Origin of the sequence: Pseudooceanicola aquaeponti (assembly GCF_050897975.1) — a bacterium.
In the GTDB taxonomy this organism is placed as follows: Bacteria; Pseudomonadota; Alphaproteobacteria; order Rhodobacterales; family Rhodobacteraceae; genus Pseudooceanicola.
The window spans coordinates 1-55248 of record NZ_JBPAXY010000002.1 but is presented as its reverse complement, the minus strand read 5'-3'; the positions used below and the strand labels follow the sequence as shown (position 1 = coordinate 55248).

Annotated in this window: 52 protein-coding genes and 1 tRNA gene (1 of these 53 only partly in view); 36 read left to right on the top strand and 17 right to left on the bottom strand. The window is 67.5% G+C overall.

What is annotated here, in order from left to right; translation table 11 throughout:
• The 4 genes in view from ACRARE_RS03920 to ACRARE_RS03905 are tightly spaced (at most 10 nt apart) and all read left to right on the top strand, a layout consistent with a single transcriptional unit that may run on beyond the window.
• On the top strand, positions 1-1687 hold the 3' portion of the coding sequence (locus ACRARE_RS03920) for an extracellular solute-binding protein (RefSeq protein ID WP_432655101.1). The gene continues 263 nt to the left of window position 1, outside the view; 1687 of the gene's 1950 nt are visible here — the last part of the coding sequence; the start codon falls outside the window, past its left edge; it ends in the stop codon at positions 1685-1687.
• A 7-nt stretch (positions 1688-1694) separates the two neighbouring features.
• Positions 1695-2783 carry a microcin C ABC transporter permease YejB gene (locus ACRARE_RS03915; protein WP_432655100.1) on the top strand — a complete coding sequence of 363 codons (1089 nt, stop codon included), beginning with the start codon at positions 1695-1697 and terminating at the stop codon, positions 2781-2783.
• Positions 2784-2793: 10 nt separating this feature from the next.
• Positions 2794-3960, top strand: coding sequence for an ABC transporter permease (locus ACRARE_RS03910; RefSeq protein WP_432655650.1), 1167 nt, complete (start codon positions 2794-2796; stop codon positions 3958-3960).
• A 2-nt stretch (positions 3961-3962) separates the two neighbouring features.
• The gene (locus ACRARE_RS03905; protein ID WP_432655649.1) at positions 3963-5813 is read left to right on the top strand and encodes an ABC transporter ATP-binding protein; all 1851 of its coding nucleotides are present in this window, start codon (positions 3963-3965) and stop codon (positions 5811-5813) included.
• A gap of 109 nt (positions 5814-5922) precedes the next feature.
• On the opposite strand, the gene hemN is transcribed toward ACRARE_RS03905, so the two are convergent.
• Positions 5923-7278, bottom strand: a complete 1356-nt coding sequence (gene hemN / locus ACRARE_RS03900) for an oxygen-independent coproporphyrinogen III oxidase (protein ID WP_432655099.1) — start codon at positions 7276-7278, stop codon at positions 5923-5925.
• Positions 7279-7352: 74 nt separating this feature from the next.
• Between hemN and fnrL the strand changes: the two genes are divergently transcribed.
• On the top strand, positions 7353-8099 hold the full coding sequence (gene fnrL, locus ACRARE_RS03895) for a transcriptional regulator FnrL (RefSeq protein ID WP_432655648.1): 747 nt from the start codon (positions 7353-7355) through the stop codon (positions 8097-8099).
• Between the two features lie 168 nt (positions 8100-8267).
• Here fnrL and ACRARE_RS03890 read toward each other — a convergent pair whose 3' ends face one another.
• Positions 8268-9107 carry a universal stress protein gene (locus ACRARE_RS03890; RefSeq protein ID WP_432655098.1) on the bottom strand — a complete coding sequence of 280 codons (840 nt, stop codon included), beginning with the start codon at positions 9105-9107 and terminating at the stop codon, positions 8268-8270.
• 252 nt (positions 9108-9359) lie between these two features.
• Here ACRARE_RS03890 and ccoN point away from each other — a divergent pair, with 252 nt between their 5' ends.
• From ccoN to ccoP, 4 genes are read left to right on the top strand one after another with little or no spacing between them, the layout of a single operon-like run.
• On the top strand, positions 9360-10964 hold the full coding sequence (gene ccoN / locus ACRARE_RS03885; protein WP_432655097.1) for a cytochrome-c oxidase, cbb3-type subunit I: 1605 nt from the start codon (positions 9360-9362) through the stop codon (positions 10962-10964).
• Positions 10965-10975: 11 nt separating this feature from the next.
• Positions 10976-11707 (top strand): cytochrome-c oxidase, cbb3-type subunit II, encoded by a 732-nt coding sequence (gene ccoO, locus ACRARE_RS03880; protein WP_432655096.1) that lies wholly within the window; start codon positions 10976-10978, stop codon positions 11705-11707.
• Positions 11708-11717: 10 nt separating this feature from the next.
• Positions 11718-11930, top strand: a complete 213-nt coding sequence (locus ACRARE_RS03875) for a cbb3-type cytochrome c oxidase subunit 3 (protein WP_432655095.1) — start codon at positions 11718-11720, stop codon at positions 11928-11930.
• A 1-nt stretch (position 11931) separates the two neighbouring features.
• A complete protein-coding gene (gene ccoP / locus ACRARE_RS03870) occupies positions 11932-12792 on the top strand; it encodes a cytochrome-c oxidase, cbb3-type subunit III (protein WP_432655094.1) in 861 nt (286 codons plus the stop codon).
• 246 nt (positions 12793-13038) lie between these two features.
• Here ccoP and ACRARE_RS03865 read toward each other — a convergent pair whose 3' ends face one another.
• On the bottom strand, positions 13039-13194 hold the full coding sequence (locus tag ACRARE_RS03865) for a hypothetical protein (protein WP_432655093.1): 156 nt from the start codon (positions 13192-13194) through the stop codon (positions 13039-13041).
• A 215-nt stretch (positions 13195-13409) separates the two neighbouring features.
• Here ACRARE_RS03865 and ACRARE_RS03860 point away from each other — a divergent pair, with 215 nt between their 5' ends.
• From ACRARE_RS03860 to ccoS, 5 genes are all read left to right on the top strand, one after another.
• Positions 13410-14342: a LysR family transcriptional regulator gene (locus ACRARE_RS03860; protein WP_432655092.1), complete on the top strand. Its 933-nt coding sequence runs from the start codon at positions 13410-13412 to the stop codon at positions 14340-14342.
• Between the two features lie 93 nt (positions 14343-14435).
• Positions 14436-15869 (top strand): cytochrome c oxidase accessory protein CcoG, encoded by a 1434-nt coding sequence (gene ccoG, locus ACRARE_RS03855; protein ID WP_432655091.1) that lies wholly within the window; start codon positions 14436-14438, stop codon positions 15867-15869.
• 1 nt (position 15870) lies between these two features.
• A complete protein-coding gene (locus ACRARE_RS03850; RefSeq protein WP_432655090.1) occupies positions 15871-16347 on the top strand; it encodes a FixH family protein in 477 nt (158 codons plus the stop codon).
• 21 nt (positions 16348-16368) lie between these two features.
• Positions 16369-18576, top strand: a complete 2208-nt coding sequence (locus tag ACRARE_RS03845; protein WP_432655089.1) for a heavy metal translocating P-type ATPase — start codon at positions 16369-16371, stop codon at positions 18574-18576.
• Between the two features lie 73 nt (positions 18577-18649).
• On the top strand, positions 18650-18808 hold the full coding sequence (gene ccoS, locus ACRARE_RS03840) for a cbb3-type cytochrome oxidase assembly protein CcoS (RefSeq protein ID WP_432655088.1): 159 nt from the start codon (positions 18650-18652) through the stop codon (positions 18806-18808).
• 264 nt (positions 18809-19072) lie between these two features.
• On the opposite strand, the gene ACRARE_RS03835 is transcribed toward ccoS, so the two are convergent.
• Positions 19073-20626, bottom strand: coding sequence for a D-alanyl-D-alanine carboxypeptidase family protein (locus ACRARE_RS03835; protein ID WP_432655087.1), 1554 nt, complete (start codon positions 20624-20626; stop codon positions 19073-19075).
• Between the two features lie 392 nt (positions 20627-21018).
• Positions 21019-21726, bottom strand: a complete 708-nt coding sequence (locus tag ACRARE_RS03830) for an HAD family hydrolase (RefSeq protein ID WP_432655086.1) — start codon at positions 21724-21726, stop codon at positions 21019-21021.
• 226 nt (positions 21727-21952) lie between these two features.
• On the opposite strand from ACRARE_RS03830, the gene clpS reads away from it, so the two are divergent.
• The 5 genes from clpS to ACRARE_RS03805 all read left to right on the top strand — a co-directional run bounded on the left by clpS (position 21953) and on the right by ACRARE_RS03805 (position 26331).
• On the top strand, positions 21953-22273 hold the full coding sequence (gene clpS / locus ACRARE_RS03825) for an ATP-dependent Clp protease adapter ClpS (protein WP_432655647.1): 321 nt from the start codon (positions 21953-21955) through the stop codon (positions 22271-22273).
• 7 nt (positions 22274-22280) lie between these two features.
• The gene (locus ACRARE_RS03820) at positions 22281-23309 is read left to right on the top strand and encodes a class I SAM-dependent methyltransferase (RefSeq protein WP_432655085.1); all 1029 of its coding nucleotides are present in this window, start codon (positions 22281-22283) and stop codon (positions 23307-23309) included.
• A complete protein-coding gene (locus ACRARE_RS03815) occupies positions 23306-24106 on the top strand; it encodes an SDR family NAD(P)-dependent oxidoreductase (RefSeq protein ID WP_432655084.1) in 801 nt (266 codons plus the stop codon). Before ACRARE_RS03820 ends, ACRARE_RS03815 begins: the two co-directional genes overlap by 4 nt.
• A 238-nt stretch (positions 24107-24344) precedes the next feature.
• Complete coding sequence (gene hemF, locus ACRARE_RS03810) at positions 24345-25235, top strand: oxygen-dependent coproporphyrinogen oxidase (protein WP_432655083.1); 891 nt, start codon at positions 24345-24347, stop codon at positions 25233-25235.
• Positions 25236-25293: 58 nt separating this feature from the next.
• Complete coding sequence (locus ACRARE_RS03805) at positions 25294-26331, top strand: YihY/virulence factor BrkB family protein (protein ID WP_432655082.1); 1038 nt, start codon at positions 25294-25296, stop codon at positions 26329-26331.
• Here ACRARE_RS03805 and hemE read toward each other — a convergent pair whose 3' ends face one another.
• Entirely contained in the window at positions 26332-27366 is a 1035-nt protein-coding gene (gene hemE / locus ACRARE_RS03800; protein WP_432655081.1) for a uroporphyrinogen decarboxylase, read from the bottom strand.
• Between the two features lie 164 nt (positions 27367-27530).
• Here hemE and hemC point away from each other — a divergent pair, with 164 nt between their 5' ends.
• Positions 27531-28478 (top strand): hydroxymethylbilane synthase, encoded by a 948-nt coding sequence (hemC, locus tag ACRARE_RS03795; RefSeq protein WP_432655080.1) that lies wholly within the window; start codon positions 27531-27533, stop codon positions 28476-28478.
• Between the two features lie 24 nt (positions 28479-28502).
• Here the strand turns inward: hemC and ACRARE_RS03790 are convergent, their stop codons facing one another.
• The 3 genes from ACRARE_RS03790 to ACRARE_RS03780 form a co-directional block, all read right to left on the bottom strand.
• Positions 28503-28982, bottom strand: coding sequence for a hypothetical protein (locus ACRARE_RS03790; RefSeq protein ID WP_432655079.1), 480 nt, complete (start codon positions 28980-28982; stop codon positions 28503-28505).
• Positions 28982-29473: an RNA pyrophosphohydrolase gene (locus ACRARE_RS03785; RefSeq protein WP_432655078.1), complete on the bottom strand. Its 492-nt coding sequence runs from the start codon at positions 29471-29473 to the stop codon at positions 28982-28984. The genes ACRARE_RS03790 and ACRARE_RS03785 overlap by 1 nt, the downstream gene beginning before the upstream one ends.
• A 99-nt stretch (positions 29474-29572) precedes the next feature.
• The gene (locus ACRARE_RS03780; protein ID WP_432655077.1) at positions 29573-30469 is read right to left on the bottom strand and encodes a LysR family transcriptional regulator; all 897 of its coding nucleotides are present in this window, start codon (positions 30467-30469) and stop codon (positions 29573-29575) included.
• 118 nt (positions 30470-30587) lie between these two features.
• Between ACRARE_RS03780 and ACRARE_RS03775 the strand changes: the two genes are divergently transcribed.
• On the top strand, positions 30588-31814 hold the full coding sequence (locus tag ACRARE_RS03775; protein WP_432655076.1) for an acyl-CoA dehydrogenase: 1227 nt from the start codon (positions 30588-30590) through the stop codon (positions 31812-31814).
• A gap of 158 nt (positions 31815-31972) precedes the next feature.
• Positions 31973-32374: a VOC family protein gene (locus ACRARE_RS03770; RefSeq protein ID WP_432655075.1), complete on the top strand. Its 402-nt coding sequence runs from the start codon at positions 31973-31975 to the stop codon at positions 32372-32374.
• On the opposite strand, the gene ACRARE_RS03765 is transcribed toward ACRARE_RS03770, so the two are convergent.
• A complete protein-coding gene (locus ACRARE_RS03765) occupies positions 32344-33246 on the bottom strand; it encodes a LysR family transcriptional regulator (protein ID WP_432655074.1) in 903 nt (300 codons plus the stop codon). The genes ACRARE_RS03770 and ACRARE_RS03765 overlap by 31 nt on opposite strands.
• A gap of 90 nt (positions 33247-33336) precedes the next feature.
• Between ACRARE_RS03765 and ACRARE_RS03760 the strand changes: the two genes are divergently transcribed.
• On the top strand, positions 33337-34323 hold the full coding sequence (locus ACRARE_RS03760; RefSeq protein WP_432655073.1) for an NAD(P)-dependent alcohol dehydrogenase: 987 nt from the start codon (positions 33337-33339) through the stop codon (positions 34321-34323).
• 103 nt (positions 34324-34426) lie between these two features.
• Here ACRARE_RS03760 and ACRARE_RS03755 read toward each other — a convergent pair whose 3' ends face one another.
• The 5 genes from ACRARE_RS03755 to rsfS form a co-directional block, all read right to left on the bottom strand.
• A complete protein-coding gene (locus tag ACRARE_RS03755) occupies positions 34427-35800 on the bottom strand; it encodes a S41 family peptidase (protein ID WP_432655646.1) in 1374 nt (457 codons plus the stop codon).
• Positions 35800-37002, bottom strand: coding sequence for a murein hydrolase activator EnvC family protein (locus ACRARE_RS03750; RefSeq protein WP_432655072.1), 1203 nt, complete (start codon positions 37000-37002; stop codon positions 35800-35802). The genes ACRARE_RS03755 and ACRARE_RS03750 overlap by 1 nt, the downstream gene beginning before the upstream one ends.
• Entirely contained in the window at positions 36999-38519 is a 1521-nt protein-coding gene (gene gpmI / locus ACRARE_RS03745; protein WP_432655071.1) for a 2,3-bisphosphoglycerate-independent phosphoglycerate mutase, read from the bottom strand. Before gpmI ends, ACRARE_RS03750 begins: the two co-directional genes overlap by 4 nt.
• 392 nt (positions 38520-38911) lie before the next feature.
• A complete protein-coding gene (gene rlmH, locus ACRARE_RS03740) occupies positions 38912-39382 on the bottom strand; it encodes a 23S rRNA (pseudouridine(1915)-N(3))-methyltransferase RlmH (RefSeq protein ID WP_432655070.1) in 471 nt (156 codons plus the stop codon).
• Between the two features lie 25 nt (positions 39383-39407).
• Entirely contained in the window at positions 39408-39878 is a 471-nt protein-coding gene (rsfS, locus tag ACRARE_RS03735; RefSeq protein ID WP_432655645.1) for a ribosome silencing factor, read from the bottom strand.
• A gap of 349 nt (positions 39879-40227) precedes the next feature.
• Between rsfS and leuC the strand changes: the two genes are divergently transcribed.
• The 5 genes from leuC (at position 40228) to ACRARE_RS03710 (ending at position 45344) form a co-directional block, all read left to right on the top strand.
• A complete protein-coding gene (leuC, locus tag ACRARE_RS03730; protein WP_432655069.1) occupies positions 40228-41634 on the top strand; it encodes a 3-isopropylmalate dehydratase large subunit in 1407 nt (468 codons plus the stop codon).
• Positions 41635-41688: 54 nt separating this feature from the next.
• Positions 41689-42294, top strand: coding sequence for a 3-isopropylmalate dehydratase small subunit (gene leuD / locus ACRARE_RS03725; protein WP_432655068.1), 606 nt, complete (start codon positions 41689-41691; stop codon positions 42292-42294).
• Between the two features lie 255 nt (positions 42295-42549).
• The gene (locus tag ACRARE_RS03720) at positions 42550-43068 is read left to right on the top strand and encodes an HdeD family acid-resistance protein (protein WP_432655067.1); all 519 of its coding nucleotides are present in this window, start codon (positions 42550-42552) and stop codon (positions 43066-43068) included.
• A 303-nt stretch (positions 43069-43371) separates the two neighbouring features.
• A complete protein-coding gene (locus ACRARE_RS03715; protein WP_432655066.1) occupies positions 43372-44211 on the top strand; it encodes a hypothetical protein in 840 nt (279 codons plus the stop codon).
• Between the two features lie 92 nt (positions 44212-44303).
• Positions 44304-45344, top strand: a complete 1041-nt coding sequence (locus ACRARE_RS03710; protein WP_432655065.1) for an endonuclease/exonuclease/phosphatase family protein — start codon at positions 44304-44306, stop codon at positions 45342-45344.
• Between the two features lie 88 nt (positions 45345-45432).
• Here ACRARE_RS03710 and ACRARE_RS03705 read toward each other — a convergent pair whose 3' ends face one another.
• Positions 45433-46296, bottom strand: a complete 864-nt coding sequence (locus ACRARE_RS03705; protein ID WP_432655064.1) for a Rossmann-fold NAD(P)-binding domain-containing protein — start codon at positions 46294-46296, stop codon at positions 45433-45435.
• Positions 46297-46406: 110 nt separating this feature from the next.
• Between ACRARE_RS03705 and ACRARE_RS03700 the strand changes: the two genes are divergently transcribed.
• From ACRARE_RS03700 to ACRARE_RS03685, 4 genes are all read left to right on the top strand, one after another.
• The gene (locus ACRARE_RS03700) at positions 46407-47303 is read left to right on the top strand and encodes a LysR family transcriptional regulator (RefSeq protein ID WP_432655063.1); all 897 of its coding nucleotides are present in this window, start codon (positions 46407-46409) and stop codon (positions 47301-47303) included.
• A 74-nt stretch (positions 47304-47377) separates the two neighbouring features.
• Positions 47378-48481, top strand: coding sequence for a 3-isopropylmalate dehydrogenase (leuB, locus tag ACRARE_RS03695; protein ID WP_432655062.1), 1104 nt, complete (start codon positions 47378-47380; stop codon positions 48479-48481).
• Positions 48482-48633: 152 nt separating this feature from the next.
• On the top strand, positions 48634-49629 hold the full coding sequence (locus tag ACRARE_RS03690; RefSeq protein WP_432655061.1) for a DMT family transporter: 996 nt from the start codon (positions 48634-48636) through the stop codon (positions 49627-49629).
• Between the two features lie 115 nt (positions 49630-49744).
• A tRNA-Pro gene (locus ACRARE_RS03685) sits at positions 49745-49821 on the top strand.
• A 114-nt stretch (positions 49822-49935) separates the two neighbouring features.
• On the opposite strand, the gene ACRARE_RS03680 is transcribed toward ACRARE_RS03685, so the two are convergent.
• Entirely contained in the window at positions 49936-50595 is a 660-nt protein-coding gene (locus ACRARE_RS03680) for a TetR/AcrR family transcriptional regulator (RefSeq protein WP_432655060.1), read from the bottom strand.
• A 76-nt stretch (positions 50596-50671) separates the two neighbouring features.
• Between ACRARE_RS03680 and ACRARE_RS03675 the strand changes: the two genes are divergently transcribed.
• Genes ACRARE_RS03675 through ACRARE_RS03660 form a run of 4 tightly spaced genes read left to right on the top strand, consistent with a single transcriptional unit; the run spans position 50672 to position 54635 of the window.
• Positions 50672-51988, top strand: coding sequence for a flavin-containing monooxygenase (locus ACRARE_RS03675; RefSeq protein WP_432655059.1), 1317 nt, complete (start codon positions 50672-50674; stop codon positions 51986-51988).
• Positions 51988-52881 carry a bile acid:sodium symporter family protein gene (locus ACRARE_RS03670; protein WP_432655058.1) on the top strand — a complete coding sequence of 298 codons (894 nt, stop codon included), beginning with the start codon at positions 51988-51990 and terminating at the stop codon, positions 52879-52881. The genes ACRARE_RS03675 and ACRARE_RS03670 overlap by 1 nt, the downstream gene beginning before the upstream one ends.
• Positions 52878-53822, top strand: a complete 945-nt coding sequence (locus ACRARE_RS03665; protein WP_432655057.1) for an SDR family oxidoreductase — start codon at positions 52878-52880, stop codon at positions 53820-53822. The genes ACRARE_RS03670 and ACRARE_RS03665 overlap by 4 nt, the downstream gene beginning before the upstream one ends.
• A 12-nt stretch (positions 53823-53834) precedes the next feature.
• Complete coding sequence (locus tag ACRARE_RS03660; protein ID WP_432655056.1) at positions 53835-54635, top strand: SDR family NAD(P)-dependent oxidoreductase; 801 nt, start codon at positions 53835-53837, stop codon at positions 54633-54635.
• Positions 54636-55248 lie beyond the last annotated feature (613 nt).

Below are 55248 nucleotides of genomic sequence, written 5' to 3'. Positions count from 1 at the left end.
CGGCGAGATCGCCATCGAGGCCTCGGGCACCTTCGACAGCCTGAACCCCTTCACCGTGAAGGGCCGCGCGGGCGCGCTGTCGTCGATGATGTACGAAAGCCTGCTGGGCGATGCCGCCGACGATTACAACGGCGCCTACTGCCTGCTGTGCGAAAGCGTCGAATACCCCGCCGACAAAAGCTGGGTCATCTTCCACATGCGCCCCGAGGCGAAGTTCTCTGACGGCACGCCGTTGACCGCCCATGACGTGGTCTTCTCGCACAATCTGTTCATCGAACAGGGGCTTCCCAGCTTCTCCAGCGGGGTCAAGAAACTGGTCCTGGGGGCCGAGGCGCTGGATGATTACACGGTGAAATTCACCTTCGCCGATGGTGTGTCGCGCCGGTCGCTGATCGAACAGGTGGGCGGCGGCACCGTCTTTTCGCAGAAGTGGTTCGAGGAAACCGGCGCCCGTCTGGACGAGCCGCGCTTCGAGACCTCGCCGGGCTCGGGCCCCTACATGCTGGACAGCTACGATGTGGACCGCCGCATCGTCTACAAGCGCAATCCCGATTACTGGGGCGCCGATCTGCCGATCAACCAGGGCCGCTGGAACTTCGACACCATCCGGGTGGAATATTTCGCCGACGATTCCGCCGCCTTCGAGGCCTTCAAGGCGGGCGAATACACCTTCCGCCAGGAAACCTCGTCGCGGCAATGGGCGAACCAGTACGATTTCCCCGCCGTGCAGGACGGCCATGTGGTGAAAGAGGATCTGCCGGACGGGATGCCGCCCAACAACACCGGCTTTGTCTTCAACCTGGGCCAGGAAAAGTTCCAGGATGTGCGCGTGCGCGAGGCCATCGCCCTGGCCTTCAACTTCGAATGGACCAACGAAAGCCTGCAATACGGCCTGTTCAAGCACCGTGAAAGCTATTTCCAGGATACGCCGCTTCAGGCCCAGGGCACGCCCGAGGGGGCCGAACTGGCCTTTCTGGAGGGGCTGGGCGACGTGGTGCCGCCGGAACTGTTCACCGAACCGGCGCGCGGTGTGCATGAAAGCCGGGCCGACCGTCTGAACGACCGCCGCAACCTGGGCCGCGCGATGGAGCTGCTGGATGCGGCGGGCTGGACCGTGGGCGATGACGGCAAACGCCGCAATGCGGCAGGCGAGCTTCTGACGCTCGATTTCCCGATCTCCTCTTCCTCGGCGCCTTCGGTGCAGCCGATCCTCGACAACTACGCCCAGAACCTGATCGTCCTGGGGATCGAGCCGCAGTTCGAGGTGGTCGATCCCAGCCAGTACACCAACCGCCGCCGCGACCGCGAATACGACATGCTCTACGGTGGCTACCGTGCGGGCCTGGGCACCGGCACCGGCCTCTTGCAGATGTATGGCTCTGACGATGCGGCGTTTTCGGTCTTCAACCCGGCGGGCATCGCCAGCCCGCTGGTCGACGACATCATCTATGCCTCGCTCGACACCGCGACGCAGGAAGAACAGGATGCCTCGCTGATGGCCCTGGACCGCGCCCTGCGCCATGAATTCCTGATGGTGCCCACCTGGTACAAGTCCGGCTATTGGGTCGCCTTCTACGATATGTACCGCCACCCGGAGATTCCGCCCTACGACCTCGGCTACCTCGACTTCTGGTGGTACGACGCCGACCGGGCGGCCGAGCTGAGGGCGGCGGGCGCGCTGAGGTAAGCGCGACATGGGGGCCTATATCCTAAGACGCCTGGCACTGGTCATCCCGACCCTGCTGGGCATCATGATCATCAACTTCGCCCTGACCCAGTTCGTGCCCGGCGGCCCGATCGAGCAGATCATCGCCCAGGTGCAGGGGCAGGGGGACGTGACCGCAGGCTTTACCGGCGGCGCCAACGATGCGGCCGACATGTTCGAGGGCAGCGGCAATTCCGAATATGCCGGCGCCCGCGGCCTGCCGCCCGAGTTCATCGCCAACCTGGAAAAGGAGTTCGGCTTTGACAAGCCGCCGCTGGAACGCTTCCTGCTGATGCTGTGGAACTATGTCCGGCTGGATTTCGGCGACAGCTACTTCCGCTCTGTCTCGGTCATTGACCTTGTGCTGGAAAAGATGCCGGTCTCGATCACCCTGGGCCTGTGGTCGACGCTGATCGCCTATATCGTCTCGATCCCGCTTGGCATCCGCAAGGCGGTGAAAGAGGGCTCGCGCTTCGACAATGTGACCTCGGGGATCATCATCGTGGCCTATGCCATCCCGGGCTTCCTGTTTGCCGTGCTGCTGATGGTGCTGTTTGCGGGCGGATCCTACTGGCAGATCTTCCCGCTGCGCGGGCTGACCTCGGACAATTTCGACCAGCTGAGTTTCGGCGGAAAGATCCTGGACTACCTGTGGCACATCACCCTGCCGGTGCTGGCCTCGACCATCTCGGCCTTTGCCACGCTGACCCTGCTGACCAAGAACTCGTTCCTGGACGAGATCAAGAAGCAATATGTGATGACCGCCCGCGCCAAGGGCCAGACGGAGCGGCGCGTCCTTTACGGCCATGTCTTCCGCAACGCGATGTTGATCGTCATCGCGGGCTTTCCCAGCGTCTTCATCGGCGTCTTCTTCGCCGGGTCGCTGATCATCGAGACGCTGTTCTCGCTCGACGGTCTCGGCCGCCTGGGCTTCACCGCCGCGCTGGCGCGCGACTACCCGGTGATCTTCGGCACGCTCTTCATCTTCGGCCTGATCGGGCTGGTGGTCGGGATCCTGTCGGACCTGATGTATGTCTTCGTCGACCCCCGCATCGACTTTGAAAGCCGGGAGGGCTGAGATGAGCCTGATGGATGACGAACGCCTGCCGGGCCAGACCGCGCCCGCGCCGGTGGCCAAGGCGCCCCGGGGCTTTCTTTCGCCGCTGAACCAGCGCCGCTGGCGGTCCTTCCGCCGCAACCGCCGGGCGTTCTGGTCGCTGATCCTTTTCGCGATCCTGTTTGGCGCCTCGCTGTTTGCCGAGTTCATCGCCAACGACAAGCCGATCCTGGTGAACTATCGCGGCGGCTACTACATGCCGATTTTCAAGTTCTACCCCGAGACGGAGTTCGGCGGCGATTTCCGCACCGAGGCGGTCTATCGCGACCCCGAGGTGCAATGCCTGATCGAAACCGGCGGGCTGGACATCTGTTTCGACGACCCCGAGGCGGTGATGGAAGACGCGCAGGATGGCGTGGTCGCGGGCGAGGAAATCGCGCGCGGCTGGACCGTCTGGCCGCCGATCCCCTATTCCTTCAACAGCCCCGTGGAACGCCCCGGCGCCGCCCCCCTGCCGCCCAACCAACAGAACCTTCTGGGCACCGACGATACCAAGCGCGACGTGCTGGCGCGGGTGATCTACGGCTTCCGCCTGTCGATCCTGTTCACCCTGATCGTCACCGTCTCTGCCTCGGCCATCGGCATCTTTGCCGGTGCGGTGCAGGGCTATTTCGGCGGCAAGGTGGACCTGATCTTCCAGCGGGTGATAGAGATCTGGTCGTCGACGCCGTCGCTCTACATCATCATCATTCTGTTCGCGATCCTGGGGCGCAGTTTCTGGCTCTTGGTGCTGCTGACCGTCCTCTTCGGCTGGATGGCCCTGGTGGGCGTGGTCCGGGCCGAGTTCCTGCGCGCCCGCAACCTGGAATATGTCCGTGCCGCCAAGGCCCTGGGCGTGTCGAACCGCGTCATCATGTTCCGCCACATGCTGCCCAATGCCATGGTCGCCACGCTGACCATGATGCCCTTCATCGTCACCGGCACGATCTCGACCCTGGCCAGCCTGGATTTCCTGGGCTTCGGCCTGCCCAGTTCCGCCCCCTCGCTGGGCGAACTGACCTTGCAGGCGAAACAGAACCTTCAGGCGCCCTGGCTGGGCTTTACCGCCTTCGTCGTCTTCGCCGTGATGCTGTCGCTGCTTGTCTTCATCTTCGAAGGCGTGCGCGATGCCTTTGACCCCAGAAAGACCTTCCGATGACTATGCTACAGGTCCGGGACCTGCGCGTTGCCTTCACCCAGGACGGCCACAGCGTCGAGGCCGTGAAGGGCGTTTCCTTCGCCGTCGACCGGGGCGAGACCGTGGCCCTGGTGGGCGAGTCGGGCTCGGGCAAATCCGTCTCGGCGCTGTCCACCGTGTCGCTTCTGGGCGAAAACGCCCATGTCTCGGGCTCGGTCACCTTCGACGGCGAAGAGATGGTGGATGCGCCGAATGCCAAGCTGCGCAAGCTGCGCGGCAACGACATCTCCTTCATCTTCCAGGAGCCGATGACCTCTCTCAACCCGCTGCACACGATCGAAAAGCAGCTGGCGGAAAGCATGGCCCTGCACCAGGGCATGAAGGGGCGCGGCTGGCTGAAACGCTGGCTGGAAGGCTGGATGGGGCTGAACCCGGTGCCGGTGCTGATCGGGCTGATCGTCTTCTTCGCCTTCCTGGCCCTTTACGGTGCCTTCGTGGCCACCGCGCCCGAGGAACCCAGCCTGGATTTCCTGGGCGCCTTCGGCGTCGAGGCGGTCGCCCGGCTGTTCCGCGCCGTCCTTTGGGCGCTTGGGCTGACGGCGGTGCTGTGGGCGGGCAAGACGGTTCTGAAGGCGCGGCTGGCGCAATGGATCACCGGAAGCGAGACGCGCGACCGCTCTATCGCTCTGCTGAACCAGGTGGGCATCCGTGATGCGGAAGAGCGGCTGACGGCCTATCCGCACGAGCTGTCGGGCGGGCAGCGCCAGCGGGTGATGATCGCCATGGCCCTGGCCAACAAGCCCGAGCTGCTGATCGCGGATGAGCCGACCACGGCGCTGGACGTGACGATCCAGGCGCAGATCCTGGATCTGCTGGCGGAGCTGAAGGCCGAGACCGGCATGGGCCTTTTGTTCATCACCCATGACTTGGGCATCGTGCGCCGCATCGCCGACCGGGTCTGCGTGATGAAGGACGGCGAGATCGTCGAAGAGGGCCCCACGGCCGAGATTTTCGCCAATCCGCAGCATCCCTATACCCGGATGCTGCTGTCGGCGGCGGCCAGCGGCGCCCCGCAGGAACCTTCGGGCGATGCGCCCGAGGTGCTGACGGCGCAGCATCTGCGCGTCTGGTTCCCGATCCAGAAGGGGCTGATGAAGACCACCGTGGGCCATGTGAAGGCCGTCAACGACGCCTCGCTGACCCTGCACGCGGGCGAAACCCTGGGGGTTGTTGGCGAAAGCGGATCGGGCAAGACCACCCTTGCGCTGGCGCTGATGCGGCTGATCGGATCCGAGGGGCAGGTGCGCTTTGACGGGCAGGACGTGCACGCCCTTTCCACCGCCGAGCTGCGGCGGCTGCGCAAGGATATGCAGATCGTCTTTCAGGATCCCTATGGCTCGCTCTCGCCGCGGATGACGGCGGAACAGATCATTTCCGAAGGCCTCTCGGTGCACAAGATCGCCGATGACCGCCCGGTGCGCGATCTGGTGGCCGAGGTGATGACCGAGGTGGGCCTGGATCCGGCGGCGATGGACCGCTATCCGCATGAGTTCTCGGGCGGTCAGCGGCAACGGATCGCCATCGCCCGGGCGATGATCCTGCGGCCCAAGCTGGTGGTGCTGGACGAGCCGACCTCGGCGCTGGACATGACGGTGCAGGTGCAGATCGTCGACCTGCTGCGCCACCTGCAGCGCAAATACGGGCTGGCCTATCTGTTCATCAGTCACGACCTGAAAGTGGTGCGCGCCATGTCACACCGGGTGATGGTCATGCGCCACGGCGACGTGATCGAGGCCGGGCCCGCCGCGCAGATCTTCGATGCGCCCCAGGCCGCCTATACCAAAGAGCTGTTCGCCGCCGCGATGGACCGCTAGCGCGCGCCTGGCGCCCTGCGGGTTGCTCTGCGCGTCCCGCCCGGAAACGGGCGGGGGCGCCGCACCCCATGATGCGACGCCCCCGCGATGGTCTGGCCTGCGCCCCCGCTCAGATGGCCGAGGAATGCCGCGCCTTGGCGCCGTCATAGGCATCGAAGGCCCGGGCCACCAGCCGGGTCAGCGGCTGCGCCTCGGGGGGGATGCTCAGCCCCTCTTCGGTCACCCGCAGCAGCCCGTCGAACTGGGCCGCGACATCGCGGAACATGGCGGTCAGCGCCGCCGCGCTGATGCCGAAGTCGCGGGCGATCTCGGCGGTACGCACCCCGAAGTCGCACATGATCGCCTCGATGATCCGGGCGCGCATCCGGTCCTCGCCGCGATAGGCATGACCCTTGGCGGTCGAGAAACGGCCCTCGCGGATCGCCTTGGTATGCACGCCGGTGGCGGGCGCGTTCTGGGTATAGCCCTGCGGGAAGCGCGAGATCGACGAGGCGCCGAGGCCGACCAGCACCTCGGCCTGATCGTCGGTATAGCCCTGGAAGTTGCGCTTCAGCGTCCCGGCCTTCTGCGCCTTCGCCAGCCCGTCCTCGGGCAGGGCGAAGTGGTCGATCCCGATCTCGGCGTAATTGTCCCACAGGAACAGCTTGCGCGCCGTGGCGAAAAGATCCAGCCGCTCGGCCGGGGTCGGCAGGGCGTCCGAGGGCAGCATCCCCTGGCGCCGCGCCATCCAGGGCACATGGGCATAGCCGTAAAGGGCCACCCGGTCGGGCGACAGCGACAGCAGCTTCTGCACGCTTTCGGTGATCTTCTCGTTGGTCTGATGCGGCAGACCGAACAGGATGTCGGCGTTCAGGCTTTCGATGCCATGGGCGCGGATCGCCTCGATCACGTCGCGGGTCACCTCATAGCTTTGCTCGCGGCCGATGCATTCCTGGATCATCGGATCGAAATCCTGCACCCCGATGGAGGCGCGGTTCATGCCCGCCGCGGCCAGCACCGCAAGGCGCGCCTCGTCCACCTCGTTGGGGTCGATCTCGACCGAGAACTCGGCGCCCTTGGCAAAGGGCACCACCTCGGCCACGCGGCCCGCCAGGGTCTCCATCATGCCGGGGCTGAGCAGGGTCGGCGTGCCGCCGCCCCAGTGAAGTCGCGACAACGTGATACCGGGCTTGAGCCGGGTCTCGAGCAGGTCCAGTTCCGCCAGCAGCGTCTCCATGTAGGCGCGCACCGGTTCGTCGCTTTGCGTGCCCTGGGTCCGGCAGGCGCAGAACCAGCACAGCCTGCGGCAGAAGGGCACATGGATGTAGAGCGAGATCTCGGCCCCTTCCGGGATGGCTTCGATCCACGACGCATGTTCGCCCGAGCCGATCGCGTCGGAGAAATGCGGGGCCGTGGGATAGCTTGTGTAACGCGGCACTTTGGCGTCAAACAGCCCCAGGCGTTCAAGTTGCGTTTTGGTGACCATGAGAATAGGGTTTACCTGAGCGCCAGAACGGCGCATTGACCCAGATCAACCCTCCCACCAGACTGCGGTTCGACATGCTTCAGGAAGATTTCTCCTTCGTCTCCCATGATTGCGGCGATTGCCCGATCCGCCACCGTGCCGTCTGCGCCCGTTGCGAAACGGACGAGTTGGAGCGTCTGGAAGAGATCAAGTATTACCGGACCTTCGAGGCCGGCCAGACGGTGATCTGGTCCGGTGACCGGATGGATTTCGTGGGCTCGGTCGTGTCAGGCATCGCCACGCTGACCCAGACGATGGAAGACGGGCGCACCCAGATGGTGGGCCTGCTGCTGCCCAGCGATTTCGTCGGCCGTCCGGGGCGCGAGGGCGCGGCCTATGACGTGGTGGCAACCTCGGATCTGGTCATGTGCTGCTTCCGCAAGAAGCCCTTCGAGCAGATGATGGAAACCACGCCGCATATCGCGCAGCGCCTGTTGCAGATGACCCTGGACGAGCTGGACGCGGCGCGGGAATGGATGCTGGTGCTGGGCCGCAAGACCGCGCGCGAGAAGATCGCCTCGCTCTTGGCCATCATCGGGCGCCGCGACGCCTCGATCAACTCGCTGTCGATCCAGGAAAAGATCGTCTTCGACCTGCCGCTGACCCGCGAAGCGATGGCCGATTACCTGGGCCTGACGCTGGAAACGGTCAGCCGCCAGATCTCGGCGCTGAAACGCGAAGGCATCATCGAGTTGCAGGGCAAACGCCATGTGACCGTGCCCGATTTCTCGCGTCTGCTGGAAGAGGCGGGCGACGATTCGGACGGCGGCCTGCTGGTCTGACGCCCGACCCGCGCGCGGGCTGGCCATCGCCCCGCGCTGCTATCGCCCGTGCCGGGCGATGCCTCAAGGGGGGCAGAGCCCCCGCCCGGATCGACCTATCGCGCAGCGCTAGGAATGCAAAAGGGGCGGATCCGAAGACCCGCCCCCCTGTTCAGCCTGTCATCGCAATCAATGCGCCATGAAGATGGGCAGTTCGGTGCCTTCCAGCATGTGGCGCGTGGCGCCGCCCAGGATGGCTTCGCGGAAGCGCGAGTGGCCATAGGCCCCCATGATCACCATGTCCGCGCCAATGTCGGTGGCGTGGCGGCAGATCAGGTCCGAGATCCGCGGCATGGTCTTCGAGATCACGTCGATCTCGGTCGCCACGCCGTGGCGGGCCAGCCAGGCCGCCAGCATCCCGCCGGGGTCCGACCGGTCCGGCCCGTGCATCGGCGGGTCGATCACCACCACATGGACCGCCGCCGCCTTCTGCAGCATCGGCAACGACTTGCGCACCGCTGCCAAGGCCTCGGGCGTTTCGTTCCAGGCGATCAGCGGGGTTTTCGATTCGAGCGCCGCCGCGGGGGCGTCGGGCATCACCAGCACCGGGGTGCGGCCTTCGAAGAGCACCGATTCGATGATCGGCTCATCCTCGACGCCCTTGCCCTCGCCATAGGGCTTGGGCAGCACCACCAGGTCGGAGAAGCGGGCGCGCCAGGCAACGTGGCGGCCGATGTCGCCCATCTGGGCCACGTCGGTATCCACCGCATAGCGCAGGCCAGAGGCTTTCAGCAGCTCGTTGGCCTCGGCCTCCAGGGCCTTCGACTCTTCGGTCGCGCGGGTGATGGCCTCTTGCAGGACCATCGCGTTGGCCCCGGCGTAGTAGTAGCCCATCTGCGTCCGGTCGACGCCAAGGCAGAGCACGTCGAGGTGAGCATCATGTGAAAGGGCGAGGGCGGCGACCTGATCGAGATGGGCCTTCAGCCCCTCTTTCCGGGTCAGGATCGTGAAGATCGTCTTGTAGGCCATGGGAGCCTCCTGATCGTTTGTTCCGTAAAAACTGTTACCAGGACACGAGATACCTTGACCAGTCACTGGTCTATAAGGTGTGTTTAGCATGTGGGAAATCGCCGCACATTGATCTTCGTCAACACCTCACGGTTTCGCGATTGATACAGATCAAGGCATCTGACTCGGGTCCGCCGCAATAAGCGGGGGTCGCAATTCCGATAAGAAGCGGGGGGAGAATTCCGCCTCGTTGGACTGACAAAGGGACGCGTTATGACAAATGCAATCAAGCTAGTCGCGCTGGCGCTGGTCGCGATTTTCGCCGCGATCGCCGCCAATTATGCGCGCGACCTGGCGTATATGGTGAACATGCTGGTGGTCATGCTGGCCGCTGCCGTGACCTTCATCTACACGCTGCGCAAGACGGACGAGGACGGGGACCTGCGGGACCTGTCCGGGGAATACATGGACGGCGTTGTCCGCTACGGGGTGATCGCCACCGCCTTCTGGGGTGTGGTCGGTTTCCTCGCGGGCGTGTTCATCGCGTTCCAACTGGCCTTTCCGGTGCTCAACTTCGACTGGGCCCAGGGCTATCTGAATTTCGGGCGCCTGCGGCCGCTGCACACCAGCGCCGTGATCTTCGCCTTCGGGGGCAACGCGCTGATCGCGACCTCCTTCTACGTGGTCCAGCGGACCTCGGCGGCGCGTCTCTGGGGCGGCGGCCTGGGCTGGTTCGTCTTCTGGGGCTACAACCTGTTCATCGTGATGGCCGCCCTCAGCTATGTGCTGGGCGGGTCGCAGTCCAAGGAATATGCCGAGCCTGAGTGGTATGTCGACCTGTGGCTGACCATCGTCTGGGTGGCCTATCTGGCGGTTTTCCTGGGCACGATCATCAAGCGGAAAGAACCCCACATCTACGTGGCCAACTGGTTCTACCTGTCGTTTATCGTGACCGTCGCCATGCTGCACGTGGTCAACAACCTGGTGATCCCGGTCAGCATCTTCGGCGGCAAGTCGGTGCAGGTGATGGCCGGTGTGCAGGATGCCATGACGCAGTGGTGGTACGGCCACAACGCCGTGGGCTTCTTCCTGACCGCGGGCTTCCTGGGCATGATGTACTACTTCATCCCCAAACGCGCCGAAAAGCCGGTCTATTCCTACAAGCTGTCGATCATCCACTTCTGGGCGCTGATCTTCATCTACATCTGGGCCGGTCCGCACCACCTGCACTACACCGCGCTGCCTGACTGGGCCTCGACCCTGGGCATGGTGTTCTCTGTGGTCCTGTGGATGCCCAGCTGGGGCGGCATGATCAACGGCCTGATGACCCTGTCGGGCGCTTGGGACAAGCTGCGCACCGACCCGGTGATCCGGATGATGGTGATCGCTGTCGGCTTCTACGGCATGTCCACCTTCGAAGGCCCGATGATGTCGATCCGCGCGGTGAACTCGCTGTCGCACTACACCGACTGGACCATCGGTCACGTCCACTCTGGCGCGCTTGGCTGGAACGGCATGATCACCTTCGGCGCGCTGTACTACCTGGTGCCGAAACTGTGGAACCGCAAGGAACTCTACAGCCTGAGCATGGTCTCCTGGCACTTCTGGCTCGCCACCATCGGCATCGTTCTCTACGCCGCCGCCATGTGGGTGACCGGCATCATGGAAGGCCTGATGTGGCGCGAAGTCGACGCCAACGGCTTCCTGGTGAACTCCTTCGCCGACACCGTGGCTGCCAAGTTCCCGATGTACGTGGTCCGTGGCCTGGGTGGCGTGATGTACCTGGCCGGCGCGATCATCATGTGCGTCAACCTGGTGCTGACCGTGAAGAAGCAACCCGCCGAGAAGACCGTCCACGGCCTCGTGCCCGCGGAATGAGGAGCAGATAGATGGGTATTCTTGACAAACACGCGTTCCTGGAACGCAACGCCACCCTGCTTCTGGCCTGCTCTTTCGCAGTGGTGACCATCGGCGGCATCGTGGAAATCGCACCGCTCTTCTACCTCGAAAACACCATCGAGGATGTGGAAGGGATGCGCCCCTACACGCCGCTGGAACTGGCGGGCCGGGACATCTACGTGCGCGAAGGCTGCTATGTCTGCCACAGCCAGATGATCCGGCCGATGCGCGACGAGGTGGAACGCTATGGCCACTACTCGCTGGCGGCGGAATCGAAGTACGACCACCCGTTCCAGTGGGGCTCGAAGCGGACGGGGCCCGACCTCGCCCGCGTCGGTGGCCGCTACTCGGACGAGTGGCACGTCGATCACCTGACCAACCCGCAGTCGGTCGTGCCTGAGTCGGTGATGCCGAAATACGGCTTCCTGACCCATGCGATGATCGAGGGCGAATACATGCAGGACCTGATGTCCACGCACGCCCTGGTCGGTGTCCCGTACACGGAAGATCAGCTGGAAAACGCCCAGTCCGACTTCCTGGCGCAGGCGGATCCCGACAGCGATTACGACGGTCTGCTGGAACGCTACGGCGAGGAAAGCGTCAACGTGCGCAACTTCGACGGTGAGCCGGGCATTTCCGAAATGGATGCGCTGATCGCCTATCTTCAGATGTTGGGGACGCTGGTCGACTTCTCGACCTTCTACCCCGACGAAAGCCGCTAAGGGGGATCAGATGGACACCTATTCGATCCTTCGCCAATTCGCGGACAGCTGGATGCTGCTGGCGCTGTTCCTGTTCTTCGTGGGCGTGATCATCTGGGTCTTCCGGCCCGGCGCCCGCAAGACCTACCAGGACACGGCAAGCATCCCGCTGCGCAACGAAGACCGCCCCGCCCGTGACGTGAAATCCACGTCCGAGCCGGCCTTCGCAGGAAAGGACCTGTGAGATGAGCGATGACCTGAAACAGAAACACGGCACCACGGGCCATTCCTGGGATGGCATCGAGGAACTGAACACGCCCCTGCCGCGCTGGTGGCTGTGGACCTTCTACGCCTGTATCGTCTGGGCCATCATCTACACGGTGATGTACCCGGCCTGGCCGCTGGTGAACCAGGCAACCGCCGGTGTCATGGGCTTCTCGACCCGTGGCCAGGTGGCTGAACGGATCGCCGAGGTCGATGCGGCCAACGCGGGCATCAACGAGCAGCTGGCCTCGGCCGAGCTGACCGAGATCGCCGCCAACCCCGAGCTGAACCAATACGCCACCTCTGCCGGGGCGGCCGTGTTCAAGACCTGGTGCGCCCAGTGCCACGGTTCGGGCGCTGCCGGTGCGGTCGGCTATCCGAACCTGCTGGACGACGACTGGCTGTGGGGGGGCGATATCGAATCGATCCACTACACCGTCACCCACGGCATCCGGAACGAGGATGACTGGGACGCCCGCTACAGCGCCATGCCGGCCTTCGGTGCCGACGAGCTGCTGGAGCCCGCGCAGATCGACGCGGTGGTCAACTACGTGATGTCCCTCTCGGGCACCCCGCAGGACGCCAGCCTGGTCGAGGAAGGCGCCGTCGTCTTCGAAGAGAACTGCGTGTCGTGCCACATGGAAGACGGCACCGGCGACCGGGAACAGGGTGCGCCCAACCTGACCGATGCCATCTGGCTTTATGGTGGGGACTACGCGACCATCCACGAAACGGTGGAAAACGCCCGCTTCGGCGTGATGCCCAACTGGGGTGAACGTCTGAGCGAAGCGCAGATCCGCGCCGTGGCCACCTATGTCCACCAGCTGGGCGGTGGCGAGTAAGCCCGCCCGCTGAAACGAATTTGGCGGGGGTCGCCCCCCGCCAATCCAGACCCCCGCTCTTGTGGTGGGGTTGGCACCGGCCGCTTCGTCCTGTTCGCGCGTTTCCTTGAACGGTCGGTGCCATTTTTCTAGCCCGCCCCGGGTAAACGGGGAAGCCCGCCCTGCAATCGCAGGGCGGGCTTTTTTGTCTCTGCCGGTTTTCGGGTCGGGGCCAATGCGTTGGTGCCTGCGTGTAGAGGCCAGCCCTCAGCCCCGGCGCCGCCTGGGCCGGGCGGGCCACCAGTAGAAGCGCGGCTCGTTCGGTTCCGGCGGGCGGCGGCGCGGCTGGTCGTGCTGATACCGGTCGGCGCGGCGAATGCGTTCGTCCAGCACATCCAGCGGGCGATAAAGGATCGGATCCATCACGAGTCCTCCGTCCGGGGCGCCCGCAGGCGGGGCAGCCGCGCGTCGGTCACCGGGCGCGTCGGGGTGGCGTTCAGGCGGGTGGCGGTCAGCAGGGCCTTTGCGTAGATGTTGAACATGGGTCTCTCTCCGGTTTCGGTGTCTGACCTTGTTTTACGGGGGCAAGACCCGAATCCCCTATTCAGGAATAATTCCCACCTGTAAGACTGGCTTACATGATTGACTGGACCGGCCTGCCCCCGATGACGGCGCTGCGCGCCCTGGCCGCCCTTGCGGAAAGCGGAACCACCGTGGCCGCGGGCGCCCGGCTGAACGTGTCCCATGCCGCGATCAGCCAGCAGCTCAAGCAGTTGGAGCAGCATGTCGGCCTGCCCCTGGTGCGCCGCGGCGCCCGCGCGCTGGAGCTGACAACCGAGGGCCGCCAGCTGGCCGAGGCGGTGCTGGCGGGGATGGAGGGGATCGCCGAGGTGGTCGCCCGGCTGCGCGGCGACCTGGCGGAACGGCCCATCGTGGTGACCTGCACCCCCACCCTGGCGGCGCAGTTCCTGATGCCCCGCCTGGGCGCCTACCAGGCCGCCAACCCGGGCCTGTCGCTGATGATCGACCCCACGCCAGAGCTGCGCGAGGTGGGCCCCGGTGGCGCCGATCTGGCGCTGCGCTATGGCTCGGGCGACTGGCCGGGGCTGGACGTGGACCTGCTGGTGGAAAGCCCGATTGCCGTCCTCGCCTCGCCCGAGCTGATTCCCGAGGGCGTCTTTCCCAGCCCGGCGGAACTGTCGGACTACCCCTGGTTCCAGGAACTGGGCACCAACGAGGCGGGCGAGTTCCTGGAATGGCAGGGCAGCCGGCTGGATCCGCGGCGCGGCGTAACGTCGCTGCCGGGCAATCTGATGCTGGAGGCGCTGCGCACCGGGCGCGGTGTCGGGGTCATGGCGCGGGCCTTCGCCGAAGAGGAACTGGCCGCCGGTCGGCTGCGCCTTCTGTTCGAAGACGTACGGAAAAAGGGCTATTTCCTGCTGTCTCATGGCCCGACCCTGCGTCCCGAGGCGCGCGCCTTCGGCCGCTGGATGCTGCGCCAGGCCCGTGCCGCCTGGGGACCACAGGCGGGCGGCTCCGATCCGGGGGGGTCACAACCGGCGGGTCAATAGATACAGTGAAAATGTCGCATTTGATGCAGGTCAATGTTGGGAAAACATTGGTTTGCAAGAAGGCTTTGAAACTGAATCCAGAGGAACGCCCCCGTGTCTGCTTCCGATACAGAAGATCCCAAGCTCTATGCTGCCAGGGAACCGATCTTTCCCCGCCGGGTGAAAGGTCGCTTCCGGAACCTGAAATGGGTCATCATGATCGTGACCCTCGGTATCTATTACCTGACCCCCTGGATCCGTTGGGACCGGGGTCCGAACCTGCCCGACCAGGCGGTGCTGATCGACCTGGCCAACCGGCGGTTCTTCTTCTTCTGGATCGAGATCTGGCCGCATGAATTCTACTTCATCGCCGGCCTCTTGGTGATGGCGGGGCTGGGGCTGTTCCTGTTCACCTCGGCCCTGGGCCGGGTCTGGTGCGGCTATACCTGCCCGCAGACCGTCTGGACCGACCTCTTCATCCTGGTCGAACGCTGGATCGAGGGCGACCGCAACGCGCGCCTGCGCCTGCACCGGCAGAAGAAGTGGGATCTGCGCAAGGTCCGCCTGCGGATCACCAAATGGGTGGCCTGGTTCGGGATCGGCCTGGCCACGGGGGGCGCCTGGGTCTTCTACTTTGCCGATGCGCCGACCCTGCTGAAGGATCTGGTGACGCTGAACGCCCATCCGGTGGCCTATACCACCATGCTGGTGCTGACCGCGACGACCTTCCTCTTCGGCGGTTTCGCCCGCGAGCAGATCTGTATCTACGCCTGCCCCTGGCCGCGCATCCAGGCCGCGATGATGGACGAGGACACGATCACCGTCGCCTATCGCGACTGGCGGGGCGAGCCACGCGGCAAGCACCGCAAGGCCGAGGGTGCCCAGGCGCTTGGCGATTGCATCGACTGCAACGCCTGCGTCAACGTCTGCCCGATGGGGATCGACATCCGCGACGGGCAGCAACTGGCCTGCATCACCTGCGCCCTGTGCATCGACGCCTGCGACGACGTGATGGACAAGGTCGGCAAGCCCCGTGGCCTGATCGACTACATGGCGCTGACGGATGAGCAGAACGAGCGCGCGGGCAAGGAACCCCGCAAGATCTGGAAGCACATCTTCCGGCCGCGCACGATCCTGTACACCGTTCTGTGGGCCGCCGTGGGGGTGGGCCTGGTGGTGGCGCTGTTCATCCGCCCCGAGATCGACATGACCGTCGCCCCGGTGCGCAACCCGACCTTCATCACCCTGTCTGACGGCACGATCCGCAACGTCTATGACGTGCGCCTGCGCAACAAGCAGGGCGAAGAGCAGGTCTTCCGCCTGTCTGCCGAAGGCGACCCGGCCCTTGTGGTTCAGGTCGAAGGCAGCGAGGATGCCACCGTGACCGTCGACGCCGACGCCACCCACCTGGCCCGGGTCTACGTGACCGCGGCCCCTGGCACCGGACCGGCGACTTCGGACCGGACCGAGTTCACCCTCTGGGTCGAGGATATTTCGAGCCAGGAACGGTCGAGCGAGGAAACCGTCTTCAACGGAAGGGCCCAATGACATGAGCGACACCGCAGAGCATAGCGGCTTCACCCTGAAGGGCTGGCATGTGCTGGCCATCTTCGTGGCGGCCTTCGGCATCATCATCACGGTCAACGTGGTGATGGCGACCAAGGCGGTCCGCACCTTCCCGGGGCTGGAGGTCGACAACACCTATGTCTTCAGCCAGGAGTTCGACACCCGCGTCGCCGATCAGGAACGCCTGGGGTGGAGCATCGAGGCCCGCGACGCGGGCGAGATGCTGACCATCGCGATCACCGATCGCGACGGTCGCCCGGTGCGCGCCAAGGAGATGACCGCGACCATCGGCCGGCCCACCGACAGCACCGACGACGTGGTGCCGCAGTTCGCCTACAACGGCACCGCCTACGAGGCGCCGCTGGAAGTGGGCGAGGGCCGCTGGATCGTCCGCTTCAGCGCCATTGCCGAAGACGGGACCGAGTTCCTGCAACGGCTGGAACTTCAGGTCGAGGACTAAGGGAAAGAACCGGGGCCGCAGATGGTCGACGCAGCGCAGCATTTCATCGAGGAACAACCGGGCGGCATCTCGGCCTGTCCGGCCTGTTCCGCCGCCCCCGCCGCCGAGGACATGGCGCGCCGCGCGCGCGAGCTGGAAGGGGCGACCCTGGCGCTGTCCCTGCCGGGCATCCACTGCGCGGCCTGTATCGACACGGTCGAGCGCGCGCTGAATGCCGCGCCGGGGGTGCGCGAGGCGCGGGTGAACCTGACCCTGAAACGCGCCCAGGTGAAGGCCGAGGCCGATGTCGAGGCCGCCGATCTGGTCGCCGTGGTCCAGGGCGTGGGCTATGAGGCGCATGAGCTGGACGCGGGCAGCATCGCCGCCACCGCCACCGACCGGGGCGGGCGCGAGCTGTTGATGCGGCTGGCGGTGGCGGGCTTTGCCTCTATGAACGTCATGCTGCTGTCGGTTTCGGTCTGGTCGGGGGCGGCGGATGCCACCCGCGATCTGTTCCACTGGATCAGCGCGGCAATCACCCTGCCGGCCATCGCCTTCTGCGCCCAGCCCTTCTTTGTCAGTGCCGGTCGCGCCCTGAAGGCGCGGCACCTGAACATGGATGTGCCCATCTCGCTGGCCATTCTGCTGGCCCTGGCGACCTCGCTTTGGGAAACCTCGCTGTCGGGGGAACACGCCTATTTCGACGCGGCCCTGACGCTGACCTTCTTCCTGCTGGCGGGCCGCTATCTGGATCACCGCACCCGCGCCGCCGCACGCTCTGCCGCCGAGGAACTGGCGGCGCTGGAGGTGCCCCGCGCCTGGATCCTGCGCGACGGCGAAGAGGTGCAGGTGCCGGTGGCCGAACTGTCCATCGGCGACCTGATCCAGGTGCGCCCCGGCGGACGGATGCCCGTGGACGGCGAGATCGTCGCGGGCGCCTCGGAACTGGACCGCTCGCTGCTGACCGGCGAGACCCTGCCCGTGCCCGCCCTGCCGGGCCAGGGCGTCAGCGCGGGCGAGGTCAACCTGACCGGCCCGCTGACCGTGCGCGCCACGGCGATTGGCCGCGACACCTCGCTGGCGCGGATGGCCGATCTGGTGGCCATCGCCGAAAGCGGGCGCTCGCGCTACACCTCGCTGGCCGACCGCGCGGCCAAGCTCTACGCGCCCGGCGTGCATATCCTGTCGGCCCTGTCTTTCATCGGCTGGTATCTGTGGTCGGGCGACCTGCGCGTGGCGCTGAACATCGCCGCCGCCGTGCTGATCATCACCTGCCCCTGCGCCCTGGGCCTGGCCGTGCCCGCCGTGACCACCGCCGCCTCGGGGCGGCTGTTCCGGCGCGGAATGCTGGTGAAACATGAAACCGCGCTGGAGCGGCTGGCCGAGGTCGACACGGTGGTCTTCGACAAGACCGGCACCCTGACCGCGGGCACGCCTACGGTCACCGGGCTGGAGGGGTTCGACGCCCGGACGCTGTCGCTGGCCCTGGCCCTGGCGGCGGGCTCCTCGCATCCCCTGAGCCGGTCGCTCGTCGCGGCGCTGAGCGCGCGCGGCGTGACCCCGGCCCCGGTGACGGATCTGCGCGAAGTGCCGGGCTATGGCACCGAGGCCCTGCTGGCGGGCCAGCGCGTGCGCCTGGGCCGCGCCGCCTGGCTGGGCGCCGAGGCGGGGGCCGAGACCGCCACCTGGCTGGAGGGCCCGGGCGGCCTGGTCGAGTTCACCTTCACCGACAGCCTGCGCGACGGCGCCGAAGAGGCGGTGCGCGACCTGCTGGCGGCGGGCAAGCATGTGGCGCTGATCTCGGGCGATGCCGAGGGCGCGGTGGCCGATCTGGCGGCGCGTCTGGGCATCGCGGACTGGACGGCGGGCGCCCTGCCGGGCGACAAGGCCGCCCGCATCGCCGATCTGCAAGCCGCCGGCGCGCGGGTGCTGATGGTGGGCGATGGCCTGAATGACACGGCGGCGCTGAGCACGGCGCATGTGTCGATCTCGCCCGCCTCGGCGCTGGACGCTGCGCGGGTTGCCTCCGACATCGTGCTGCTTGGAGGCGATCTGTCGCCCATTCCCGAGGCCCTGGATATCGCCTCTCGCGCCACGCGGCGGATCCGTGAGAACTTCCGCATAGCGACATTCTACAACGTGATAGCCGTGCCGCTGGCGGTTGCGGGCCTCTGTTCGCCCCTGATCGCGGCGCTGGCCATGTCGACCAGTTCGATCACGGTCTCGCTGAACGCCCTGCGGCTGCGCTGACGCGCCGCCGGGGACCGGGGCGGACCCGGCACAGGTCCAAGACAGGGGCGCCAGGCGCCCGGAAGGGAACATGATGGATATTCTGGTTTGGCTGATCCCGATTTCGCTGTTTCTGGGCGGGATCGGTCTGGTCGGTTTCATCTGGACGGTGAAGACGGATCAATACGACGACCCCGACGGGACGTCGCAGCGGATCCTGTCGGATCAATGGGACGATCACCCGAAGCCCTGAGGGGCGCGGGGCTGTCGCCTTTGGCGACACCTTGGAAGTGGGTGGGGGCTGGCTTCCCGTCGCCGTAGGGTGGCACATGGCAGGAAAAGGGGGGCTCTGCCCCCCTTTCGCCTTCGGCTCAATTCCCCCCGGGATATTTCTGGCAAACGAGAAGACAGGGGCGGGATGCCCTGAGGCGCAGGTCGTTCCGCGGATGGCGGCCTTGCTGGGGCGGTTCTGCCGTGGGGGCAGGGGCCCGGCGGGCGGCCCCCTGCCGGGTCCCGGTCAGGTGCCGGGGCCGATCATGAAGCAGGTCTGATTGCGCGCGTTCAGGCGGCGGCAGGTGCGGTCGGCGGCGTCGCGGGTCAGGCCCGCGAAATTGGCATCGAACCCGGTGGGCGAGCGGATCACCCGGCGGTCGGCGCCTTCCAGGGTCTCGACCTCGGCCAGGGCGGTGGTCAGCAGGATGCGCTCGGCGCGGCCCTCGGTGGTGTAGCGGCCGATGTTCACCCCCCAGCTGGCCGGGCCCGCATCGGCAGAGCGGGTGACCACCGGGGTCACCGGCACGCCCACATCGGCGGGCAGCTCGGCGGCGGCGGGTTTGGCGCGGGTGAACTGTTGCAGCAGGGTCTGCGGGCGGGCCATGGGCGCCACCGGATTCTCGACCGGGCCGCGGGGCAGGGGGCTGGGCTGGGCGGCCTCGGCGGCGTCGCCCTGGGCGGGATCGGGGGGCGGCGGCAGGGTCTGCGGACCGGGCGCGCCGGTGGCGGCAAAGGCCAGGGCCTCGGCGGCGGCGGCATCCAGCGTGGCGGGATCGGGCGCGGCGGCCAGCAGCATCTCTTCGGTCAGCGGCGCTTCGTCGGGGGTGGGCCGGGCGCGCGGGCGCAGCGAGCTGCGCGGGGCGCCGTTCACCCGGATCGTCTTGCCCGCCATCAACAGCTCGTCATGGCCGCCATAGGAGGGTTTCGGCGGCGCGATGGTGCGCGCGGTCGTGGGGGCGCGGGCAAAGCCCAGGTCCAGCAGTTCCGCCATGCGGGCGTTGCGCCAGGGGGTCGAGCGGCCGCCGAAGATCGTCGCGATGATCCGTTCGTTGCCCCGCGCTGCCGAGGCCACCAGGTTGAACCCGGCGGCCCGGGTATAACCGGTCTTGATCCCGTCGGCGCCCTGATAGGCGGCCAGGAACTTGCGGTTGGTGTTGTAGACCGTGGTGCCGCCGGCATCCGCCGTGCGTTTCGAGAACAGGTGGTAGTACTCGGGGTAGTCGAAATAGAGATGCCGCCCCAGCGTGGTCATGTCGCGGGCGGTGGACAGGTGCCCCGACGAGGTCAGCCCGTTGGCATTCTTGAAGGTGGTCCGGGTCATCCCCAGGGCCTGGGCGGTGCGGTTCATGCGCCGGGCAAAGGCCGCCTCCGAGCCCTCGATCGCCTCGCCGATGGCGGTGGCGGCGTCATTGGCCGACTTCACCGCCGCGGCCCGGATCAGGTAGCGCAGCTTGATCCGCTGCCCCTCGCGCAGGCCCAGTTTCGACGGTTCCTCGGCGGCGGCATTGCGCGACACGCGCACCAGCGTGTCCAGCGAGATCTCGCCGTGTTCCACCGCCTCGAAGGCGATGTAGAGGGTCATCATCTTGGTCAGGGAGGCCGGATGCAGCCGCGTGTCGGCATTGCGCGAGCGCAGCACCTCGCCGGTGCGGGCGTCGATCACCATTTCCGCGTAGGGGGCCGCGCGGGCCGCCTCGGCGCCGAAGGACATCAGCCCCAGGGCCAGCATCAATGCCAGGAAAATACTACGGAACCCGAGAAGGGCCGGCTGCCTGCGCCGATCCGCCAAGTCACTCATCTGTCTGCCTCGTCGCCGCCGGTTTTCCGATCGGTCAATCGTTCTGGACGGTGGCGCCGTTGTGCCTGTGGCGCCACTGTCGTCTTCTGCAACAGATACCATAGGGCGCGGGGTGAACAAAGCGACCATTTTGGGGCGACTGCGCGTCACATGTGTACAGCTTCCAGATGTAGTTGCGCCTGGGGATAAACCTACAAGGACTGCTTTCGGCCAGAAAAACAAGGGATTGCAAAAGCGGGGTTACAGATGTGCAATTGCTTATCCTTTTCAGCCTTTTAGGCCGCAATGCTCAGGGAAAAGGCCCGGCGCGGCCCCGGAACGGGGTCTGACCGGGGGCTGCGACCACGCGCCGCGATGCCACGGGCGCGTGGGGCGGGGTCCGCGTGAGGCTGTCAGCCCTGCTCCAGCCGGTCGACCAGGGCGGGCAGGCCCGAGAGGTCGGGCAGGGTGAAGAAGCGCGGCTCGTCCTGCGGCGCCTCGGCATGTTCCAGCGCCCAGGTCAGCCCATGGGGCACATGCACGCCGATGCCGCCGACCGCGATCACCGGCAGCACGTCGGATTTCATCGAGTTGCCCGCCATCAGCGCCCGTTCGGCCCCCTCGCCGTGGTCGTCGAAGATCCGCGCATAGACCGGCGGCGTCTTGTCCGAGACGATCTCGATCCCGTCGAACAGATCCCCCAGCCCCGACTGCGCCAGCTTGCGTTCCTGGTCCAGCAGGTCGCCCTTGGTGATCAGCAGCACCCGGTGGCTGCCCGACAGGGCCTCGACCGCGTCGCGGGCATGGGGCAACAGCTCGATCGGATGGGCCAGCATCTCCTGGCCGGTCTCGATGATCTGGCGGATGACGCTTGCGGGGACGCGGTCGTCGGTGACCTCGATCGCGGTCTCGATCATCGACAGCATGAAGCCCTTGATGCCGAAGCCGTAGTGGCCAAGGTTGCGCCGTTCGGCGGCCAGCAGGCGCTCGGCCAGGTGGTCGCGGTCGGCATGGTCGGCCAGCAATTCCGCGAATCGCTGCTGGGTCATGTGGAAGAACCGCTCGTTGTGCCACAGCGTGTCATCCGCATCGAAACCGATTGTTGTGATTTTTCGTGTCATTTTTTACCTGCGATCCCGGCTGCGGCCTTCCCTGACGGGCCTGCGGCGTTATATAGAGCAGCCTGATCCCGAAACCTCAACAACGCTGCCGGCCCCCCGGAGGGATATCGCCTTGGACGATCCGACCGACGCCAGGCCAGCGGAGACGATGACCGACGTGACGATGACCCGAGTGACCGAGACCGAGCGGCCGTTGCCGCAGGCGCCGTCGGCGCAACCGCTGACGATGATGGCGGGCCCCGACGATCCGCAGGGCGACGGCAATGTCGCGCTGGACACCAAACCGCGCAGCAAGCGGCCGCCGCTGTACAAGGTGCTGCTGCTGAACGACGATTACACCCCGATGGAATTCGTCGTCCTGGTGCTGGAGCGGTTCTTTGGCATGACCCATGCCCAGGCGTTCGAGATCATGCTGACCGTGCACAAGAAGGGCGTCGCCGTGGTCGGCGTCTTCAGCCACGAGATCGCGGAGACCAAGGTGGCGCAGGTGATGGATTTCGCCCGCAAGCACCAGCATCCGCTGCAATGCACCATGGAAAAGGAATAGGGCGCTCATGCTCGGAACCCGTCTCGCTCTCGCGATGGAGAGCGGCCTGACCCTGCCCGATGCGGGGCCTGTCGCCGTGTTCGCCCCCCGTGCCGGGGCCGATCTGTCGGCCTTGCCCAAGGATCGGGTCCAGGTCCTCACCGGCTTTCGCCCCGATCACACCGCCTTTGAGCGCCAGGGCTATGCCGTGGCCGTGGCGCCCGAGGGGCGCTATGGCGCGGCGCTGGTCTGTCTGCCGCGGGCCAAGGCCGAGGCGCGGGCCCTGGTGGCCCAGGCGCGGGCGGTGACCGACGGGCCGGTGCTGATCGACGGGCAGAAGGATGCGGGCGTCGATTCCATGCTGAAGGCCCTGCGCGGCCTGGGGGCCGAGGTTTCGGCGCCGCTGTCCAAGGCCCATGGCAAGCTGTTCTGGATCGGTGCCGCCGATCTGGCCGATTGGGCCGCCGGCCCGGCGCAGATGGTGGATGGCTGGCAGACCGCGCCGGGCGTCTTTTCCGCCGACGGGGTCGACCCGGCATCGGCGCTGCTGGCCGAGGCGCTGCCGGAACTGGCGGGCTATGGCGCCGATCTGGGGGCGGGCTGGGGCTATCTGGCGGCCAAGGTGCTGGCGGGGGCGCCCAAGGTGCGCGCCCTGGATCTGGTCGAGGCCGATCACGCCGCGCTGGCCTGTGCCCGGGTCAATGTCACCGACCCGCGCGCCGCCTTCCACTGGGCCGATGCCACCGCCTGGCGCCCCGGGCGGATGCTGGATTTCGTGGTGATGAACCCGCCCTTCCACGTCGAACGCAAGGCCGACCCGGAACTGGGCCGCGCCTTCCTGCGCGCCGCCGGCGCCATGCTGGCACCCAAGGGCCGCCTCTACCTCGTGGCCAATGCCCACCTGGGCTATGAAAAGACCCTCGAGGGGCTTTTTGGTCATGTCGAGGCATTCGGCGGCAATCGCAGCTTCAAACTGCTCATGGCAGAGCGCCCCTCTCGCCAAGGGGCCGGGCCCGCGCTAGGCTCCGCCCCGGGACGAATGGGGAGAACCAGATGAGTTTCTCGATCGCGGGCAAGACCGCCATCGTGACCGGCGCCGCCCATGGCATCGGTCTGGCCATCGGCAAGCTCTTTGCCGACAAGGGCGCCAATGTGATGTTCGCCGACATGGACGAGGACCGGCTGCGCGAAGAGCTGGGCGAGGCGGCGGAAGAGGGCAACATCCGCTACTTTGCCGGGGATCTGCGGGAAAAGCTGACCATCGCCAACCTGCTGTCGGCCACCATCGACGCCTTCGACCAGGTGGATATCCTGGTCAATGCCTCGCGCCAGGTGCTGGTCTCGGACCCGCTGAACCCCGACGATGACGCGATGGAAACCATGTTGCAGCAAAACCTGCTGACGGCGCTGCGGGTGACCCAGACGGTGGCCAAGCGGATGATCAAGCAATCCGAGGCGCCCGATGGGCCCCAGGGCGGGGCCATCGTCAACCTCTCCTCCATCGCCGCCCGCCGCACCCATCCCGACCTGATGGCCTTCTCGGTCTCGGCCGCCGCGCTGGACCAGATGACCCGCTCGCTGGCCGTCGCCCTGGCGCCGCATGGCATCCGGGTCAATGCCCTGGCCTTCGGTTCGGTCATGTCCTCGTCGCTGAAGGAAACCCTGCGCGACAATTCCGATTTCCGCGAGGATATCGAGGATCACACGCCGCTGTCGCGCATCGCGCCGCCCAGCGAGCTGGCCGAGGCGGTGCAATACCTGGCCTGCGAGGCCTCGTCCTTCATGACCGGGCAGATCGTCACCGTCGACGGCGGCCGCACCCTCTTGGATCCGGTCGCCGCCCCCGCGCACTGATCCGGGCCGGGGCGCCCCGCTTTTCCCTATTCGATGGCCAAAAATACTCTCGCCGAAGGCATGGCCCCGTCAGGGGCCATTTCCTTTTGCAGCGGAGCTGTTCGGCGCTCCTGCGGAGCCCCGAGCCTCCGGCGGGAGTATTTTCAGCCATCGAATGGAGCCAGGGGCGGGTGCGCCCTCTTCTGCCCTGCGGCGCGGGCTGCTAGGGAAGGGCGGCATCTGGCGAAAGGAGCGGGACATGGCGGAGATGGTGGAGGAGAAGGCACGGGCAAGCGCGTGGTTCCGCGCGCTGCGCGACCAGATCGTCGCGGCCTTCGAGGGGCTGGAAGACGCCCAGGTTGCGGGGCCGATGTCGGACCAGCCCGCGGGCCGGTTCGAGGTGACGCAGAGCAAGCGCAGCAGCGAAGACGGCTCGGACGCGGGCGGCGGGCTGATGTCGGTGATGCGCGGCGGCCGGGTCTTCGAGAAGGTCGGCGTGAATATTTCCACCGTCTACGGCCAGCTGGGCGCCCGGGCGCAGGCGGCCATGGCGGCGCGCAAGGGGCTGCCCGGGATGGCCGAGGATCCGCGCTTCTGGGCCTCGGGGATCAGCCTGGTGGCGCATATGCAAAATCCCCATGCCCCCGCCGTGCACATGAACACCCGCATGTTCTGGACGCCCCATGGCTGGTGGTTCGGCGGCGGGTCCGACCTGAACCCCTGCATCGAATACGCCGAGGACACCGCCCATTTCCACGCCGTGCAGAAAGAGCATTGCGACCGTCACGACGCGGGCTTCTATCCCCGGTTCAAGGAATGGGCGGACGAGTACTTCTATATCCCGCACCGGGGCCGCGCGCGCGGCGTGGGCGGGATCTTCCTCGATGACCACAACTCGGGCGATTGGGAGGCGGATTTCGCCTTCATCCAGGACGTGGGCCGGGCCTTCCTGCCCGCCTTCCTGCCCCTGGCCGACAAGCGCCGGGCGCAGCCCTGGGGCGAGGCCGAGAAAGACGCCCAGTTGATCCACCGCGGCCTCTACGCCGAATACAACCTGGTCTACGACCGGGGCACGAAATTCGGCCTGGAAACCGGCCATGACGCCAATGCGGTGCTGATGTCCCTGCCGCCCCTGGCCAAATGGGTCTGACGACCCATCTGATCCCCCAGGCCCGCAGGGCCACCGACGCAGCAGAAGGGCGTGGGCGATGAAACAGCTGAAACGTATCTTTGCCGTGCTGAAGGGCATCTTCGGCCAGATCGGCGAGATCAACATGGCCCTGGTCGCCGCCGGGGTCGCCTTCTACGCCATGCTGGCGCTGTTTCCCGGTCTCGCCGCGCTGATTGCCCTGTGGGGGATCATTTCTGACCCGACCGTGGTGATGGAAGAGCTGCAATTGCTGCGCGGCATCCTGCCCGACGAGGTCTACACCCTGGTCGCGGCACAGGTGTACAAGATCTCGGCCTCTTCCGGCTCGACCCTGGGCTGGGCGGGGGCCCTGTCGCTGGCCTTCGCCATCTGGTCCTCGCGCTCGGGCGTGGCGGCGATGATCCTGGGGCTGAACACGATCCACGGGCAGGAGAATCGCGGCTCGTTGCGGCACTACCTGATCGCCCTGGCGCTGACCGTGGCCCTGCTGGGGGTGGGGATCGTGGCGCTTGGCTCGGTGGTGGTGCTGCCGGTGCTGCTGGCGATCTTCCCGCTGGGGCCGGTGGCCTCGGTCGCGGTGGAAATCGTGCGCTGGCTGGCGGCCCTGCTGGCGGTGATGGGGGCGCTGTCGCTTCTGTATCGCTATGGCCCCAACAACCGCGGCGACCGCGTCGCCTGGGCCACGCCCGGCGCCATCGTCAGCGTGGTGCTGTGGTTGGCGGCCTCTTATGCGCTGTCGCTCTATTTCACCAATTTCGCCAATTACAACGAGGTCTACGGCTCTCTCGGGGCCGCCATGGCGCTGCTCTTCTGGCTTTACGTCTCGGCCTTCGTCGTTCTGCTGGGCGCCTCGCTGAACGTGCAGATCGACCGGGCGCTGGCGGCGGAAGAGGGCCAGCCCGACCCGGCGCCGCAGCGGGCCGAGGCGGACACGATCCTGACCGGCCAAGAGGCGGACGGCGGCGCCGTCGAGGACGGCCCGCAAGAGGCGCAGCTGGTGGAAGAGGGGCCGATCCACGAGGTGGCAGGCCCCGCCCAGGCTGCGCCGGACGGCCCCCGGCCGCCCGAACACGATCCGCGCGGCAAGACTGCCTGATCAGGCGCCCGCGCGCACCGTTTCGATCATCAGCGCCACGTTCTCGGGATCCGCATCGGGCGTGATGCCGTGGCCCAGGTTGAAGATATGCGGCCCCTTCGAGAAGGCCTGGACGATCTTGCGGGTCTCCTCGACCAGGGCCGGACCGCCGGTGACCATATGCGACGAGGCCAGGTTTCCCTGCACGCAGCCGTCCACCTGGACGTTGGCCGCTGCCCATTCGGGCGCCACGGAATTGTCCAGCGCCACGCAATCGGCGCCGGTGGCCTTGGCAAAGCCCACGTATTTCTCGCCCGCTTCGCGCGGGAAGGCGATGACCGGGATGCCCGGGTGGCGCGCCTTCAGCTCGGCGATGATGCGTTTGGCGGGCGCCAGCGCGTAGCGGTCGAAATCCTCGCCCTTCAGGGATCCGGCCCAGCTGTCGAACAGCTTCACCACCTCGGCCCCGGCCTCGATCTGGCGCGACAGATATTCGATGGTGCCCTCGGTCAGCCGCTCCAGGATGGCTTCGAACAGCGCCCGGTTCTCGGCCTTCAGCGCGTGCGCCGGGCCCTGGTCCTTGGTGCCGCGCCCGGCGATCATATAGGTGGCCACGGTCCAGGGGGCGCCCGCGAAACCGATCAGGGTCGTCTCCGAAGGCAGCTCGCGCGACAGGATCTTCACCGTCTCATAGATCGGCGAGAGCACCTCATGCACGTCGCTGGCGGGCTTCAGCGCGTCGAACTCGGCCTGGGTGGTGATGGTCGACAGGCGCGGCCCCTCGCCGGTGACGAACCACAGATCCGCCCCCAGGGCCTGGGGCAGCAACAGGATGTCGGCGAAAAGGATCGCCGCGTCGAACCCGTAGCGACGGATCGGTTGCAACGTCACCTCGGCGGCCAGCTCGGGGTTATAGCACAGCGACAGGAAATCCCCCGCCTGGGCCCGGGTGGCGCGGTACTCGGGCAGGTAACGCCCCGCCTGGCGCATCATCCAGATCGGCGGGGTGGGCAGCACTTCGCCCTTCAGCGCGCGCAGGATCGTCTTTTCGGCCATGGGGGTCCCTCCGTTTGTCGCTGCCTCTGGTCGCGGTCCGGGCGCTGAAAGTCAAGCGCGGCCCGCTCTTTCACTGGGCCGGAAATACTCCCGCCGGAGGCCTTGGCGCAGAGCGCCAAACTGCCGCGCTTGCCAGCCCGCGCGCCCCCGCGTAACCAAGGCCCATGACGCACCCCTATCCGACCCCCGCCAAACCGCTGAAGATCGGCACCCGTGGCTCGCCCCTGGCCCTGGCCCAGGCGCATGAGACCCGCGACCGCATCGCGGCCCAGTTCGACCTGCCGCCCGAGGCCTTCGAGGTGGTGGTGATCTCGGTCGCGGGCGACCGGATCCAGGACAAGGCCCTGCGCGAGGTGGGGGGCAAGGGCCTCTTCACCAAGGAGATCGAGGTGGCCCTGGCCACGGGCGAGATCGACATCGCGGTGCATTCGATGAAGGACATGCCGGTGGATCAGCCCGAGGGGCTGGTGCTGGACTGCTACCTGCCGCGCGAGGATGTGCGCGACGGTTTCGTCTCGCTGCATCACGCCTCGCTGGCGGCGGTGCCCGAAGGCGCGGTCATGGGCACCTCCTCGCTGCGCCGCCGGGCGCAGCTGCTGGTGCGGCGGCCCGACCTGACGGTGGTGGAATTCCGCGGCAACGTGCAGACCCGCCTGCGCAAGCTGGAGGACGGCGTGGCCGAGGCCACCTTCCTGGCCATGGCCGGGCTGACCCGGCTGGGCATGGTGGATGTGGCCCGCGCCGCGCTGGACCCGGACGAAATGCTGCCCGCCGTCGCCCAGGGCGCCATTGGCATTGAACGGCGCGCCGACGACCTGGCCACGGCCCATCTGCTGGAAGCCATTCACCACGCCCCCACGGCCGAGCGGCTGGCGGCGGAACGCGCCTTCCTCGCCCGTCTCGACGGCTCTTGCGAAACCCCGATCGCCGGTCTGGCCGAGGTGTCGGGCGGCACCCTGCGCCTGCGCGGCGAGATCCTGCGCCCCGACGGGTCGGAGGCGCTGTCGGACGACCGCAGCGCGCCGGTGGAAGACGGTGCCGAGCTGGGCCGCGCTATGGCCGAGGGGCTGTTGGCCCGCGCCGGTGCGAATTTCTTCGACTTCAAAAGCTGAGGCGCGGGGGCTGCCGGGGGCGGATCACTCCGCCCCGCAAGCCTCGTCACCCGCGTGACAGGCCGCGATCCGATCGGTGACGGCCGGGTCGGGCGTGGCGAAATACTGCCCGCCGCAGGGGCCGAGGCGCAGGTCATAGCCCGTCTCGGTCATCTCCACGAAGGCCAGCCCCGCACCGTCTGCCGGTACGCCGGCGCACCAGGGCCCGGCGCAGGTCAGGGTGACCTCCATCTCCAAAGCATAGCTGCCGGTGAACCCCTCGGGGCCAAGGGCCTGGCCCTCGAACCGCGCGGGAAAGCGGTGTTCCTCGGGGGTCGGATTGCTCAGGTCCGGTTCCGGCAGGCTGGGCGCGTCAAAGCGGAAATCGCCCAGCAGGACCACGTAGGTCTCGGCGGCCTGGTCGGCGCGCAGATAGCTGGCCACCGCATCCGGCGGCAGGCAGGACAGCGCGCTGGCCTGGGTGGCAAGCGCCAGGATCGGGACAGAGAGAAGAGCCGCGCGCATCAGATCTTGTCGCCGAAGGCCGCCAGCACGGCCTCATAGACGCTGCGCTTGAAGGGTACGATGTTTTCGACCAGCTCATCCGGGGGCATCCATTTCCACTCGGTGAACTCGGGGTGCTCGGTGGCGATGTCGATATCCGCATCGCTGCCATGGAACCGCATCAGCGCCCATTTCTGCTTTTGCCCCCGGAACTTGCCCTTCCAGATCTTGCCCAGCAGATGCTCGGGCAGATCATAGAGAATCCAGTCCTCGGTCATCGCCTCCAGGGTCACCTTGTCGGCGCTGACCCCGGTTTCTTCCCACAGCTCACGCAGCGCGGCCTCTTCCGGGGTCTCGCCCTCGTCGATCCCGCCCTGGGGCATCTGCCAGGCCGGCGCCTCGCCTGCCTTCATGTCGTTGCGCTGGCCGGTAAAGACCAGGCCCAGCTCGTTCACCAGCATGACGCCCGCGCAGGGGCGATAGGGCAGGGCGGCTTTCTCTTCGGGTGTCATCTGACAACTCCTTGCAATTCGGGCGCATCCTACGCGGCGCGCGGGTGAAGTCCACCGCCCCGCCGCCCCCCCGGGCAAAGCCTGGCCGATGGTCTGCGCTCAGGCCCAGATGCCCGCCAGTTCGGCGGCCAGCCAGTCGCGAAAACGGGCAAAACCCGGCAGGGCCTCGGAGCGTTCGGGGAAGATCAGCGTATAGGCCTCGCCGGTTTCCAGCCGCCGGGCGCTGGCCAGGGCCAGGCGGCCCTCGGCCAGGGCGCGCTCGGCCACCACCTCGGGCACCAGGCCGACGCCCAGACCCGCCTCGGCGGCATCGGCCACCATGTCGAAATGATCGAACCGCGCGCCGCGCAGGGCGCGCCGGGGGTCCACGCCGCTGGCGCGGAACCAGTCGGGCCACAGGCTGGGGCGGGTCGATTGCTGCAACAGCGGCAGCGCCAGCATCGCCTCGTCCGACAGCGGCCCCGACCGCGCCAGCGAGGGCGCGGCGACCGCCACCAGGTTCTCGTCCAGCAGATGCAGATGCTGCGCCCCGCCGCTGCGCTGCGCGCTGCGCTGGATCGCCAGGTCAAAGGGGTCGGTGTCGAAATTCACCGGCGCGAGGCGGGCGGCCACGTCAAAGCTCATCCCCGGCATGGTGGCGCGGAAACTGGCCAGTTTCGGGATCAGCCAGGCGCGGCCGAAACTGGGCAGGACCGAGATCCGCAGCACCGCCTCCTGCCCGCCGAAGGCCATGACCGAGGTCGCCGCCGCATCCAGCCGCGCCAGCAGCGCTTCGGCCTCGGTGCGAAAGCTGCGGCCCGCGTCCGACAGCGCCAGCCGCTGCCGCGCCCGGGTGAACAGCGCCACCCCCAGCCGGTCTTCCAGCGCCGCGATCGAGCGCGAGACGGCGGATTGCGTCAGCCCCAGCTCGCGCGCCGCCCCGGTGGTGGTGCCCACCCGGGCACATGCGCAAAAGGCTTCAAGCTCTCCCACCGAGGGTATGTAGGGTTTGCGCATTTTCGGGATGCCTATTCGGGAAACTCATAGCTTTGCCAGAATTACGCGTTGGCGGCGGGAAGGTCCATGACTTAGGTTGCCGTCCAGACCCCGCCATTTCCGCCCGAGGAGAGAGAGAATGGACACCGCCCCCCGCCCCGTCCTGAAGGACAAGGACCGCCCCAACATGTCGGGCTTTTCCTGGGAAGACCCCTTCCTGCTGAACGACCAGCTGGAGGAAGAAGAGCGGATGATCCGCGACACCGCCCATGCCTTCGCCCAGGAAAAGCTGATGCCCCGGGTCGAGAAGATGTACATGGAAGAGGGCGTGGATGCCTCGATCTTCGCCGAGATGGGCGAGATGGGCCTTCTGGGCGTCACCGTGCCCGAGCAATACGGCGGCATCGGTGCGGGCTATGTCAGCTATGGCCTGGTCGCCCGTGAGGTCGAGCGGGTCGATTCGGGCTACCGCTCGATGATGTCGGTGCAAAGCTCGCTGGTGATGTACCCGATCTATGCCTACGGCAGCGAAGAGCAGCGGATGAAATACCTGCCCAAGCTCGCCTCTGGCGAATGGATCGGCTGTTTCGGCCTGACCGAGCCCGACGCCGGGTCCGACCCGGCGGGCATGAAGACCCGCGCCATCAAGACCGAGGGCGGTTATCGCCTGGTGGGCTCGAAGATGTGGATCTCGAACGCGCCGATCGCCGATGTCTTCGTCGTCTGGGCGAAATCCGAGGCCCACGACGGCGCGATCCGTGGCTTCGTGCTGGAGAAGGGCATGAAGGGTCTGTCGGCGCCCAAGATCGAGGGCAAGCTGTCCTTGCGCGCTTCGATCACCGGCGAGATCGTGATGGAGGATGTCGAGGTCGGCGAAGAGGCCCTGCTGCCCCATGTTTCGGGCCTGAAGGGTCCCTTCGGCTGTCTCAACCGCGCGCGGTACGGCATCGCCTGGGGCGTGATGGGGGCGGCCGAGGATTGCTGGCACCGCTCGCGCCAGTATGGCCTCGACCGTAAGCAGTTCGGCAAGCCGCTGGCCGGGATGCAGCTCTACCAGAAGAAACTGGCGGACATGCAGACCGAGATCGCCCTGGGCCTTCAGGCGGCCTTGCAGGTGGGTCGTCTGTTCGACGCCGCCCGCGCCGCGCCCGAGATGGTGTCGATCATCAAGCGCAACAACTGCGGCAAGGCCCTGGAGATCGCGCGCCAGGCGCGGGACATGCATGGCGGCAACGGGATCCAGGTCGGCTATCAGGTGATTCGCCATTCGCAGAACCTGGAGACGGTGAACACCTACGAGGGCACCCATGACGTGCACGCGCTGATCCTGGGCCGGGCGCAAACCGGGTTGCAGGCCTTCTTCTGATCCTCGGCGGGTTGCCCGCCCGCCGCCACAGGGGCGCCGGACGGGCAAGGGGGCGCTGCCCCCTGTCGCGACGCCCCCGGACGTCTTTTCAGCTATCGAATGGGGCGGGTCCGCGGATCCGCCCTTTTCTTTTGCCGCCGGGCGGGCAGGATGGCGGCATGATCTCTCATGTCACCCTAGCCGTTGCCGATTTCGACCGGGCGCTGGCCTTCTGGCGGGCGCTGATGGCCTGTCTGGGCCATGAGGAAAGCTGGTTGAAACCGGGCGAGGAGGCGAGCTTTCGCGCGCCGGGGCATCCACGCCCGCTGCTGTTCCTGGTGCGGCCCTTCGCGGGGGCGCCCGACCCGGGCAACGGGCCGATGCTGGGCCTGATGGCCGCCGACCGCGCGACGGTGCACGCCGCCCATGCCCTGGCGTTGCGCCTGGGCGGGCAGGACGAGGGGGCGCCGGGGCTGCGCCCGCAGTATCACGCGGATTTCTACGGCGCCTATTTCCGTGACAGCGAGGGCAACAAGATCTGCGTCGTCTGTCACGAGCCCGAGGGGTTTTCTGCCGCCTGAGGCAGCCGCGCCGCCAGCAGATCCCAGACCAGCCGCAGCCGTTTGGAATGGGCCAGATCGCGATGCGCCACCAGCCAGACCGGGAAGGGCACCGGCGCCAGATGCGGCACCCGGGTCAGATGGGCGTCGCCCTCGGCCCGGGGAAAGGCCGCCAGCCCCAGCCCCGCCTGGGCCATCTGCCATTGCACCAGGTGGCTGGCGGTGGTCACCGGAAAGCTGGCCGCGCCCAGGGGCACGCCCATCTGGCCCAGCAGATCGGGCAGGGCGGGGCCCTGATCCCAGGCCAGGAAGCGGGCGCGGCCCAGGTCGGCGGCGCTGTCCAGCGGGCCGAGCGAGGCCAGATAGGCGGCGCTGCCGTAGAAGAACCCCTGATCGTCGGGCAGGCGGCGGCCGATCAGATCGGGATCCTGGGGCCGGGTGTTGCGCAGGGCGATGTCGGCCTCGCGCCCGGCCAGGTCCGAGATGTCGTTCGAGGCGCGCAACTCGACCTCGATCCCGGGATGGGCGGCCTGAAGGGTGGCGATGATCGCGGGCAGGCGAAAGGCGGCGTAGAACTCTGACGCGGTGATCACCACGCGCCCGTCGATCTGGTCCGACAGGCCCGCCGCCGCGCGGGAAAAGGCCAGCGCCGCCTCGGCCATGGCGCGGGCGCGGGGCAGCAGGGCGCGGCCCGCAGGCGTCAGCACCAGCGCCCGGCCCGTGCGGTCGAACAGGGTCAGCCCCAGATCCTGTTCCAGCTGCGCCACCTGGCGGCCAAGGGTCGGCTGGGTCAGCCCCAGGGCCCGCGCGGCGGCAGAGAGAGAGCCAGTTTCGGCGGTGGCCAGAAAGGCGCGCGCGCGGCTCCAGTCAAAGGCGATCTGGGACATATCCATGCGTTTTTCTATGTCAGCTATGCCTATTCAGTCAATTTCGTTGAGGGGGCCGCGCCGCTAGATCCAGGGCAACAGCGATGGAGCGTGGTTATGAAAGCGATTGTCTATGCGAAATACGGCGGGCCCGAGGTGCTGCACCTGGCCGAGCGGCGCGCCCCCGCCCTGCCCGAGGGCGGCGCGCGGGTGCGGGTGCAGGCGGCGGCGGTGACCAGCGCCGACTGGCGGCTGCGCGCGGCGGCCTTTCCCGGGGTGCTGGCCCTGGTCGGGCGGGCGATGTTCGGCCTGTTGCGCCCCCGGGCCGAGGTGCTGGGCAGCGCCTTTGCCGGCGAGGTGACAGAGGCGGCGCCGGGTGCCCCCTGGCGCCCGGGCCAGCAGGCGCTGGGCTTTGTCCCCGCAGGCGCCCATGCGGAAGAGCTGGTGATCGGCCCCGGGGCCTGCGTGGTGGCGCGCCCCGAGGGGATGTCGGCAGAGGCGGGCGCGGCGCTGCCCTTCGGCGGGCTGGCGGCGCTGGTCTTTCTGCGCGATGTGGCGAAGGTGCAGCCGGGGCAACGGGTGCTGATCACCGGCGGCTCGGGCGAGGTGGGGGCCATGGCGGTGCAGATCGCCCGCGCCCTGGGCGCCCGGGTGACCGCCATGGCCAGCGCGGGCAATCTGGACCTGCTGCGTGATCTGGGGGCCGAGACGGTCTGGGATTATCGCGCCACCGATCTGGCCAGGATCGAAGGCGGGGCCGAGGGGGGCTTCGATCTGGTCTTCGACACCTTCGGCGCGCTGTCGGTGCGCCAGGCGCGCGCCCTGTTGCGCCCGGGCGGGGTCTTCGTGCCGCTGAACTTCGGCCTGGCCGAGATCGCCGCCGCCCTCTGCCCCTGGGCGCTGAAGCCGGTTCGGATCCACGTCAACGCCGACCGGGCCGAGGATCTGACCACCCTGCTGGCGCTGTGGCAGGCAGGCCAGCTGCGCCCGCAGATCGACGCCCGCTATCCGCTGGCCGAGGCCCGCTCCGCCCATGCAAGGGTCGAGGGCCGCCACAAGCGCGGCGCGGTGCTGTTGCAGATGACCCGGCGCGAGGAGGCCTGAGCGGTGCGGGCGCCCCGGCATGGGCCCCCACGAAAAAAACCCGCGCAGCCAGGCTGCACGGGGGTCTTTGGTCTTGGGGGCGGGCGCCATGCCCAGACGGGGCTTAGTTGCCTTCGCCTTCGGGCAGCAGGGCGGGGGCGCGGTATTGCGGGCCCAGGGCCGCCAGGCCGCGCAGGATGTCGATGGCATAGGCCAGCTGATAATCCTCGTCGCGCAGTTCCGCGGCCTTCTCGGCCAGGGCGCGCTCTTCCTCGATCTGGCGGATCTCGTCTTCGCTCAGCGAATCGTTGTCCAGCGTGCCGCGCAGATCGGCCTCGGAACGGCGGGGACGATCGTCTTCCTCCTCGGTCTCGTCGGCGGTGGGATCGACGCGCGGCTGGTGCACCACGATGTCGGGCGAGATGCCAAGGTTCTGGATCGAGCGGCCCGAGGGCGTGTAGTAGCGCGCCGTGGTCAGCCGGATCGAGCCGTCACCGCGCAGCGGCATCACCGTCTGGACCGAGCCCTTGCCGAAGGACTTGGTGCCCACGACGATGGCGCGGCGGTGATCCTGAAGCGCACCGGCAACGATTTCCGAGGCCGAGGCCGAGCCGCCGTTGACCAGCACCACGATGGGCTTGCCGTCGATCAGATCGCCCGGTTCGGCGTTGAACCGTTCGCCATCGCCCGGCTCGCGGCCCCGGGTCGAGACGATCTCGCCCTTGTCGAGGAAGGCGTCGGAGACCAGGATCGCCTGATCCAGCAGCCCGCCGGGGTTGTTGCGCAGGTCCAGGACGACGCCGTTCAGATTGTCCAGGCCCTCGGCCTTTTCGATCTCTTCGCGCAGCTTCTCGACCAGGGTCGGGTAGGTCTGGCGGTTGAACGAGGAAATCCGCAGCACCACCGTATCGCTTTCGGTGCGGGCGCGGACCACGGTCAGCTTGATCGTGTCGCGCACGATGGTCACGTCGAAGGGTTCGGGCTCGCCCTCGCGCACCACGGTAATGACGATTTCCGAGCCGACGGGGCCACGCATCATCTTCACCGCATCGTCCAGGGTCAGGCCCAGAACCGATTCGCCGTCCACATGGGTGATGTAATCGCCCGCCTCGATCCCGGCCTCATAGGCGGGGGTGTCGTCCATCGGCGTGACAACCTTGACGAAGCCCTCTTCCTGGGTGACCTCGATCCCCAGGCCGCCGAATTCGCCCCGGGTCTGCACGCGCAGATCGTCGGCCTCTTCCGGCGGGTGATAGGAACTGTGCGGGTCCAGCGAGCTGAGCATCCCGTCGATCGCCGCCTCGACCAGGTCCGAGGGGTCCACCTCTTCGACATACTGGCTGCGGATGCGCTCGAAGACATCGCCGAACAGGTCGAGCTGTTCATAGACCGAGCTTTCCCGGGCCACATCCTGGGCCAGCAGCGGCGGGGCGATCTGGGTGGTGGCAACCACCGCCACGGTCATCCCGCTGATCGCTGCCATGGCGAATTTCTTCATCATTGCGTGTCCTTCGTGACTGCGAACCAGGTCAGGGGGTCCTGGGGCTCGTTGCCCAGCCTGACTTCCATGTAAAGCGTTTCCGAGCGGTCATTTCCAGTGCCCTCCCGGGATTGGGCCAGAATTGCACCGGGCGCGGGATCTTCGCCACCCATCAGGCCAAGAGGCGCCCCTTCGGGAAGCACCTCGCCGATCTCTCCGTAGACGATATCCAGCCCGGCGAGAACAAAGAGTAAACCGGATTGAGGCTCAAGGACCATCACGTTTCCGTAGTCCAGCAGCGGGCCGAGATAGCGGATGGTAGCAGGCACCGGCGCGGTGACCAGGGCGCGGGGGCGGGTGGCCAGCACGACGCCGGGGCGGGTGACCCCCGCCGCGTCGGCCTCGCCCGCGCGGCGCAGCACGGTGCCCTGCACCGGCAGGGGGATCTGGCCCCTTTGCGCGGTGATGTCCTGGGGCGCGGGATCCTCGGCGCCTTGCGTGATCTGCGACAGGCCCGAGGCGAAGGCGCGCAGGGTCTCGGCAGTGGCGACCAGCAGCTGGGTCTTCATCGGGTCGGCGGTGAACCGGCGCGGCAGGTCGGTGCGGTCCGACACCGCCTGGCTGAGCGCGGTGCGCGCCTCCTGCACCCCCGAAAGCGCCTGTTGCAGCTGATCGGCGGCGGCCTGTTGCAGGGCGCGCAGGGTGCGGGCCTCGTCCAGGCGGGCGCGCAGATCGGCCACCCGCTGGTTCAGGGCCGGGGCGGCCTCGGCCATCAGCATCCCGGCGCGGGCGGTGCCGATGGGCCCGTCGGGATGCAGCATCAGCACCGGGGCGGGTTCGCGCGACAGGGTCTGAAGCGTGCCCAGAAGGGCCGCGATCTCGTCCCGCTGGGCGTCGAACTGGGCCGCGATCCGCGCCTCGCGCAGGGCGGCGGCGCGCAGGCTGGCGCGCATGGCGGTCAGCCCCTTTTCATAGGCGGCAATGGTGGCGGTCAGCGCCGCCACCCGGTCCGAGGCGCGCTCTGCCCCGTCCAGCTGATCATGGGCCGCCTCCAGCTCGGCTGCCGCCGCCTGGGCCAGGGCCGCCGGGTCGCCGCCCGCATCCGCCGCCGCCCGCGCGGGCGCCCCCTGTCCGAAAAGCGCCAACAACAGCAGCGCCAACGCCGCCAGCAGGGCGACGGCGCGGGTCAGTCGGCAGGGCAGGCGGCGCGGCAGGTTCACTTGATCAGGCTCTCGCCGGTCATCTCGGCCGGTTTCTCCATGCCCATCAGTTCCAGCAGCGTGGGCGCCAGATCGGCCAGACGGCCCGCGCGCAATTGCGCGCCCTCGGGGCCGCCGAAGAGGATCACCGGCACCGGGTTGGTGGTATGGGCGGTATGCGGCCCGCCGGTCACCGGGTCGACCATGGTTTCGCAATTGCCGTGATCGGCGGTGACGATCATCGCGCCGCCGGCCTTCTCCAGCGCCGCCACGACACGGGCCAGGCCACGGTCCACCGCTTCGCAGGCGGCGACGGCGGCGGGGATGGATCCGGTATGGCCCACCATGTCGGGGTTGGCGAAATTGGTGACGATCAGGTCGTAGCCCTTCTCGATCGCCTCGACGAACTTGTCGGCCACCTCGACCGAGGACATCTCGGGTTGCAGGTCATAGGTCGCCACCTTGGGCGACTTGGGCATGTAGCGCTCTTCGCCTGGCTTGATCTTCTCGACCCCGCCGTCGAGGAAGAAGGTCACATGGGGGTATTTCTCGGTCTCGGCCAGGCGGAACTGGGTCTTGCCATGTTTGGACACCCACTCGCCCAGGGTGTTGACGATCTCACGCTTGGGGAAACAGGTGGTCATATAGGCGTTGTGGCCTTCGGAATATTCCACCATGCCCAGCAGGGCGGCCAGCGCGGGGCGCGGGCCGGTGTCGAAATCGGCAAAGCCCGGTTCGCCGATGGCGCGCAGGATCTCGCGGGCGCGGTCGGCGCGGAAGTTCATGCAGTAGAATCCGTCGCCCTCGGCCACCCCGGCGTAATCGCCAATGACCGTGGGCAGGATGAACTCGTCGCTGGCCTCGGCGGCATAGCTTTGCTCCACGGCCTCTTTCGCGCTGGCGGCGGTCTTTTCGCCCTGGCCCTTGATCATGGCGAAATAGGCCTTGGAGACGCGCTCCCAGCGGTTGTCGCGGTCCATGGCATAGTAGCGGCCCGAGACGGTGGCGATGCGGGCGTTCTCCGGCAGGCCTGCCTCCAGCGTCTCGAGGTAGCCGAGTGCCGAACTGGGCGCCACGTCGCGCCCGTCGGTCACCGCGTGCAGGGCCACGGGGACGCCCGCGCCCGCGATGATCCGCACCGCGGCCAGGATATGGGTCAGCGAGCCATGCACGCCGCCATCCGACACCAGCCCCATCACATGGGCGGTGCCGCCGGTCTCTTTCAGCGTGGCGATCATCGCCAGCAGGGCCTCGTTCCGGGCAAAGCTGCCATCCTCGATCGCCAGGTCGATCTGGCCCAGATCCATGGCGACGATACGGCCCGCGCCGATATTGGTATGGCCCACCTCGGAGTTGCCCATCTGACCGCTGGGCAGGCCCACGTCGGGGCCATGGGTGGTCAGGGTGGCATGGGGGCAGTTGGCCCAAAGCCGGTCGAAGGTGGGGGTGTCGGCCAGGGCCGGGGCGTTGGCCTCGGTCTCTTCGCGCAGGCCCCAGCCATCGAGAATGCACAGGACGACAGGTTTGGGAATGGACATGCGGGGTCTCCGGTAATGGGCCAGGTCTGAGGCTGTTCTAGACCCTTCGCGGCAGGGGGGAAACCTCTGCCGGTAAGGCGCGCGGGGTTCAGCCGGGGCGTTGCCCGATCCGGGGGCGGGGGCGGGGGGCTCTGCCCCCCTTGAGCCTGCGGCTCAATTCCCCCCGGGATATTTCTGGCAATGAGAAGAGGGGGGCTGGGCACGGCAAAGCAGCGGCGGCGCCCCGGCTGCAAAGTCCGCCAACATCTGCGCGCCGCGCCTGGTTGGCCTCCGTCGCAGCCGGGGGGCGGTCAGGGCTTTCAGGTGCCACGCCATTGCGCTTCTCATTGCCAAAAATATCCCCGCTAGGGAGGCATCGCCCGGCACAGGCGATTTCGCGGCAAAGCCGCGTGTCAGACGCGGTGGTAGGGCGATCCGGCCAGGATGGTGGTGGCGCGGTAAAGCTGTTCGGACAGCATGACGCGCGCCAGCATATGTGGCCAGACCATCTTGCCGAAGGAGATCGACAGGTCGGCGCGGGCCCGCAGGGCGGGGTCGATGCCGTCCGCGCCGCCGATGACGAAGGCCGCGTCGCGGATTCCCTCGTCGCGCCAGGCGCCCAGCTGATCGGCCAGCTCGGGCGAGGTCAAGAGCTTGCCACGCTCATCCAGGCAGACCAGTTTCGCGCCCTCGGGGATCATCCGGCCAAGCAGTTCGGCCTCTTCGCCCATGCCGCCGCCGCGTTTCGCCTCGGCCTCGGAGACCGTGCAAGGCCCCAGCCCGAGCGCGCGGCCGGTCTTGCCGGCGCGGTCGAGGTAGTCGTCGATCAGCGCCTTTTCCGGCCCCTTGCGGAGCCGGCCTATGGCGCAGAGATGCAGTTTCATCGGGCCTCGGGCAGTTGCGGTCCGGTCAGGACAGCGGTGTCTTCTGGCCCGGCTCCATCCACATCTTCTCGATCTGGTAGAACTCGCGCACCTCGGGGCGGAAGACATGGACGATCACGTCGCCCGTGTCGATCAGCACCCAATCGCCGGTTTCCTTGCCTTCGATCTTGGCGGTGCGGCCGGTCGCCTGTTTCAGGCGGTCCACCAGCTTTTCCGAAATCGCCGCCACCTGGCGCGACGAGCGGCCAGAACAGACGACCATGTAGTCCCCGATAGAGGATTTCCCGGCGAGGTCGATCTGCACGATCTCTTCCGCCTTGTCGTCTTCCAGCGATTTCAGGATGAGGGTGAGCTGGTCTTTGACACTCAGCTCTTGCGGGGCCGCCATCATCTGGGCCCCCGAGGGTGCGGAAAGATCCGCGCTTGCGTCAAGTGACAGGACATCGTCCTCCCTTAATGCGCACCGGCCACGCCCCGGTGCCGGGCATGTCCCCAAGGTAGCAGCCCGGGCGGCGCTTTTCAATGAATGCGGTCCGCTTTGCGGGGTGCGCGGGGTTTCCGACGCAGCGGCGCCCGCTTTCCCGGCCCCGGGCCCCGGCGGGCGGGCGTGGGGCGGGGGCGACACACAGGCTTGATGAAACGCGGCGCGAAGAGTATTTGAGCCGTCATGACGCAGATTTTCGACATGGACGACCGTGCCCGCCTGCCCTGGCGGTTCTTCGGTGCGACGCTGACGATCCTGGCCTCGCTATGAGGCCCGGCGCGAGGCCCCGTGCCCGATCCGGCATGGGCGGCCCGCGCGTTCCCATTTTGCGAATTTCCACGAATATCAAGGGAGAGGACCCATGTCCCCCAAGACACTCTACGACAAGATCTGGGACGCCCATGTCGTCCAGCAGGATGAAGACGGCACCAGCCTGCTTTATATCGACCGCCACCTGGTTCACGAAGTGACCAGCCCCCAGGCCTTCGAGGGCCTGCGCATGGCGGGCCGCAAGGTGCGCTCGCCCGAACGCACCATCGCCGTGCCGGATCACAACGTGCCCACCACGCCGGGCCGGGAAAACCCCGACCAGATGCCCGAGGAAAGCCGCATCCAGGTGGCCGCGCTGGACAGCAACGCCAAGGAGTTTGGCGTGCATTACTATCCGGTGACCGACATCCGTCAGGGCATCGTGCATATCGTGGGCCCCGAACAGGGCTGGACCCTGCCGGGGATGACCGTGGTCTGCGGTGACAGCCACACCGCCACCCACGGCGCCTTTGGCGCCCTGGCGCACGGCATCGGCACCTCGGAAGTGGAGCACGTGCTGGCCACCCAGACGCTGATCCAGTCCAAGTCGAAGAACATGAAGGTCGAGATCACCGGCCAGCTGAACCCGGGCGTCACTGCCAAGGACATCACCCTGGCGGTGATCGGCAAGACTGGCACCGCCGGCGGCACCGGCTATGTCATCGAATACTGCGGCGAGGCCATCCGCTCGCTGTCGATGGAAGGCCGGATGACGGTCTGCAACATGGCCATCGAGGGCGGCGCCCGGGCCGGTCTGATCGCGCCGGACGAGACCACCTTCGAATATGTCAAAGGCCGCCCGCACGCGCCCAAGGGCGCCCAGTGGGAGGCCGCCCTGGCCTGGTGGAAGACCCTCTATTCCGACGATGACGCCCATTGGGACAAGGTCGTGACCATCCGCGGCGAAGATATCGCCCCGGTCGTCACCTGGGGCACCTCGCCCGAGGATGTGCTGGCGATCACCGATGTGGTGCCCGCCCCCGAAAGCTTTGCCGGTGGCAAGGTCGAGGCGGCCAAGCGCTCGCTCGACTACATGGGTCTGACGCCCGGTCAGAAACTGTCCGAGATCGAGATCAACACGGTCTTCATCGGCTCCTGCACCAACGGCCGGATCGAGGATCTGCGCGCCGCCGCCGCAATCCTGAAGGGCAAGAAGGTCAAGGACGGCGTCCGTGCCATGATCGTGCCGGGCTCTGGCCTTGTGCGCGCCCAGGCCGAGGAAGAGGGGCTGGCCGAGATCTTTACCGAGGCCGGGTTCGAATGGCGCCTGGCGGGCTGCTCGATGTGCCTGGCGATGAACCCCGACCAGCTGGCCCCCGGTGACCGCTGCGCGGCCACCTCGAACCGCAACTTCGAAGGCCGTCAGGGCCGCGGCGGTCGGACCCACCTGATGTCGCCCGCCATGGCGGCGGCGGCGGCGGTGACCGGCCACCTGACCGACGTGCGCGAAATGATGTGATCCCCGGGCGGAGGGCCTGGCCCCTCCGTCACCGGACAGCCAAAGGAAAGCCAAATGGAAAAGTTCGAGAAAGTCTCGGGGATCGCGGCGCCCATGCCGCTGGTGAACATCGACACCGACATGATCATCCCCAAGCAGTACCTGAAGACGATCAAGCGGTCGGGCCTGGGCGTCCATGCCTTCGCCGAGATGCGTTATGATGATGAGGGCAACGAGATCCCCGATTTCGTGCTGAACAAGCCCGCCTACCGCGACAGCCAGATCATTGTCGCGGGCGACAACTTCGGCTGCGGCTCGTCGCGCGAACACGCCCCCTGGGCGCTGGCGGATTTCGGCATCAAGGTGGTCATCTCGACCTCTTTCGCCGACATCTTCTTCAACAACTGCTTCAAGAACGGGATGCTGCCCATCGTTATGCCGCAAGAGGTGGTGGACGTGCTGATGCAGGATGCCGAGAAGGGCGCCAACGCCCGGATGGAGATCGACCTGGAAGCGCAGACCGTCACCACCTCGGATGGCGAGGTCTTCCCCTTCGAGGTCGACCCGTTCCGCAAGCATTGCCTGCTGGAAGGGCTGGACGACATCGGCCTGACCCTGGCCAAGTCGGCGGCCATCGACACCTTCGAGGGGCAGATGGAACAGGCCCGTCCCTGGGTCTGATCGCCTGATCCACCAGATCGCGAACGGGGGCCTTCGGGCCCCCGTTCTGTTTCTGCCACCCCTCCGGGGCGAAGGGCGGGCGCGGGCGCACCGCGGCTGTCGCGCCCTGCGGATACCTGTAAAGGTGTTTTGACATCTGCGCGCCGGAAACGGGGTTGTTGCACACAAGAAAGCGGGGCAGTCTTTGGGGGAAGTCCGTGATTTGCCTGATGTATTCGTCCCCAATATGGGCCCCGCCCACGCAGGAGACCGCCGATGAAACTGTCCACTACCTTTCTGCTGATCGGCGTCGTCCTGGCCGTGATGGGGCTCCTGGCCCTGGCCAATCCCTTTGCCGCCTCGCTGGCCGTGACCTCGCTGGTGGGGGTCGTCTTCATGGTGTCGGGCGTGGCCCAGGCCTGGGTCGAGTTCCAGGCCGGACCGCACCAGGGGCGGCGGCGCAATGCGCTGGTGGCGCTGCTGACCATCGTCGCGGCGGTCTGGCTGCTGGCCAATCCGCTGTCGGGCACCCTGTCGCTGACCCTGCTGCTGGGGGCGATTTTCTTTGTCATGGGATTCGTGCGCCTGGCCATGGCGGCCTCGCTGCGCGGCGCGCCCTTCTTCTGGCTGGTGCTGCTGTCGGGGGGCGCCTCGCTGGCCATCGGCCTGCTGGTGCTGTTCGACGTGGGCGCGGCGGCGACGACCTTCTTGGGGCTGCTGCTGGGGATTCAGCTGGTGGCCGAGGGGGCGGGCCTCTTTGCCTTCGGCCTGATCACCCGGCATCGCGGGTTCTGATACCGCCCGTTTTCGGAACTGCTGCATCTTGTGGCGGGTAGGGGTCCGTCCGCCATATCTTGAGGTGCCGGGGCGGGCGTCCGCCGCGCCCTGCCGGCCCGAGCGGCAAATGATGCAAGATCGCACCAGTTTGGCCCGTATTTCGCCGCAATATCCGTGTCTTCTAAGAGCAGCTCTTGAGCCTTTGGGCGAAGGAGTGTCTTAATCGTGGCAAGAATGAGGCAGTCCGCCATGCAGCGGAATCAAAGTGGAAACACGGGCAAGCGCAAAAGACGCCCGGGCCAGTTTGAAGGAAAACGAGCAGTGATCGTTCGAGTCACCGGCGCGCTGATGCGGGCCATCCTGATTGCGTTGGCCATCGCCACGCCGTCGCTTCTGTTGCCCGACATCTCCGCCGATGCGGCGCAGGTGGTGGTGCTGGTGGCGATGGTGGGCGCGCTGTACACCTTCATCGAATATTTCAGCCAGTTCCCCACGATCATCGAATTCCGATTCGCCCCGCCGGTGAACCGTCTGCGCTATTTCACCGCCTTCGCGATGATCCTTTTGCTGACCGTCTATCAATCCGGCCCGGCGCTGGATTCGCCGATCTCGGACCTGTTGCAACGGGTCGGCCAGATCCTGGTGAACGCGGTCGACTTCCCCTATTCGCCGGTGCGCCTGGTGATCCTGGCGCTGCCGTCGGACGCCTCTGCCGCCTTTATCGAGACGGTGCGTGCCGCCGCTGGCATCGCCTATCTGACCTCGCTTTGCGGGCTGGTGGCCTTTGGCATCCTGGTGCGGGTGCATGGCTGGCCCGCTCGCTACGGCGCCTTCAACGTCTGGATCAACCTGCCGCTGTTCGACCCTACCGGGGGCGGCGACGTGCTGGCCCGGCTGAAGCGGGATTCGGTGGTTAACATCCTGTTAGGCTTCCTGCTGCCATTCTTGGCGCCGGTGGTGCTGCGCTTTGTGATGCCGATGGTGGATCTGCACGCGCTGGAACTGCCGCAGACCCTGATCTGGACGATGGTGGCATGGGCCTTCCTTCCGGCAAACCTGATCATGCGCGGCGTGGCCCTGGCCCGGATCGCGGCAATGATCGAGGCCAAGCGGCGCCGCACCTATGCCGCCGCCAAGGCCGAGGGCATCCTGGCGATCTGAGCCGGGCGCCGCGTAGGGCCCCTGGCCGGGGGCTGATTGGTCTGGGCGCCGGGGGCTGGGCCACTTTCCTGATACTGCTGTGTCTGTGCTGGGTGACCGGCGCCGCACCCGCGCGGGCCGAGCCGCTGCGCCTGGTCTGGTACGACACCGAGCTGGGGCGCGACGGGCCGGGCCTGTTGCTGCGCGACATCGCGGGCGGCGACGATGCCCAGACGCAGGCGGTGGCGCAGGTGATCGCCGCCCTGGCGCCGGATGTGCTGGTGTTGGCCGGGGTGGATGCCGACGCCGAGGGGCGGACCTTGGCGGCGCTGAACGCCACCCTTGCCGCGCCCTATCCGCATCTTTTCTCGGCCCTGCCCAATGCAGGCCTGCCCACCGGGCTGGACCTGGACGGCAACGGCCGCCAGGGCGAGGCGCGGGATGCGCAGGGCTATGGCCGTTTCACCGGGGCGGGCGGGCTGGCGGTGCTGTCGCGCTGGCCCCTGGGGACGGGGGCCGATCATTCGGCGCTGCTGTGGCGCGCCCTGCCGGACAGCCTGATCGCCGCGGACGACCCGGGCCATGGGGTGCAGCGCCTGTCGTCGATGGCCCATTGGGTGCTGCCGGTCGAGACGCCCCAGGGGCCTCTGCACCTGGGGATCTTCCGCGCCACGCCGCCGGTTTTCGACGGACCCGAGGATCGCAACGGGCGGCGCAATCATGACGAGCTGCGCTTCTGGCGCCTGCTGCTGGACGGGGCCTTGCCGCCGGGCGCGCCCCTGGCCGGACCTGGGGGCGGTGCGGCTGCGGGGCCCGAGGGCCTGCCCGCGCCCTTCGTGATCCTGGGCGGTGGCAACCTGGACCCCGAACGCGGCGCGGGCCGGCGCGCGGCAATCCGTGAACTGTTGGCCGACCCCCGGGTGCAGGACCCGGCGCCCCGCTGGCAATCCGCCGATCCGGCGGAGGGCGACACCACGGTCGACTGGCCCGCCGAGGGGCCGGGGCGGATGCGGGTGGATTATGTCCTGCCCTCTGCCGGGATCCGGGTGGTCGGCGCCGGGGTCTATTGGCCCCAGCCCTCCGATCCCATGGGTGAGGCGGTGGCCCGGGCCAGCCGTCACCGGCCGGTCTGGGTCGATCTGAGGCTGGAGTAGCGGGCCGTTCTCGGGCCGTGCCGTCGCGCCTCCGGGGGCGGGGCGACCTGGGCGCGGGCCTCGCCTCGTGTCGTGGCGCGTTCTGTCGCTAGCGCTGCGGCAGACCCGCGCGGATGGCCTCTTCGACCGGCGTATCGCGGAACTCGGGCAGCAGGCGGTGCAGCTTGGCCCCGTCCAGCCGGTGCGGCAGCTCCCACAGATAGCGCATCTCGAAGATGCCGCGCAGGGCGGGCACCAGTGGGCGCAGGGGCGCCAGGGGCCACCAGGCCATGCGGCCCGGCGGGATGTCCCGCGCCAGCGCCCGGCCCGTGGCGGCGGCCAGCTCGGCGCCGGTCAGGCTGTAGCCGGGGAAGGGCAGGTCTTCCCATTGCGCTAGGGTGGCGCGCGCCTCGGCCAGGGCCACGGCGGCGCGGGTGGCATCGGGCAGATAGGCCCAGGCATGGACCCGGTCCAGCGGCCCGGGATAGGCGAAGTGCCCGCGCCGCGCCCCCTTGGCGATATGGGCGTCAAACCAGTTCCCCGAGGGGCGCGTATCCAGGAAGTCGCCACAGCGCAGCACGATCACCTGAAGACCCGAGGCGCGATACTCGGCCTCCATCTGGATGCGGAGCCGACCCAGCGGGTTGGTCGCCAGATGCGGCGTGTCCGCGTCCCAGCCGAAGGGCGCCTTGGGGCCGAAGACATAGACATTTCCGGGCAGCAGGATGGTGGCGCCACTGCCGCGCGCGGCCTCGATCAGGGCGCGATGTGCGGGCAGCAGCTCGCGCGTCCAATGCTGGTAGCCGCCGGGGTTGGCGGCCATGACGATCACGTCCTGACCCGCCACCGCCGTAGCCAGATCGTCGTGCTGGCGGTCAAAGCCGCGAACCTGCCAGCCCGCCGCGCCAAAGGCCTGGGCCGCGTGGTGGCCGAAACGGCCATGGGAACCGAGGATAAGAACCTTGCCGGGCATCGTTGCCCTCCTTTCGCATCAGGGGAGAGTGAGCGGAGATGACGCCACCCTGCGCCTGTTTCTGCGGAATGGAAATTGACCGAAATCAACCATTGGGTATTCATTCATGCATGGATGCACGTCTTCAAACCCTCGACTGGGCCGCGATACAGGTCTTTCTGGCGGTGGCCGACACCGGGTCTCTGTCGGCGGCGGCGCGGCAGCTGGGCCAGTCGCAGCCGACCCTGGGCCGCAAGGTGCGCGCGCTGGAGGCACGCCTGGGGCTGACCCTGTTCCTGCGCCAGCCGCGCGGGCTGGTCCTGTCGGACGAGGGGCGGCTGATCCTGGATCCGGCGCGTCGCATGGCCCGCGCCATGGGCGAGCTGGCCCTGACGGCGGTGGCGCGCGACGACCGGCTGGCGGGCACCTGCCGGGTGACGGCCAGCCAGATGGTGGCCACCCGGGTGCTGCCGCCGATCCTGGCGCGGATCCGGGCCGAGCTGCCGCAATTGCAGATCGAGCTGGTGGCCAGTGATGACACCGACAGCCTGATGTACCGCGAAGCCGACATCGCCCTGCGCATGTACCGCCCGGCCCAGCCCGACCTGATCGCCCGCCACCTGGGCGACGTGCCCCTGGGGGCCTTCGGCGCCACCGCCTATCTGGACCGGGTGGGTCGACCCGAGCGGGTCGAGGATCTGGCCCATCACGCCCTGGTGGGCTACGACCGGTCCGACCTGATCCTGCGCGAAATGGAGCGCTTGGGCCTGCCGCCCGACCGGGCGCGTTTCGCCACCCGCTGCGACGACCAGGTCACCTATTGGGAACTGGTGCGGGCGGGCTGTGGCCTGGGTTTCGGGCAGATCCCGCTGATCCGCGAAGATGACTGCGTCGAACAGGTGCTGCCCGGCCTTGACCTGCCGGTGCTGCCGCTGTGGATCGCCGCCCACGAAAGCCTGCGGCCCACCCCGCGCGTTGCGGCGGTGTGGGATCGGCTGGCCGCCGGGTTGCTTTCCTACCTCGCCTGAGGCCTTTCGTTTCTTGATCTTTCGCGCATCGCCCGCTACGCGAAGGCAACGATTAGATCAGGAAGGACACCCCCATGAGCAACCCCTCGCTTCTTATCCTGCCCGGCGACGGGATCGGCCCCGAAGTTATGGCCGAAGTGCGCAAGATCATCGACTGGTTCGGCGCCAAGCGCGATGTGGTCTTCGACGTGTCCGAGGATCTGGTGGGCGGCTCTGCCTATGACAAGCACGGCACGCCGCTGCATGACGACACCATGGCCAAGGCCCAGGAGGTCGACGCCGTCCTGCTGGGCGCCGTGGGCGGCCCGAAATACGACGCGCTGGATTTCAGCGTGAAACCCGAGCGCGGCCTGCTGCGCCTGCGCAAGGAAATGGACCTGTATGCCAACCTGCGCCCGGCCCAGTGTTTCGACGCCCTGGCCGACTTCAGCTCGCTGAAAAAGGACGTGGTCGCCGGTCTGGACATCATGATCGTCCGCGAACTGACCTCTGGCATCTACTTCGGTGAGCCGCGCGGCATCATCGAGGAAGGCAACGAGCGCGTCGGCATCAACACGCAGCGCTACACCGAGAGCGAGATCGACCGCGTCGCACGCTCGGCCTTTGAACTGGCCATGAAGCGCGGCAAGAAGCTCTGCTCGATGGAAAAGGCCAACGTGATGGAATCGGGCATCCTGTGGCGGGAAGTCGTCACCGAGGTGGGCAAGGAATACCCCGAGGTCGAGCTGTCGCATATGTACGCCGATGCCGGCGCCATGCAGCTGTGCCGCGCGCCCAAGCAGTTCGACGTGATCGTCACCGACAACCTGTTCGGCGATCTGCTGTCGGATGCCGCCGCCATGCTGACCGGCTCGCTGGGGATGCTGCCCTCGGCCAGCCTGGGCAAGCCGATGGCCAATGGCCGCCCCAAGGCGCTCTACGAACCGGTGCACGGCTCGGCCCCCGACATCGCCGGTCAGGGCAAGGCCAACCCCTGTGCCTGCATCCTGTCCTTCGCCATGGCGCTGCGCTATTCCTTCGACCTGGGCGCCGAAGCCGACCGCCTGGAAGCGGCGGTGGAAAAGGTGCTGGCCGATGGTGTGCGCACCGCGGATCTGCTGAACGAGGAAGGCCGCACGCCTGCCACCACCAGCGAGATGGGCGATGCCGTGGTCGCCGCCCTGGACGCCAGCCTGTAAGGTGTTAGCCCGCATGGCGGGCGAATTTCCGGCAGCCGGACAGCCAAGGCCCTGAGGGGCCAGCTTTTTCCGGCTGACGCTTGAAATTGACCCTTCCCGCGCCATAGTCGCCGGGAAGGGTTTTTCTTTGCTGATTTCCGGAAAGGGATCTTATGTCCGGCACCACACGCGGCATCGGTTTCGCGCTTCTGGCCTTTGCGATTTATTCGGGGCACGACGCGATCATCAAGATTCTGGGGGCGAATTACAGTGCCTTCCAGCTGGTCTGGTTCACCGTGCTGATGAGCTTTCCGGTCACCTCGGTGATTCTGATCCGCGACACGCGGCCCGGTACGCTGCGCCCCGTGCATCCCTGGTGGATGCTGGTGCGCACCCTGGCTTCGGTGGTGGCGGCGGCCTGCGGGTTCTTCGCCTTCTCGGTGCTGCCGATGGCGGATGTCTATGCGATCCTCTTTGCCACGCCGCTGCTGATCACTGTGCTGTCGATCCCGATTCTGGGGGAAAAGGTGCGTCTGCGGCGCTGGCTGGCGGTGCTGGTCGGGCTGATCGGCGTGGCGGTGGTGCTGCAACCGGGCAAGTCCGAGCTGTCGGCGGGCCATTTCGCGGCCATGGGCGGCGCGGTCTGCGGCGCCCTGGCCTCGGTCATCGTGCGCAAGATCGGTCGCGACGAACGCAATGTGGTCATGCTGATCTATCCGTTGATCGCCAACTTCGTCCTGATGGGCGGGCTGATGGCGCTGCCGGGCAATTTCGCCGAGGTGCCCCTGCCGCATATGGGTGGGTTCTTTGCCGTGGCGGCCCTGTCGACGGTGGCCATGCTGCTGATGATCGCGGCCTATAACAACGCCGAGGCGGCGCTGATCGCGCCGATGCAATATTCGCAGATCCTGTGGGCCACCTTCTATGGCTGGCTGCTGTTCAACGAACTGCCGGGGATGAACACCGCCGCGGGGGCGGCGCTGATCATTGCCTCGGGCCTTTATATCGTGTTCCGCGAATCCCGCCCCGACAGCGTGTCGATCCAGCCGGTGCTGCGCACCCGCAACCGCACCGGCACCCCGGCGGCGCTGCGTGTGGGGCCGCTGATGCGGATGATCTCGAAACGCCCGGTGCAGGGCGCGGCGGGCGCGCGCCGCTCTGGCGCCTGAGCCCGGCGCGGGAGTCGGGCCGGGGGCGAGCTGTGGCGGCGCGGCGGGCAAACGCATTTGCGTCGGATTCGCTCTTGCCAAGGGCGGGCCCGGGTTGTAGATCGCCCTTCACGGTCGGAGCGTAGCTCAGCCTGGTAGAGCACTGTCTTCGGGAGGCAGGGGCCGGAGGTTCGAATCCTCTCGCTCCGACCAATTTTCTAGAAATCGCGATCTGGCGTAATCGGGGGCCCACCCCCGGCGCCTGTGGCGCGTCCGCCGGGCGCCTTGCGGTCCCTTGCGGCGGTGCCTCGCGCGGCGTGCCGCCCCTCAGGTGGTCTCGGCCAGCCGCGCCTCGATCCCCGCCGTGCAGAAGCGGATCAGCCCTTCCATCTCGCCGCCCTCGTCGCCGCCCAGCGTGGCGATCCGAAAGCGCGAGGTCAGCAGGGCCAACATGCAGGACACCATGTAGACGAAACATTCCGCCAGCTCGGCCCGCCGGGCCTGGGGGAACAGACCTGCCATCTCGGCGATGAAGACCTGGGCCGTGGGGTCGAAATGTTCCGCCGACAGGGCGTTCAGCTTCGGATCGGCCGAGACGAGGGCCACCAGCCGTGCATAGGCCAGCCATTGCGGCCCGCCATCGCGGGCGCGTTCGAAATAGGGGGCGATGAAGGCGCGCAGTACCGCGTCCAGATCCAGCGGCCCTTTGGCGCGGGCGGCCTCCAGCGCGGCGCGGCGCAGATCCGACAGGGCGCCCGCGCGGCGCGCGACGACCTCGGCAAAGAGCGCCTCCTTGCCGCCGCCGTGGTGATGCACCAGCCCGACGGGCACCCCCGCCTCGGCCGCGATGTCGCGCACCGTGGCGCCATCGAATCCCCCCTTGGCAAACACCCGTTCGGCGGCATCCAGAATCTTCTGCCGGCTTTCCAGCGCGCGCTTCTGGGGGGCCCTTTGCCGTTGTTTCCCATTGGTGTTTTCCAGCGACATGAATTTACTTGCCTTATCTTGAACGTATGTTCATTTTAGTATCAAGGCACCGGGAGGGGTGCCAGGGAGGACTACCATGCATGACACGACAGGGACATTCGCCCTGATCGGAGCGGGCCCCATGGGCCTGGCCGCAGCCAAGACAATGCGCGAACAGGGCGTCGCGTTCCATGGTTTCGAACTGCATTCCGATGTGGGCGGATTGTGGGACATCGAGGCGCCGCATTCGACCATGTACGAAACGGCGCATCTGATCTCGTCCAAGACGATGACCGAATTCACCGATTTCCCCATGGCAAAGGAAGTGGCCGAGTACCCGTCGCATCGCGACATGGTGCGCTATTTCCGCGACTTCGCCGATCACTACGACCTGCGCCGCGACTATACCTTTGGCGCCGAAGTCACCAAGCTGGAGCCCCTGGGCGGCGACGGCGCGGGCTGGCGGGTGCACTGGCGCGACGCGCAAGGGGAGCACGAGGCGGTCTTTGCCGGGGTTCTGATCGCCAATGGCACCCTGGCCGAGCCCAACCGGCCCGCCTTCAAGGGGCGGTTCGAGGGCGAACTGATCCACGCCAGCCAGTACCGCGACCCGCGCCAGTTCGACGGCAAGCGGGTGCTGGTGGTGGGGGCCGGCAACTCGGGCTGCGATATCGCGGTCGATGCCATCCACCACGGCAAGAGCTGTGACCTGTCGATGCGGCGCGGCTATTACTTCGTGCCGAAATACGTCTTCGGCCGTCCCGCCGACACGCTGGGCGGGGCGATCCGTCTGCCCATGTGGCTGAAACGGCGGGTCGACGGGCTGATGCTGAAATGGTTCACCGGGGACCCGTCGAAATACGGCTTCCCCAAGCCCGACTACAAACTGTACGAATCCCATCCGGTGGTGAACTCGCTTGTGCTGTTCCACGCGGGCCATGGCGATCTGAAAATCCGCCCCGACATCGACCACCTGTCGGGCCACACGGTGCATTTCACCGATGGCAGCCGCGCCGATTACGACATGATCCTGACCGCGACGGGCTACAAGCTGCACTATCCCTTCATCGACAAGGATCTGCTGAACTGGCAGGGGGATGCGCCGCATCTTTACCTGAACGCCATGCACCCCACGCGCGACGACCTGTTCGTGCTGGGCATGGTCGAGGCCTCGGGCCTGGGCTGGCAGGGGCGTCATGAACAGGCCGAGATGGTCGCCCGCTATATCGCCGGGCGCCGCGCGGGTAGCCCCGCCGCCCAGGCCCTGCATGACGAAAAGGCCAAGGGCTTTGAACGGGCCACCGGCGGGACGCGCTATCTGAAACTGGCGCGGATGGCCTATTACGTCGACAAGGCGACCTATCGGAAGGCCGTCACCGGCTGGATCGACAAGCTGCGCGGGGCCAAAGCCTGATGGATGAGGTCATTCTGAATTTCAGCCCCGGCGCGCTGCGCCTGCTGAACGCGATCCTGGGCGTGGTGATGTTCTCTGTCGCCATCGACCTGACGCCCGCCAACTTCCTGGAGCTGCTGCGGCGGCCCAAGCCGCTGATCGCCGGGTTCATCGCGCAGTTCGCCGTGCTGCCGGTGCTGACCTTCCTGCTGGTGCTGGCGACGCAGCCCCAGGCCTCGGTCGCGCTTGGGCTGATCCTGGTGGCGGCCTGCCCGGGCGGCAATATCTCGAACTTCTTCACCCAGCGGGCCGGGGGCAACGCGGCGCTGTCGGTGTCGATGACCGGGCTGGCAACGGTGGGGGCGATCCTGCTGACGCCGCTGAACATCGCCTTCTGGGGGTCGCTCTACGAACCTTCGCGGCAGATCCTGCGCGAGACCCATATCGACCCGGTCTCGGTGGCCATCACCGTGGGCCTGATGCTGGTGCTGCCGCTGGTGCTGGGGGTGACCCTGAACAGTCGCCGCCCCGACATCACCGCGCGGCTGCGCGGGCCGCTGCAATGGGTGTCGATGGCCATCTTCGTGGCCTTCGTCCTGGCGGCGCTGGTCTCGAACTGGAGCTACTTCCTGCAATTCGCCGGCGGCATCGCCGGGCTGGTCATCGCCCATAACGCCCTGGCCCTGCTGGGCGGCTATGGCACCGGGCGGCTGGCGGGCCTGTCGGCCTTCAACACCCGGGCGGTGACCATCGAGACCGGCATCCAGAACTCGGGCCTGGGCCTGGTGCTGATCTTCGGCTTCTTCCACGGGCTGGGCGGCATGGCGGTGGTCGCCGCCTTCTGGGGCATCTGGCACGCGGTCTCGGGCTTTGCCCTGTCGCAGATCTGGCGCCGGACGGAGGCCGCACGATGACCCGTATCCTGATCACCGGGGCGGCAGGCATGATCGGCCGCACCCTGACCCGCACACTCGCGGAGCGCGGCGGGACGGTGGAGGTCGTGGCAAGCGATCTGCATCGCCCCGCCGACCTTCCGCCCGGGGTGCGCTTTGAAACCCTGGACGTGACGGGGGGCGATGCGATGCGCGTCATCACGGCGGTGAAGCCGGACGTGGTGGTGCATCTGGCCTCGATCGTCACGCCCGCACCGGGGCAGGGGCGCGACCTGGCTTACCGCGTCGATGTCACCGGCTCGCGCCATGTGATCGACGCCTGTATCGCCAACGGGGTGCGCCGCCTGGTCGTCACCTCCTCGGGGGCGGCCTATGGCTATCACCCCGACAACCCGGTGCCGCTGCGCGAGGGCGATGCGCTGCGCGGCAATGTCGAGTTCGCCTATTCCGACCACAAGCGCCAGGTCGAAGAGATGCTGGCCGAGGCGCGCCGCGCCGCGCCGGGGCTGGAACAGGTGGTGCTGCGCGTGGGCACCGTTTTGGGCGCGGGCACCGAGAACCAGATCACGGCGCTGTTCCGCAAGCCGCGGCTGCTGGCGATCGCGGGTTGCGACAGCCCCTTCGTCTTCATCTGGACCCGCGATCTGGCCCGGATCATCGAACGCGCCGCCACCGATGGCCCGGCGGGCATCTATAACGTGGCAGGCGACGGCGCCCTGTCGGTGGCCGATCTGGCGCGGCGCATGGGGAAACCTGTGCGCACCCTGCCGGCCTGGGCCCTGCGCACCGCCCTGGCCCTGGCCAAACCCCTGGGCCTGACCCGCTATGGCCCAGAGCAGGTGCGCTTTCTGCAATACCGCCCGGTGCTGGCCAATGACGCGCTGAAGGCCCAGTTCGGCTACCGCCCCGAAAAGACCAGCGCCGAGGTCTTCGACCTGTGGCGCGCCCAGGCCGGACTGTAGAAAGGTGCGCCCATGACCGCTTCTAATAAGAGAGAGGGGGGCGCCGCCCCCGTGGCGGTGATCTCCGGCGGGGCTGGGGGGCTCGGCCGGGCGCTGACCGCCGCCCTCCTCGCGCGCGGCTGGCAGGTGGCGGCGATCGACCGCGATGTGGCGGGACTGGATCCCGTGCCGGGCCTCTCTCTCTATACATGCGATCTGACCCGGCCCGAGGCGCTGGCCCGGACCTGCGCCCAGGTGCTGTCCGACCATGGCCGCGCTGACCTGGTCATCTACAATGCAGGCATCACCCAGATCGGCCCCTTCGCCCAGCTGACCGAGGCCGCACACCGCCAGGTCTTCGAGGTGAACTACTTCGCCGCCACCGCCATGGCCCAGCACTTCCTTCCCGCGCTGCGTGACAGCCACGGAACCCATCTGGCGATCTCTTCGGTGGCGGGCTTCACCCCGCTGGTGCACCGCTGCGCCTATGCGGCGTCGAAACATGCGCTGGAAGGGGCGTTCAAATCCCTGCGCTCGGAAGAGCGGGCCCATGGGGTGCGGGTGCTGATCGCGGCCCCGTCCTTCGTCGCCACCAACATTGGCCAGCCCGAGCGTCAGGCCTCGGGCATTGCCCGGCCCGGCTCTGCCGCCGACGGGATGGACTATATGACACCCGAGGCGGCGGCGGCGGAGATCCTGCGCGGGGTCGAGCGCGGGCGGGCGATGATCCCCGTGGGTCGGGTGGCGCGTCTGGCCTGGTGGCTGAACCGCCTTTCCCCCTCTCTCTTCCAACGGCTGATGGAGCGGAGCGTGTCGGGCCAATCCGATCCCTGAAGGGGACTTATCTGCCAGGGAGGGGAGAAGAGGGGGCTGCGGCCCCCTTTTGCATTCCCCGACTCGCCGGAGCCGCGCCGAGTCGCCCGAGACGTCCCGATTCCCCGCCGAGTCGTCATCGAGTCCGGGCCGATTCCGCCCCGAGTCTCGGCCCTCTTGAGGATAACTCTGTGGATACCCCAAGATATGGGGGGCAGCGGCCCGGGCTGCATCGGTTATCAATTCGCCCTCGGCGGGGTTCCGCGAGAGAGGCGGTATCTAAGTATCTGTATTTACTTGAATTATGAGGATGTCGCAAAAATCTCAAACTTTCTCGGAAAAAGCGCTTGCGGGTCCCCGGCTCTATCCGTAAATACCCCTTCACCGGCGGCGCTGAGGCGCTGCGGGGCGGCCCGGACGGGTCGGACGGAACGAAGCGGCGGCGCTGCTGAGGGAGGTTCGAGGCGGACGGGTTGAAGGAAATTCAGAGGTACTGTCGGGCGGGCGCGCCGCAAGTTAGGGCGCACTGGTCTGGTTTTTGTCTCTACGCTCTTTGACATCGCGAGTATCTGAAGAGATATGCGGGCGGTTTGGATCATTCGACGAATGAACGTCTGTATATCGCGCTCTTAGG

What these genes read in the sequence shown, in the direction of transcription:
- ACRARE_RS03915 (WP_432655100.1), top strand. Translation starts at nt 1,695, where the DNA reads ATGGGGGCCTATATCCTAAGACGCCTGGCACTGGTCATCCCGACCCTG.
- ACRARE_RS03910 (WP_432655650.1), top strand. Translation starts at nt 2,794, where the DNA reads ATGGATGACGAACGCCTGCCGGGCCAGACCGCGCCCGCGCCGGTGGCC.
- ACRARE_RS03905 (WP_432655649.1), top strand. Translation starts at nt 3,963, where the DNA reads ATGCTACAGGTCCGGGACCTGCGCGTTGCCTTCACCCAGGACGGCCAC.
- hemN (WP_432655099.1), bottom strand. Translation starts at nt 7,278, where the DNA reads ATGGTCACCAAAACGCAACTTGAACGCCTGGGGCTGTTTGACGCCAAA.
- fnrL (WP_432655648.1), top strand. Translation starts at nt 7,353, where the DNA reads ATGCTTCAGGAAGATTTCTCCTTCGTCTCCCATGATTGCGGCGATTGC.
- ACRARE_RS03890 (WP_432655098.1), bottom strand. Translation starts at nt 9,107, where the DNA reads ATGGCCTACAAGACGATCTTCACGATCCTGACCCGGAAAGAGGGGCTG.
- ccoN (WP_432655097.1), top strand. Translation starts at nt 9,360, where the DNA reads ATGACAAATGCAATCAAGCTAGTCGCGCTGGCGCTGGTCGCGATTTTC.
- ccoO (WP_432655096.1), top strand. Translation starts at nt 10,976, where the DNA reads ATGGGTATTCTTGACAAACACGCGTTCCTGGAACGCAACGCCACCCTG.
- ACRARE_RS03875 (WP_432655095.1), top strand. Translation starts at nt 11,718, where the DNA reads ATGGACACCTATTCGATCCTTCGCCAATTCGCGGACAGCTGGATGCTG.
- ccoP (WP_432655094.1), top strand. Translation starts at nt 11,932, where the DNA reads ATGAGCGATGACCTGAAACAGAAACACGGCACCACGGGCCATTCCTGG.
- ACRARE_RS03865 (WP_432655093.1), bottom strand. Translation starts at nt 13,194, where the DNA reads ATGGATCCGATCCTTTATCGCCCGCTGGATGTGCTGGACGAACGCATT.
- ACRARE_RS03860 (WP_432655092.1), top strand. Translation starts at nt 13,410, where the DNA reads ATGATTGACTGGACCGGCCTGCCCCCGATGACGGCGCTGCGCGCCCTG.
- ACRARE_RS03850 (WP_432655090.1), top strand. Translation starts at nt 15,871, where the DNA reads ATGAGCGACACCGCAGAGCATAGCGGCTTCACCCTGAAGGGCTGGCAT.
- ACRARE_RS03845 (WP_432655089.1), top strand. Translation starts at nt 16,369, where the DNA reads ATGGTCGACGCAGCGCAGCATTTCATCGAGGAACAACCGGGCGGCATC.
- ccoS (WP_432655088.1), top strand. Translation starts at nt 18,650, where the DNA reads ATGGATATTCTGGTTTGGCTGATCCCGATTTCGCTGTTTCTGGGCGGG.
- ACRARE_RS03835 (WP_432655087.1), bottom strand. Translation starts at nt 20,626, where the DNA reads ATGAGTGACTTGGCGGATCGGCGCAGGCAGCCGGCCCTTCTCGGGTTC.
- ACRARE_RS03830 (WP_432655086.1), bottom strand. Translation starts at nt 21,726, where the DNA reads ATGACACGAAAAATCACAACAATCGGTTTCGATGCGGATGACACGCTG.
- clpS (WP_432655647.1), top strand. Translation starts at nt 21,953, where the DNA reads ATGATGGCGGGCCCCGACGATCCGCAGGGCGACGGCAATGTCGCGCTG.
- ACRARE_RS03820 (WP_432655085.1), top strand. Translation starts at nt 22,281, where the DNA reads ATGCTCGGAACCCGTCTCGCTCTCGCGATGGAGAGCGGCCTGACCCTG.
- ACRARE_RS03815 (WP_432655084.1), top strand. Translation starts at nt 23,306, where the DNA reads ATGAGTTTCTCGATCGCGGGCAAGACCGCCATCGTGACCGGCGCCGCC.
- hemF (WP_432655083.1), top strand. Translation starts at nt 24,345, where the DNA reads ATGGCGGAGATGGTGGAGGAGAAGGCACGGGCAAGCGCGTGGTTCCGC.
- ACRARE_RS03805 (WP_432655082.1), top strand. Translation starts at nt 25,294, where the DNA reads ATGAAACAGCTGAAACGTATCTTTGCCGTGCTGAAGGGCATCTTCGGC.
- hemE (WP_432655081.1), bottom strand. Translation starts at nt 27,366, where the DNA reads ATGGCCGAAAAGACGATCCTGCGCGCGCTGAAGGGCGAAGTGCTGCCC.
- hemC (WP_432655080.1), top strand. Translation starts at nt 27,531, where the DNA reads ATGACGCACCCCTATCCGACCCCCGCCAAACCGCTGAAGATCGGCACC.
- ACRARE_RS03790 (WP_432655079.1), bottom strand. Translation starts at nt 28,982, where the DNA reads ATGCGCGCGGCTCTTCTCTCTGTCCCGATCCTGGCGCTTGCCACCCAG.
- ACRARE_RS03785 (WP_432655078.1), bottom strand. Translation starts at nt 29,473, where the DNA reads ATGACACCCGAAGAGAAAGCCGCCCTGCCCTATCGCCCCTGCGCGGGC.
- ACRARE_RS03780 (WP_432655077.1), bottom strand. Translation starts at nt 30,469, where the DNA reads ATGCGCAAACCCTACATACCCTCGGTGGGAGAGCTTGAAGCCTTTTGC.
- ACRARE_RS03775 (WP_432655076.1), top strand. Translation starts at nt 30,588, where the DNA reads ATGGACACCGCCCCCCGCCCCGTCCTGAAGGACAAGGACCGCCCCAAC.
- ACRARE_RS03770 (WP_432655075.1), top strand. Translation starts at nt 31,973, where the DNA reads ATGATCTCTCATGTCACCCTAGCCGTTGCCGATTTCGACCGGGCGCTG.
- ACRARE_RS03765 (WP_432655074.1), bottom strand. Translation starts at nt 33,246, where the DNA reads ATGGATATGTCCCAGATCGCCTTTGACTGGAGCCGCGCGCGCGCCTTT.
- ACRARE_RS03760 (WP_432655073.1), top strand. Translation starts at nt 33,337, where the DNA reads ATGAAAGCGATTGTCTATGCGAAATACGGCGGGCCCGAGGTGCTGCAC.
- ACRARE_RS03755 (WP_432655646.1), bottom strand. Translation starts at nt 35,800, where the DNA reads ATGAAGAAATTCGCCATGGCAGCGATCAGCGGGATGACCGTGGCGGTG.
- gpmI (WP_432655071.1), bottom strand. Translation starts at nt 38,519, where the DNA reads ATGTCCATTCCCAAACCTGTCGTCCTGTGCATTCTCGATGGCTGGGGC.
- rlmH (WP_432655070.1), bottom strand. Translation starts at nt 39,382, where the DNA reads ATGAAACTGCATCTCTGCGCCATAGGCCGGCTCCGCAAGGGGCCGGAA.
- leuC (WP_432655069.1), top strand. Translation starts at nt 40,228, where the DNA reads ATGTCCCCCAAGACACTCTACGACAAGATCTGGGACGCCCATGTCGTC.
- leuD (WP_432655068.1), top strand. Translation starts at nt 41,689, where the DNA reads ATGGAAAAGTTCGAGAAAGTCTCGGGGATCGCGGCGCCCATGCCGCTG.
- ACRARE_RS03720 (WP_432655067.1), top strand. Translation starts at nt 42,550, where the DNA reads ATGAAACTGTCCACTACCTTTCTGCTGATCGGCGTCGTCCTGGCCGTG.
- ACRARE_RS03705 (WP_432655064.1), bottom strand. Translation starts at nt 46,296, where the DNA reads ATGCCCGGCAAGGTTCTTATCCTCGGTTCCCATGGCCGTTTCGGCCAC.
- ACRARE_RS03700 (WP_432655063.1), top strand. Translation starts at nt 46,407, where the DNA reads ATGGATGCACGTCTTCAAACCCTCGACTGGGCCGCGATACAGGTCTTT.
- leuB (WP_432655062.1), top strand. Translation starts at nt 47,378, where the DNA reads ATGAGCAACCCCTCGCTTCTTATCCTGCCCGGCGACGGGATCGGCCCC.
- ACRARE_RS03690 (WP_432655061.1), top strand. Translation starts at nt 48,634, where the DNA reads ATGTCCGGCACCACACGCGGCATCGGTTTCGCGCTTCTGGCCTTTGCG.
- ACRARE_RS03680 (WP_432655060.1), bottom strand. Translation starts at nt 50,595, where the DNA reads ATGTCGCTGGAAAACACCAATGGGAAACAACGGCAAAGGGCCCCCCAG.
- ACRARE_RS03675 (WP_432655059.1), top strand. Translation starts at nt 50,672, where the DNA reads ATGCATGACACGACAGGGACATTCGCCCTGATCGGAGCGGGCCCCATG.
- ACRARE_RS03670 (WP_432655058.1), top strand. Translation starts at nt 51,988, where the DNA reads ATGGATGAGGTCATTCTGAATTTCAGCCCCGGCGCGCTGCGCCTGCTG.
- ACRARE_RS03665 (WP_432655057.1), top strand. Translation starts at nt 52,878, where the DNA reads ATGACCCGTATCCTGATCACCGGGGCGGCAGGCATGATCGGCCGCACC.
- ACRARE_RS03660 (WP_432655056.1), top strand. Translation starts at nt 53,835, where the DNA reads ATGACCGCTTCTAATAAGAGAGAGGGGGGCGCCGCCCCCGTGGCGGTG.